This is a genomic window from Allobosea caraganae (genome assembly GCF_003351345.1).
Taxonomy (GTDB): Bacteria; Pseudomonadota; Alphaproteobacteria; order Rhizobiales; family Beijerinckiaceae; genus Allobosea; species Allobosea caraganae.
The window spans coordinates 1-55,174 of record NZ_QQTO01000023.1 but is presented as its reverse complement, the minus strand read 5'-3'; the positions used below and the strand labels follow the sequence as shown (position 1 = coordinate 55,174).

Annotated in this window: 51 protein-coding genes, 1 tRNA gene and 1 pseudogene (1 of these 53 cut by a window edge); 32 read left to right on the top strand and 21 right to left on the bottom strand. The window is 67.2% G+C overall.

Features of this window, described 5'->3' with window-relative positions; genetic code table 11:
• The 8 genes from DWF00_RS19075 to DWF00_RS19040 form a co-directional block, all read right to left on the bottom strand.
• Window positions 1–495: the 5' portion of an ureidoglycolate lyase gene (locus tag DWF00_RS19075; protein ID WP_147283727.1), read on the bottom strand. 36 nt of this gene lie to the left of the window's left edge; 495 of the gene's 531 nt are visible here — the first part of the coding sequence; its start codon is at window positions 493–495; its stop codon lies off the left edge, out of view.
• Between the two features lie 87 nt (window positions 496–582).
• On the bottom strand, window positions 583–1,554 hold the full coding sequence (locus tag DWF00_RS19070; protein ID WP_114830214.1) for a tripartite tricarboxylate transporter substrate-binding protein: 972 nt from the start codon (window positions 1,552–1,554) through the stop codon (window positions 583–585).
• Between the two features lie 67 nt (window positions 1,555–1,621).
• A complete protein-coding gene (locus DWF00_RS19065) occupies window positions 1,622–3,133 on the bottom strand; it encodes a tripartite tricarboxylate transporter permease (RefSeq protein ID WP_114830213.1) in 1,512 nt (503 codons plus the stop codon).
• A 4-nt stretch (window positions 3,134–3,137) separates the two neighbouring features.
• Window positions 3,138–3,656 carry a tripartite tricarboxylate transporter TctB family protein gene (locus DWF00_RS19060; RefSeq protein WP_114830212.1) on the bottom strand — a complete coding sequence of 173 codons (519 nt, stop codon included), beginning with the start codon at window positions 3,654–3,656 and terminating at the stop codon, window positions 3,138–3,140.
• On the bottom strand, window positions 3,656–4,642 hold the full coding sequence (locus DWF00_RS19055) for a LysR family transcriptional regulator (protein ID WP_114830211.1): 987 nt from the start codon (window positions 4,640–4,642) through the stop codon (window positions 3,656–3,658). Before DWF00_RS19055 ends, DWF00_RS19060 begins: the two co-directional genes overlap by 1 nt.
• Before the next feature lie 139 nt (window positions 4,643–4,781).
• Window positions 4,782–5,711, bottom strand: coding sequence for a DMT family transporter (locus DWF00_RS19050; protein WP_245974080.1), 930 nt, complete (start codon window positions 5,709–5,711; stop codon window positions 4,782–4,784).
• 270 nt (window positions 5,712–5,981) lie between these two features.
• Window positions 5,982–6,644: a glutathione S-transferase family protein gene (locus DWF00_RS19045; protein ID WP_114830210.1), complete on the bottom strand. Its 663-nt coding sequence runs from the start codon at window positions 6,642–6,644 to the stop codon at window positions 5,982–5,984.
• A 79-nt stretch (window positions 6,645–6,723) separates the two neighbouring features.
• Window positions 6,724–7,881 carry an acyl-CoA dehydrogenase family protein gene (locus DWF00_RS19040; protein ID WP_114830209.1) on the bottom strand — a complete coding sequence of 386 codons (1,158 nt, stop codon included), beginning with the start codon at window positions 7,879–7,881 and terminating at the stop codon, window positions 6,724–6,726.
• Window positions 7,882–8,064: 183 nt separating this feature from the next.
• Between DWF00_RS19040 and DWF00_RS19035 the strand changes: the two genes are divergently transcribed.
• From DWF00_RS19035 to DWF00_RS19025, 3 genes are all read left to right on the top strand, one after another.
• Window positions 8,065–8,562 carry a GNAT family N-acetyltransferase gene (locus DWF00_RS19035; protein WP_114830208.1) on the top strand — a complete coding sequence of 166 codons (498 nt, stop codon included), beginning with the start codon at window positions 8,065–8,067 and terminating at the stop codon, window positions 8,560–8,562.
• 122 nt (window positions 8,563–8,684) lie between these two features.
• Window positions 8,685–8,951: a BrnT family toxin gene (locus tag DWF00_RS19030; protein ID WP_210207902.1), complete on the top strand. Its 267-nt coding sequence runs from the start codon at window positions 8,685–8,687 to the stop codon at window positions 8,949–8,951.
• A 49-nt stretch (window positions 8,952–9,000) separates the two neighbouring features.
• A complete protein-coding gene (locus tag DWF00_RS19025) occupies window positions 9,001–9,258 on the top strand; it encodes a BrnA antitoxin family protein (RefSeq protein WP_114830416.1) in 258 nt (85 codons plus the stop codon).
• Between the two features lie 37 nt (window positions 9,259–9,295).
• On the opposite strand, the gene DWF00_RS19020 is transcribed toward DWF00_RS19025, so the two are convergent.
• Window positions 9,296–12,358, bottom strand: a complete 3,063-nt coding sequence (locus DWF00_RS19020; RefSeq protein ID WP_245974078.1) for a sensor histidine kinase — start codon at window positions 12,356–12,358, stop codon at window positions 9,296–9,298.
• Window positions 12,359–12,701: 343 nt separating this feature from the next.
• Here DWF00_RS19020 and DWF00_RS19015 point away from each other — a divergent pair, with 343 nt between their 5' ends.
• The 5 genes from DWF00_RS19015 to DWF00_RS18995 all read left to right on the top strand — a co-directional run bounded on the left by DWF00_RS19015 (window position 12,702) and on the right by DWF00_RS18995 (window position 15,517).
• Window positions 12,702–13,097 (top strand): phasin, encoded by a 396-nt coding sequence (locus DWF00_RS19015; RefSeq protein ID WP_114830206.1) that lies wholly within the window; start codon window positions 12,702–12,704, stop codon window positions 13,095–13,097.
• 102 nt (window positions 13,098–13,199) lie between these two features.
• Entirely contained in the window at window positions 13,200–14,318 is a 1,119-nt protein-coding gene (locus DWF00_RS30005; RefSeq protein WP_181832722.1) for a hypothetical protein, read from the top strand.
• Between the two features lie 138 nt (window positions 14,319–14,456).
• A tRNA-His gene (locus DWF00_RS19005) sits at window positions 14,457–14,533 on the top strand.
• A gap of 193 nt (window positions 14,534–14,726) precedes the next feature.
• On the top strand, window positions 14,727–15,155 hold the full coding sequence (locus DWF00_RS19000) for an Hsp20 family protein (protein WP_114830414.1): 429 nt from the start codon (window positions 14,727–14,729) through the stop codon (window positions 15,153–15,155).
• A gap of 95 nt (window positions 15,156–15,250) precedes the next feature.
• Window positions 15,251–15,517: a BQ00720 family protein gene (locus DWF00_RS18995; protein ID WP_114830205.1), complete on the top strand. Its 267-nt coding sequence runs from the start codon at window positions 15,251–15,253 to the stop codon at window positions 15,515–15,517.
• 9 nt (window positions 15,518–15,526) lie between these two features.
• Here DWF00_RS18995 and DWF00_RS18990 read toward each other — a convergent pair whose 3' ends face one another.
• Window positions 15,527–16,297, bottom strand: coding sequence for an alpha/beta hydrolase (locus tag DWF00_RS18990; protein ID WP_245974076.1), 771 nt, complete (start codon window positions 16,295–16,297; stop codon window positions 15,527–15,529).
• A gap of 126 nt (window positions 16,298–16,423) precedes the next feature.
• Between DWF00_RS18990 and DWF00_RS18985 the strand changes: the two genes are divergently transcribed.
• From DWF00_RS18985 to DWF00_RS18975, 3 genes are all read left to right on the top strand, one after another.
• Window positions 16,424–17,641, top strand: a complete 1,218-nt coding sequence (locus DWF00_RS18985; RefSeq protein ID WP_114830203.1) for a glycosyltransferase family 4 protein — start codon at window positions 16,424–16,426, stop codon at window positions 17,639–17,641.
• A gap of 234 nt (window positions 17,642–17,875) precedes the next feature.
• Window positions 17,876–18,418: a translation initiation factor IF-3 gene (gene infC / locus DWF00_RS18980; protein ID WP_114830202.1), complete on the top strand. Its 543-nt coding sequence runs from the start codon at window positions 17,876–17,878 to the stop codon at window positions 18,416–18,418.
• A 241-nt stretch (window positions 18,419–18,659) separates the two neighbouring features.
• A complete protein-coding gene (locus DWF00_RS18975; protein WP_114830201.1) occupies window positions 18,660–19,391 on the top strand; it encodes an aldolase in 732 nt (243 codons plus the stop codon).
• 189 nt (window positions 19,392–19,580) lie between these two features.
• Here DWF00_RS18975 and DWF00_RS18970 read toward each other — a convergent pair whose 3' ends face one another.
• A complete protein-coding gene (locus DWF00_RS18970; protein WP_114830200.1) occupies window positions 19,581–19,874 on the bottom strand; it encodes a GYD domain-containing protein in 294 nt (97 codons plus the stop codon).
• Window positions 19,875–20,143: 269 nt separating this feature from the next.
• Here DWF00_RS18970 and DWF00_RS18965 point away from each other — a divergent pair, with 269 nt between their 5' ends.
• Window positions 20,144–22,702 carry a chemotaxis protein CheW gene (locus DWF00_RS18965; protein WP_181832721.1) on the top strand — a complete coding sequence of 853 codons (2,559 nt, stop codon included), beginning with the start codon at window positions 20,144–20,146 and terminating at the stop codon, window positions 22,700–22,702.
• 577 nt (window positions 22,703–23,279) lie between these two features.
• On the opposite strand, the gene DWF00_RS18960 is transcribed toward DWF00_RS18965, so the two are convergent.
• Window positions 23,280–24,005, bottom strand: coding sequence for an outer membrane protein (locus DWF00_RS18960; RefSeq protein WP_114830198.1), 726 nt, complete (start codon window positions 24,003–24,005; stop codon window positions 23,280–23,282).
• A 440-nt stretch (window positions 24,006–24,445) separates the two neighbouring features.
• Window positions 24,446–25,477 (bottom strand): amino acid ABC transporter substrate-binding protein, encoded by a 1,032-nt coding sequence (locus DWF00_RS18955; protein WP_245974075.1) that lies wholly within the window; start codon window positions 25,475–25,477, stop codon window positions 24,446–24,448.
• A gap of 288 nt (window positions 25,478–25,765) precedes the next feature.
• On the opposite strand from DWF00_RS18955, the gene rpmI reads away from it, so the two are divergent.
• Window positions 25,766–25,966: a 50S ribosomal protein L35 gene (gene rpmI, locus DWF00_RS18950; RefSeq protein WP_066609790.1), complete on the top strand. Its 201-nt coding sequence runs from the start codon at window positions 25,766–25,768 to the stop codon at window positions 25,964–25,966.
• A gap of 29 nt (window positions 25,967–25,995) precedes the next feature.
• Window positions 25,996–26,373, top strand: a complete 378-nt coding sequence (rplT, locus tag DWF00_RS18945) for a 50S ribosomal protein L20 (protein WP_114830197.1) — start codon at window positions 25,996–25,998, stop codon at window positions 26,371–26,373.
• Between the two features lie 104 nt (window positions 26,374–26,477).
• On the opposite strand, the gene DWF00_RS18940 is transcribed toward rplT, so the two are convergent.
• The gene (locus tag DWF00_RS18940; protein ID WP_114830196.1) at window positions 26,478–27,239 is read right to left on the bottom strand and encodes an LOG family protein; all 762 of its coding nucleotides are present in this window, start codon (window positions 27,237–27,239) and stop codon (window positions 26,478–26,480) included.
• A gap of 330 nt (window positions 27,240–27,569) precedes the next feature.
• Here DWF00_RS18940 and pheS point away from each other — a divergent pair, with 330 nt between their 5' ends.
• The 7 genes from pheS to DWF00_RS18905 all read left to right on the top strand — a co-directional run bounded on the left by pheS (window position 27,570) and on the right by DWF00_RS18905 (window position 36,196).
• The gene (gene pheS / locus DWF00_RS18935) at window positions 27,570–28,652 is read left to right on the top strand and encodes a phenylalanine--tRNA ligase subunit alpha (RefSeq protein WP_114830195.1); all 1,083 of its coding nucleotides are present in this window, start codon (window positions 27,570–27,572) and stop codon (window positions 28,650–28,652) included.
• Window positions 28,653–28,680: 28 nt separating this feature from the next.
• Window positions 28,681–29,868, top strand: coding sequence for a glycosyltransferase (locus DWF00_RS18930; RefSeq protein WP_114830194.1), 1,188 nt, complete (start codon window positions 28,681–28,683; stop codon window positions 29,866–29,868).
• On the top strand, window positions 29,865–32,288 hold the full coding sequence (gene pheT / locus DWF00_RS18925; RefSeq protein WP_114830193.1) for a phenylalanine--tRNA ligase subunit beta: 2,424 nt from the start codon (window positions 29,865–29,867) through the stop codon (window positions 32,286–32,288). The genes DWF00_RS18930 and pheT overlap by 4 nt, the downstream gene beginning before the upstream one ends.
• Before the next feature lie 367 nt (window positions 32,289–32,655).
• Complete coding sequence (locus DWF00_RS18920; protein WP_114830192.1) at window positions 32,656–33,567, top strand: alpha/beta fold hydrolase; 912 nt, start codon at window positions 32,656–32,658, stop codon at window positions 33,565–33,567.
• Window positions 33,564–34,658, top strand: a complete 1,095-nt coding sequence (locus DWF00_RS18915; RefSeq protein WP_114830191.1) for a tartrate dehydrogenase — start codon at window positions 33,564–33,566, stop codon at window positions 34,656–34,658. The genes DWF00_RS18920 and DWF00_RS18915 overlap by 4 nt, the downstream gene beginning before the upstream one ends.
• Window positions 34,659–34,726: 68 nt before the next feature.
• Window positions 34,727–35,428, top strand: a complete 702-nt coding sequence (locus DWF00_RS18910) for a TerC family protein (RefSeq protein ID WP_114830190.1) — start codon at window positions 34,727–34,729, stop codon at window positions 35,426–35,428.
• A gap of 27 nt (window positions 35,429–35,455) precedes the next feature.
• Entirely contained in the window at window positions 35,456–36,196 is a 741-nt protein-coding gene (locus DWF00_RS18905; protein WP_114830189.1) for a TerC family protein, read from the top strand.
• Window positions 36,197–36,206: 10 nt separating this feature from the next.
• On the opposite strand, the gene DWF00_RS18900 is transcribed toward DWF00_RS18905, so the two are convergent.
• Window positions 36,207–36,815 (bottom strand): 4'-phosphopantetheinyl transferase family protein, encoded by a 609-nt coding sequence (locus tag DWF00_RS18900; RefSeq protein ID WP_114830188.1) that lies wholly within the window; start codon window positions 36,813–36,815, stop codon window positions 36,207–36,209.
• A 131-nt stretch (window positions 36,816–36,946) separates the two neighbouring features.
• On the opposite strand from DWF00_RS18900, the gene DWF00_RS18895 reads away from it, so the two are divergent.
• From DWF00_RS18895 to DWF00_RS18885, 3 genes are all read left to right on the top strand, one after another.
• Window positions 36,947–37,678, top strand: coding sequence for an AzlC family ABC transporter permease (locus tag DWF00_RS18895; RefSeq protein ID WP_114830187.1), 732 nt, complete (start codon window positions 36,947–36,949; stop codon window positions 37,676–37,678).
• Window positions 37,665–37,982: an AzlD family protein gene (locus DWF00_RS18890; protein ID WP_114830186.1), complete on the top strand. Its 318-nt coding sequence runs from the start codon at window positions 37,665–37,667 to the stop codon at window positions 37,980–37,982. Before DWF00_RS18895 ends, DWF00_RS18890 begins: the two co-directional genes overlap by 14 nt.
• Window positions 37,983–38,199: 217 nt before the next feature.
• Window positions 38,200–39,066 carry a branched-chain amino acid aminotransferase gene (locus DWF00_RS18885; RefSeq protein ID WP_114830412.1) on the top strand — a complete coding sequence of 289 codons (867 nt, stop codon included), beginning with the start codon at window positions 38,200–38,202 and terminating at the stop codon, window positions 39,064–39,066.
• 86 nt (window positions 39,067–39,152) lie between these two features.
• Here DWF00_RS18885 and murJ read toward each other — a convergent pair whose 3' ends face one another.
• A complete protein-coding gene (gene murJ / locus DWF00_RS18880) occupies window positions 39,153–40,679 on the bottom strand; it encodes a murein biosynthesis integral membrane protein MurJ (protein ID WP_114830185.1) in 1,527 nt (508 codons plus the stop codon).
• Between the two features lie 152 nt (window positions 40,680–40,831).
• Window positions 40,832–41,866 (bottom strand): glycosyltransferase family 2 protein, encoded by a 1,035-nt coding sequence (locus tag DWF00_RS18875; RefSeq protein ID WP_114830184.1) that lies wholly within the window; start codon window positions 41,864–41,866, stop codon window positions 40,832–40,834.
• A 155-nt stretch (window positions 41,867–42,021) separates the two neighbouring features.
• On the opposite strand from DWF00_RS18875, the gene DWF00_RS18870 reads away from it, so the two are divergent.
• The gene (locus DWF00_RS18870; RefSeq protein ID WP_114830183.1) at window positions 42,022–42,852 is read left to right on the top strand and encodes a ChbG/HpnK family deacetylase; all 831 of its coding nucleotides are present in this window, start codon (window positions 42,022–42,024) and stop codon (window positions 42,850–42,852) included.
• 201 nt (window positions 42,853–43,053) lie between these two features.
• The gene (locus DWF00_RS18865) at window positions 43,054–44,700 is read left to right on the top strand and encodes a methyl-accepting chemotaxis protein (protein ID WP_181832720.1); all 1,647 of its coding nucleotides are present in this window, start codon (window positions 43,054–43,056) and stop codon (window positions 44,698–44,700) included.
• Window positions 44,701–44,771: 71 nt separating this feature from the next.
• Here DWF00_RS18865 and DWF00_RS18860 read toward each other — a convergent pair whose 3' ends face one another.
• Window positions 44,772–45,371: a superoxide dismutase gene (locus DWF00_RS18860; protein ID WP_114830181.1), complete on the bottom strand. Its 600-nt coding sequence runs from the start codon at window positions 45,369–45,371 to the stop codon at window positions 44,772–44,774.
• Window positions 45,372–45,700: 329 nt separating this feature from the next.
• On the opposite strand from DWF00_RS18860, the gene DWF00_RS18855 reads away from it, so the two are divergent.
• Window positions 45,701–47,275: a phosphoheptose isomerase family protein gene (locus tag DWF00_RS18855; RefSeq protein WP_114830180.1), complete on the top strand. Its 1,575-nt coding sequence runs from the start codon at window positions 45,701–45,703 to the stop codon at window positions 47,273–47,275.
• Here the strand turns inward: DWF00_RS18855 and DWF00_RS18850 are convergent, their stop codons facing one another.
• Window positions 47,276–49,396: a S9 family peptidase gene (locus tag DWF00_RS18850; protein ID WP_114830179.1), complete on the bottom strand. Its 2,121-nt coding sequence runs from the start codon at window positions 49,394–49,396 to the stop codon at window positions 47,276–47,278.
• 648 nt (window positions 49,397–50,044) lie between these two features.
• On the opposite strand from DWF00_RS18850, the gene DWF00_RS18845 reads away from it, so the two are divergent.
• The 3 genes from DWF00_RS18845 (at window position 50,045) to DWF00_RS18835 (ending at window position 51,853) form a co-directional block, all read left to right on the top strand.
• Window positions 50,045–50,461, top strand: a complete 417-nt coding sequence (locus DWF00_RS18845) for a Ros/MucR family transcriptional regulator (protein ID WP_114830178.1) — start codon at window positions 50,045–50,047, stop codon at window positions 50,459–50,461.
• Between the two features lie 220 nt (window positions 50,462–50,681).
• A complete protein-coding gene (locus DWF00_RS18840; RefSeq protein ID WP_114830177.1) occupies window positions 50,682–51,047 on the top strand; it encodes a helix-turn-helix domain-containing protein in 366 nt (121 codons plus the stop codon).
• Window positions 51,048–51,049: 2 nt separating this feature from the next.
• On the top strand, window positions 51,050–51,853 hold the full coding sequence (locus DWF00_RS18835; protein ID WP_114830176.1) for a DUF6456 domain-containing protein: 804 nt from the start codon (window positions 51,050–51,052) through the stop codon (window positions 51,851–51,853).
• A 3-nt stretch (window positions 51,854–51,856) separates the two neighbouring features.
• Here the strand turns inward: DWF00_RS18835 and DWF00_RS18830 are convergent, their stop codons facing one another.
• Both DWF00_RS18830 and DWF00_RS18825 read right to left on the bottom strand, forming a co-directional pair.
• Complete coding sequence (locus tag DWF00_RS18830) at window positions 51,857–52,282, bottom strand: SufE family protein (RefSeq protein WP_114830175.1); 426 nt, start codon at window positions 52,280–52,282, stop codon at window positions 51,857–51,859.
• A 99-nt stretch (window positions 52,283–52,381) separates the two neighbouring features.
• Window positions 52,382–52,678 (bottom strand): hypothetical protein, encoded by a 297-nt coding sequence (locus tag DWF00_RS18825; protein WP_114830174.1) that lies wholly within the window; start codon window positions 52,676–52,678, stop codon window positions 52,382–52,384.
• A gap of 421 nt (window positions 52,679–53,099) precedes the next feature.
• On the opposite strand from DWF00_RS18825, the gene DWF00_RS18820 reads away from it, so the two are divergent.
• Window positions 53,100–54,809 (top strand): sensor histidine kinase, encoded by a 1,710-nt coding sequence (locus DWF00_RS18820; RefSeq protein WP_181832719.1) that lies wholly within the window; start codon window positions 53,100–53,102, stop codon window positions 54,807–54,809.
• Window positions 54,810–54,825: 16 nt separating this feature from the next.
• A pseudogene (locus DWF00_RS18815) lies at window positions 54,826–55,174 on the top strand (hypothetical protein); the annotation flags it as partial.

Here is a 55,174-nt window from a genome sequence, read left to right as displayed (position 1 = left end):
GCCGGCGAGGTCGATCACCTCGGTTCGCTTCGGCGCTATCCCGGGTGTGACGAAGAGTTCGTTCACGGTGGCCTCTTCCGACAGGAACAGGAAATCCGCATGGGCGCCTGATACGGGATAGGCGTCGATCGCGTGCCAGGTGCTGCGATGGAAGATGGCGCCTGTGCCGTCGAGCCGGAAGGCGCGCAGGTCGCGCGGTGCCGGCGCAGCCAAGTCCGGCGGCGCGACGACGATGATCGCGGCCGGCGCTCCGGCGAGCGGCAGCCGCGCCTCGGTGACGTGCAGGTGCCGCTCGATCATGCCGACCACGAAGGGCCGGGCGTGATAACGCACGACCTGGAGCCGGGCGACGCTCTCCGCGGCGAAGGGCTTGATCCAGATGTCGTAGCCCTCGCGGCCGGCGTCGCGCGGCCCTTCGGGGGCGAGCAGCCGGCCATAGGGCGCGAAGGCCTCGGCAGTGATGGGTTCGGCGGTGAGCGTGAAGGTCGCTGTCATGGCGCGATCGTAGCGGCTGGCGGCCAAAAGAAAACGGCGGGCCGCGAGGCCCGCCGTCAAAGCTCCGGACGTATCCGGAGGCTCAGCTCACTTCGGCGCGGCGGCCAGGATCGGGCTCAGCTTGTCGGCGTCGCGCTTGACGACGGCGGCGAAGCCGGCCGGGGTGCGCTCCTCGGCGGTCGGCATCACCGTGCCGAGGTCGAGCAGGCGCTTCTTCACGCCCTCGTCGTTGAGCGCCTTGTTGAGCGCGTCGACCAGCTTGTCGACGGCCTCCTTCGGCGTGCCCTTCGGCGCGGCGATGCCGTTCCAGGCCTCGATCTGGAATTCCGGCAGGCCGGCTTCCTTGGTGGTCGGCACGTTCGGCAGGGCCGGCGAGCGCTGGGGCGAGGCGATGGCATAGGCCTTGATCGTATCGGCCTTGACCTGCTCGGCGACGCTGACGATCTGGTCGCACATGAAGTCGACCTGGCCGGAGACGAGGTCGTTCAGGGCCGGGCCGGTGCCGCGATAGGCGACGGCGTTGAGCTTCGGCACGCCGAGCTGGCCCTTCAGCAGGGTGCAGGTCGTCCAGGACACCGAGCCGACGCCGGCATGGGCCTCGTTGAGCTTGTCCGGGTTCGCCTTCACATAGGCGACGAACTCCTTCAGGTCCTTCGCTTCCAGGTTCTTGCGCGCCACGATCAGGATCGGCGTGCCGCCGGCCAGCCCGATGGTCTGCATGCCGTTGATCGGGTCGTACTTCAGGCCGGGATAGGTGGCCGGTGCGGCCGAGAAGGTGCCGAGATGGCCCATGGCGATGGTGTAGCCGTCGGGCGGCGAGGTCAGCGCCCGGGCGATGCCGGTGGTGCCGCCGGCGCCGGCGACGTTCTCGACGACGACCTGCTGCCCCAGCGTCTTCGACATGTTCTCGCCGACGATGCGCGCGATGATGTCGGTCGGGCCGCCGGCGGCGAAGGGCACGATCATGGTGATCGGCTTGGTCGGGTAGTTCTGGGCGTTTGCAGTGCCGGCAAAGGCGAGGGCGAAGGCGGCGGCAAGGCCAAGCGTAAGTTTCTTCATTTTAGGTTGATCCTCCCTGGAGCGTAAGGGGTGGAAATGACGTGGAACGGGGCCGGCGGCAACCCCGTCATTCGGTGAAGACCTCGTCGCGCTTCTTCGACATCGCCGGCAGCAGCGCGATCACGAGCACGATGATGGAGACGATGAGCAGCCCGAGCGAGATCGGCCGGTTCTGGTAGTCGATGAAGGTGTAGAACGAGCCGCGCGAGATGATCAGCGCCTGGCGCAGCTTCTCCTCCATCAGCTTGCCCAGCACGAAGCCGAGCAGCATCGGCGCCGGCTCGAAGCCGAGCTTGATCAGGAGGTAGCCGAACAGGCCGAACAGCGCGGTGAAGGCGACGTCGACCGGCTGGTTGTTCACCGAGTAGATGCCGATGCAGCAGAAGATCAGGATCGCCGGGAACATCAGGCGGTAGGGCACCTGCAGCAGCTTCACCCAGACGCCGACCAGCGGCAGGTTGATGACCAGCAGCATCAGGTTGCCGATCCACATCGAGGCGATCATGCCCCAGAACAGCTCCGGGTTCTTGGTCATGACCTGCGGGCCGGGGATGATGCCGTGGATCGTCATCGCGCCGACCATCAGCGCCATCACCGCGTTCGGCGGGATGCCGAGCGTCAGGAGCGGGATGAAGGCGGTCTGCGCGCCGGCGTTGTTGGCCGATTCGGGACCCGCCACGCCCTCGATCGCGCCGCGGCCGAAGCGCGACGGATCCTTGGCGAGCTTCTTCTCGACCGTGTAGCTCGCGAACGGGCCGAGCACCGCGCCGTTGCCCGGCAGGATGCCGAGGATGGCGCCGATCGTGGTGCCGCGCAGGACGGGGTTGATCGACTGCTTGATGTCCTCCCAGTTCGGCAGCAGGCGGCCGATCTTGGTGCGGACGACGTCGCGCGTCTCGGGGCTCTCGAGGTTGCGCAGCACCTCGGCGAAGCCGAACACGCCCATGGCCAGCACGGCGAAGTCGATGCCGTCCGAGAGCGGCGGGAAGCCGAAGGTCATGCGCTCCTGCCCGGTCTCCAGGTCGGTGCCGACGGTGGAGAGCAAGAGGCCGAGCATGATCATGCAGAAGGCCTTCAGGATCGAGCCGCGCGCCAGCACGACGGCGAAGCACAGGCCCATCACCATCAGCGAGAAGTACTCGGCCGGGCCGAACAGCAGCGCGAGCTTGGTCAGCGGCGCGCCGAGCGCGGCGATGACCAGCGTCGCGACGCAGCCGGCGAAGAAGGAGCCGAGCGCGGCGGTGCCGAGCGCGACGCCGGCGCGGCCCTGCTTGGCCATCTGGTGGCCGTCGAGCGTGGTGACGACCGAGGTCGCCTCGCCGGGGATGTTGACCAGGATCGCGGTGGTCGAGCCGCCATATTGCGCGCCGTAATAGATGCCGGCGAGCATGATCAGCGCGCCGACCGGATCGAGCCCGAAGGTGATCGGCAGCAGCATGGCGATGGTGGCGATCGGCCCGACGCCGGGCAGCACGCCGATCAGCGTGCCGACGAGGCAGCCGACGAAGCAGAGCGCGATGTTCTGGAGCGTGAGCGCGACGCCGAAGCCGAGCGTCAGGTGGGAAATCATTTCACCCATGGTCTCAGATCCCCAGCAGCCAGGGCGCGAGCGGGATCGGCAGGCTCAACGCGTATTTGAACAGGAGGGCGCAGAAGAGCGTCATCACCACGGCGAAGATGATGAGCTCCTTCCATTTCTTGTCTTCCGCCGCCAGGCCGGAGATCAGCACGACCAGCGGGCCGGAAATGAGCAGGCCGAGCTGCGGCACCTTGAGCGAGCCGATCTCGAAGCCGCGGATGGTGAGGCCGAAGAGCACGGCGCCGCCGAGCACGAAGATGACGCCGCGCCACGACCAGCCCGAGAGTTCGTCGCCGTTATAGCGCAGCGAGCTCAGCGCCAGCAGGAGGCCGAGCCCGATGCAGATCGACGCGATCGACTTCGGCAGCATGCCGGCGCCGATCTGGCGCAGCGAGCCCATCGGCAGGTTCCAGGACAGGAAGATCGCGAGCAGTCCAAGCGCGATGATGAAGAGGCCGGCGGCCAAATCCTGTTGCGAGCGTATCCGCAGACCTTGCGCCCGCTCGATCTTATTTAAACTCATCAGGCTCCTCCGGCTTTCGACCCGTTGCGGGTCGGGCGTTTCATGTTCTGCATGGGCAGGGTGAAGGGAAGGACGTTGCTCTCGTCGATCAGCGTGACGCTCTCGCGAAGGATCGAGAGGAAGTCGTCGCGCGCGCTGAGCTTCTGCTGCGGCCGCCAGGCGACGCCGACGAGCGCGCCGGGCGGCGGCGGGTCGAGCATCGCGCCGCGCAGGCGCCGCATGGTCACGCCCGGGAAGCTCAGCCGCGAGACCCAGTCCGGCGCCAGCGCCATGCCGAGCCCGGCCGCGACGGCCGACATCATCGCCGGCTTCTCGGTCGCCTCGATCGTGACGTTGGGCACGGCGCCAACGCTCTCGAAATAGGCCATGACCAGATCGTAGGCGAAGGGACGGATGCGCTTGGAGGGCACCACGAAGGGCTCACCGACGAGGTCCGGCATCGTCAGGCTCTCGCGGGCGGCGAGCGGGTGGGCCTCGTTCAGCACCACGATGGGGCGCTCGACCCGCAGGATCTCGAAGGCGCAGTCGGTCGGCTTGCGCGGCGGGCGGGTCAGCGCGAGGTCGAGCTTGCCGGCCTCCAGCATCTGGATCAGCGCCGCCGTCATCGCCTCGACGAACTTGATCTCGGTCCCGGGATGGCGCTGGCGGAAGGCGACGAGCGCCTCCGGCACGAAGCTCGACGAGGCGGCGTCGATGGCGCCGACGCGCAGCACCTTGCTGGAGGCGAGCGAGGCCTCGCGCACGGCGCGCGAGGCGTGGTTCATCTTGACCAGGATGCCCTTGGCCTCTTCGAGCATGATCAGCCCGGCGCGGGTCAGCGCCACCTGCCGCGTGGTGCGGGTCAGGAGCGCGACGCCGAGCTCATCCTCGAGCGCGCTGATCTGGCGCGACAGGGCCGGCGGCGCCAGGCCGAGCCGCTCGGCCGCGCGGCCGAAATGCAGCTCTTCTGCCACGGCGATGAAACACCGCAGTTGCCGCACATCCATGGTGTCGTCCGCTCCCCTCTGGCGTATCGTTTGCCGATATCTTCCAGGTCGTCGTTAGCCTTGCGGCAGATGCCGGTAAAGCGACCGTAGAGCAATTCATAATTTTCTGGCAACAATGCCGGAGGTGGATTTTGCCGATCTAGAGCTTTTCCCTCGGATTCCGGTGGAACAGCCGCCCGTCGATCAGGGCGAGTCCGAGGAAGATCGCGGCCATGCCGAGGAAGTGCCTGGTCAGCAGCACCTCGCCGAGGAAGCCGGCCCCGAGCAGGATGGCGCTGACCGGAATCAGGAAGGTGACCAGCATCGCGTTGGTGCCGCCGGCCCGGCGCATGACCTGGAAGAAGATCACATAGGCCAGCGCGGTCGAGAGGATGGCGAGGCCGACCAGCGCGCCGATCGCGGTCGGCGACGGCATCGGCAGGGTCCAGGGCGGGTTGACGATGAGCACCAGCGGCAATGACATGATGCTGGTGGCGCTGAGCTGGCCGGTCGCGGTCACCAGCGGCGGCAGCTCCTTGAAGCGGCGGCCATAGAGCCCGGCGAAGCCGTAGGACAAGGCAGCGGCGAGGCAGGCGAGCTGAGGCAGCAGCGCACCGCCGAGGCCACCGACCGCATCCGGACCCATCAGGATGGCGACGCCGACGAGCCCGGCCAGTACGCCGCCCATCTTCAGCCCGGTCGCCTTTTCGTTGCTGCCGAAGACATGCGCGACGAGGACGCCGAAGACCGGCGTGGTTGCGTTCAGGATCGCGGCGAGCCCGCTGGCGATCTGCGTCTGGCCCCAGAAGATCAGCGCGAACGGGATCAGGTTGTTGAGCAGCCCCATGCCGAAGAAGGCGAGCCACATCTTGCGGCCGACGCCCATCGAGAGCCCGAGCGCCCGCACCGCGACGTGCAGCACGGCGGCCGCCAGCGCGACGCGCACCAGCACGACCGCGAGCGGCGGCCATTCGGCGACGGCGATCTTGCCGAAGAAGAAGGCGCCGCCCCAGAGCACGGACAGCACGACGAGCAGCAGCCAGTCGCGCGCGCCCATGGCGGGGGCGGAGGTTGCGGGGATCGCGGTCATAGGGCTCGCCTTTCGAAATGCCGGGCCGGTCGTCTAGCCTGGCATTTCGCTAAGCGGCGGCAGGAGGCCGGGCCACCCGGTTTCTGCCTGGAGCTTGTCTAGAGCCTGCCGTGATCTGCCAGAACCAAGCGCCGTCATCCCGGACGGAGCGCAGCGGAGCTCCGGGATCCATCATAGGGCGCTGCGGAGCCTTACGATGGATCCCGGAGCGGCGCCGCTAAAGCGGCTTGTCCGGGATGACGCGGGAGGGGAACCGCAGAGTGGCAGCCCTCAGGCCGCCTCGGAATCGCGCGCCGCCCACATCTTCTGGAAGGCCGGGCGCGCATGCAGAGCGTCGAGCCAGGCCTTGACGTTCGGGGCGGCGTCGAAGAGCTGCTGCGCCGGCTTGGCGTAGCGGATGACCTCGCCGACATTGATGTCGGCCACCGTGAAGCGCCCGCCCATGACATAGCCGCCGCCCTGGGCCAATTGCTGGTCGAGCACGGCGAAGGGGCTGGGCAGGGCGGCGAGCGCCGCAGCGGCGACGGCCGGGTCGCGCTTCTCCGGCGGGTAGGCGGCGAGGTGGTAGGTCAGGTTGAGCGCATGCGTCTCGCATTCGGTCGCGGCCCAGAGCGCCCACATCGTCGCGAGCCCTTCCTCCTGCGCATCCTTGGGCGCCAGCGGCCCGCCATGCTTGCGGGCGAGGTAAAGGTTGATCGCCAGCGACTCGTTCAGGATGAAGCCGTCATCGTCGATGGCCGGGATGCGACCGTTCGGGTTGACCTTCAGGAATTCCGGGCTGCGCGTGTGCATTGGGGCATCAGCGGCGTTCGGATCGGGCAGGCGGTAGACCTGGATCACCGGCACGTGCTGGTAGGCGAGGCCGAGCTCGTTGGCGAGCCAGACGTTGCGCGTCGCGCGCGAGCGATAGCACCCGTAGATGGTCAGCGTCATGGCTCAGAATTCCGGTGGCGGGACAGGGGAAGGCCGTTCTCCGAATCCGGCTGGATCGGAGAAATTACCTCTAAGAAGCTCAGGGCGTCTGACGCAAGGTCTCGCGCGCGATGATCAGGCGCTGGATCTCGGAGGTGCCCTCGTAGATCCGGGTGATGCGGGCGTCGCGGGCATAGCGCTCGACCGGGAAGTCGCGGCAATAGCCGGCCCCGCCATGGATCTGGATCGCGGTGTCGGTGCAGCGATGCGCCGCCTCCGAGGCGAAGAGCTTCGCCATCGAGGCCTCCTTGGCGAAGGGCTCGCCACGGTCCTTGCGGGCGGCGGCGTCGAGGATGAGCAGGCGCGCCGCGTGCAGGTCGAGCTCGCGGTCGGCGATCATCCATTGCAGGCCCTGGAAATCGCTGATCGCCTGGTCGAACTGCCGGCGCTCCCTGGCATAGGACTTGGCGGCATCCATCGCCGCCCGCGCGATGCCGAGCGAGACCGCGGCGACGCCGATGCGCCCACCCGCAAGCTCGCCGACCGCGACGCGGAAGCCGTCATTCTCCCGGCCCATCAGGCTGGCGGTGGGAATGCGGGCGCCGTCGAAATGGATCGTATTGGTGGCCGAGCCGGTCTGGCCCATCTTTGTCTCGGCCTTGCCGATGCTGACGCCCGGCGTATCGGCCGGCACGAGGAAGACCGAGATGCCCTTGCCCTTGGGGGCGTCGGAATCCGTCACGGCCCAGACCACGAAGAGCCCGGCATATTCGCCGCTGGTGATGTAGATTTTCTGGCCGTCGAGCACGTAGCTATCGCCGTCGCGCCGGGCCCGCATGCGCATCCCGGCGGGGTCGGAGCCCGCGCCGGCTTCGGTCAGGCAGAAGGCCCCGGCCGGATAGGTTCCGTCGGCGAGAAGCGGCAGATAGGTCGCCTTGTGCTCGTCCGAGCCGACGGCCTGGATGACCTCGCCGACCATGTTGGTGACGGAGGTCGTGACCGCCGTCGAGGCGCAGGCTGCGGCTAGCTCCTCCAGCGCCAGCGCGAAGGCGACCGTGCCGGCTTCGCTGCCGCCATACTCAGCCCGCACGTGCAGCGCCATGAAGCCGTTTTCGGCCAATGCCTTGAGGTTGGCGAGGAACTCGGCGCGACCCTCGCCACGGTCGAGCTTGTCGGCGAGCGGCGCCAGCCTGTCGGCGGCGAACTTGCGCGCCGTCTCGCGGATCAGCTCTTCCTCGTCGCTCAGCGCGAACTGCATGGGCGTCCCTGTCTTTTCTCGTTTGAACGGGAGCTTAGAGGCCGGGCCTCGCGCCGCCAACAGCCGCGGCCGTTCGCCCGGTCGCATCGGGAAGCGCTGAAACGCGGCAGCCCCGCCGCTGGCGCAACGGCCCTTGCGCCGCCGTCATGGACAAGCCCGGCATCGCCAACGTTAAGGTGCGGCATGGACATCCAGACCGAACGCCTCCTGCTCAGCCCGGCCCGCCTCGCAGACGTCCCCGCGCTTTTCGCGTTCCTCGGCGATGCGCGGGCGATGCAGCACACCCATCGCTGCGAGACGCTGCGCGAGTGCCGCCGCCATGTCGCCGGCCATGAATGGCAGCGCCGCAAGCGTGGCTATGCGCCCTGGACGATCCGCAGCAGGGCGGATGGCGCGGTCATCGGCTATGGCGGACTCTACGAAGACCCGTTCGACCCCGGCTGGGGCGTCGAGATCGGCTACTGGTTCGCGCCCTCGGCCTGGGGCAGGGGCTACGCGACCGAGCTGACGAACGCGAGCCTCGCGGAGGCCCGCGACCAGCTGCGCCTGGCGGAGGTCTGGGCCTTCGCCAAGCCGGAGAATCTGGGCTCGGGCCGGGTCCTGGATAAGGCGGGCTTCGAGAAGCAGCGCTATGTCCCGGAGATGGAGCGCTGGCTCTACAGGCACGGGCTGGAGGGCTGACTTCAGGCTATCGGAAACTTGCCTGTTGCCTTCGCTTCTGACTTGCTCGGTTCAGCAGTTGACAGAACGGCATTTGACACCTTTAATTACTGGCGCTACAAAAATTGTGCGCAGGGGTGAGTGTGACCACTTTCGATCCTGCGAAGAACCGCAGCAACCTCGCGAAACATGGCATTTCGTTCGCTACGGTCGAGGAATTCGATTGGGATACCGCCCTCATCGAAGAGGATCGCTCCGAGGTTTACGGAGAGCAGCGCGAGCGCGCGATCAGTTTCATTGGCGACCGTCTGTATGTCTACATCTACACGCTACGCGACGGGCATGATCATGCGATCAGCCTGCGCCTGGCGACGAAGCAGGAGGCCCGCTTCTATGCCCAGAACCGCTGATCTTGCGAGGGAAAAGGCCCGTGCTCGGGCGCTCGCGATAGCTGAGAGCATGAGCGACGAGGAGGACGCGGCTCTCACCGAGGCCGCACGTACGGATCGGGACAATCCGCCCGTTCCCGCCGACGCTCGTTTCATCAGCGCGGGCGAGGCACGTCGTCGCCCCGGCAGGCCGCGCATTCCGTCGCCCAAGCAGCAAGTAACGTTGCGGCTGGATCAGGAGGTCATCGAAGGCATGCGGGCGCTCGGCACAGGTTGGCAAGTGCGCGTCAACGCCATGCTGAAGGCTTGGCTGGCTTCGGCGAAGTGACTGTGTGACGCCTCGCGGGAGAGCGCCGCGGACATTTTCAACCAGCCAGAACCCGCTGCGGCGGGAAGGTGACCTCGACCAGCGTGCCTTCCTTCTTGACGCTGGTGATGGTCATCGCGGCGCGGTTGGCCTCGACCAGCGCCTTGGTCAGCGGCAGGCCCAGCCCCGTGCCGCCGGCCCGGCGCGTCGTCGGCACCTGCCGGAACGGCTCCAGCGCCAGCGCGATCTCGCTGTCGTCCATGCCGATGCCGGTATCGCGCACGCGCAGGATCGCCTCGCCCTGGTCGCCGAGCGCCGTGGAGACGATGACCTGCCCGCCGGCATCGGTGAACTTTACCGCGTTCGAGAGCAGGTTGATCACGATCTGGCGGATCGAGCGCTCGTCCGCCACCACCGGCGGCAGTTTTGGCGACAGGCCGGAGCGCAACACGACGCGGCCGCGCTGCGCCTCCGGCTGCAGCAGGCTCACGGCGGACAGCGCGATCTCGTTCAGGTTGACGCTGACGAAGTCGAGGTCGAGCTTGCCGGCCTCGATCTTGGCGAGGTCGAGCAGGTCGTTGACCAGGCTGATGACGTAGCCGCCCGACTGGTGGATGTCGCGCAGGTATTCCTTGTAGCGCTCGTTGGCGATCGGCCCGAAGCGCTCCTCCGCCATCACCTCGGCAAAGCCGATGATCGCGTTGAGCGGCGTGCGGATCTCGTGGCTGATCTTGGCAAGCACGTCGGATTTCTGCGCGCTCGCCTTCTCGGCCGCCTTGCGCGCCTCGACCAGCTCGCCCTCGGTCTTCTTCCAGGCGGTGATGTCGCGCAGCACGGCGCAGAAGCGGCGCTCGGCCCCATCGGCGATCTGGCCCATGGTCATGAACAGCGGGATGCGCCCACCCTGGCGCACGCGGCCGGAGACCTCGCGGCCATCATTCATCACCGAGGCGACGCCGCCGCCCTTCAACCCTTCGAGATAGTCGAGCGCCGGCGCATGGCTCTCCGGCGCGAAGAGCAGGGTGAACAGCTCGCCGGTGACCTCGCGCTGGTCGTAGCCGAACAGCGCCTCGGCGGTCTTGTTGAGCGAGAGGATGCGGCCGCGCTCGTCGATGGTGACGACGCCGTCGGTGGCGGTGTCGAGGATCGCCATCATCTCGCCGATGCGGGCCTCGCGCGCCTCGATGTCGAGCGTGAGCGCATCGACCCGGGCCGAGATCTCGGCCTCCTCGGCCTCGAATTCGGCCGCGAGCTCGGCTTCCTCTGCCTCTTCGGGGGTGAGCGCCTTGACCGCGCCGCCGCCATCCGGGTGGCGGAAGGCCATCAGCGTCGCCGGCTCGCCGAGCCAGGAGATGCTGGAGAGCCGCGCGTCGACGCTGATCAGGTGGCCGAGCCGGTCGACCAGCACCATGGCGCCACCATCGGCCCGTGCCGCGCCCTTGATCAGCCGGCTGACGCCGCCCTTCGAGGTGAGGTCGGCAAGATCGGCGTAGTCGAGCAGGTCGAGCAGCGTGCGGTTGGCGTAGAGCGGGTCCTCGCCGCGGTTGACCAGCACCGCGATCGGCAGCTTGTCGAGCACGTCGGCATGCGAATTCGGCTGGCGTGGACGCCCAAGCGCGGGCGCGGCCTCGTCCAGAAGCGCGCCATGGGCCGAGCCGAGCAGCGGCTCGGCGGCGGGCTCTTCGGTCGTCGTCTCGCCCGGCAGGATCGGCGTTGCAGCGTCTTTGCCAGCACCGGCCTTCCGCTTGTCCTTGGACTGCGGCTCCTCGGTGCTCGCCGGAACGGCTTCCTTGAGGCGCATGGGCGAGGCGGCGGGCAGGCGCGGATCGGTCTCATCGTCGCCGGCGATGCGGGCGCCGAGCGCCTTGGCGATCTCGCGGAAGGCATTGCGCTCGGCCGAGCTCAGCACTGCCTTCGACGGTTCGAGCACGGGCCGCACAGATGCCAGATGGCCGTTGCGCAGCGGCACGACATTGGCGCCGGGCTGAGGCTCCACCGGCGCGGGGGGAGCTTCGGCCTGCGGTTCCGCTTCGGCTCCGGCCGCCTCGGTCTCCGCGTTGATTTCGGTCGCAGCTTCCTGGTCGGCCTCGGCGATCTCGGTCTCGCCGGGCGCCTCGGTCGCAGTGGCTTCCTCCAGCCGGTCGGCCTCGGACATCAGCTCCTGCGACGCTTCAATGGCCTCTTCGCTGGCAGCATCCGCGACCGCTTCGTCTTCGGAGCGGGCATCCGCAAGGATATCCTGCTCGGCGGCAGTCTCCGGCGGAGCGAGGGGAGCCAATTCGGGCAACGTCTCCCGCTCGGTCATCCGGGCAAGGCCGAAGCCACGGAAGCCTGCGAGGCCGCGATTCGCATCGAGCACCGGCACGCCGGACAGCTCGACCCGCACGCCCTTATTCGGCTCGGCCGTCTGCCACAGCACGGAATAGCCGCTCCAGGTCGCGGTACCAGCGAGCTTCGCGGCGAGCGTCTCGCCGCGGTCGATCACCTCGCGCCCGATCAGCTCGGACCAGGCCCGGCCCAGCATGGCTGCTGCTGCCTCGGCACCGATCACCTCGGCGATGTCGCCGGAGACGCTGGTGAGGTGGCCGGCCGCATCGCTCTGCCAGAGGAAGCGCACCGTTGCGCGCTTGGGGGCGGCCGGAGCAGCAGGGGCCGGGTTTTCAGCCTGGGGAGCGGGCGGGACAATCGGCTCCGCTATCGGTTGAGGCTCCGGAGAGGCGGGAGCAGATGCCGGCACGGTGATGCCGAGCCGCCGCAGTTCGGACGCTGCGATGGTGATCGCCAGCACCGGCTCGCCGCCTTCGGCCAGCAACAGCTTGCAGCCGCAGGTGACGAGCGCGGCGGTGAAGCCCGGCTTCAGCCGCAGCCGCTCCAGCCGCAGGGCGTCCTGCGAGGCGAGGCCGCCGGCGAGCAGCTTCAGCCGGTCGCGCGTCGCGAGCGGCAGGGATGCGCTGTCCCAGTCGCGTCCGAGCAGAATGCGCGCGGCGGCGTTGGCAAAGCCCGGCCGGGCCGCGTCCCTGTCCCAGAGGATCAGCGCGCCGCCAGCAGCGTACGGGGCCAGCGCGGCGTCCTTCGCCGCTTCTGTCCCTAGTCGCGCCCAGTCCTGTCCGGCTTCGCTCATCTCGATCCGTTGCCTGCCGCCATATGACCCGACGCCGATATGGCTAACAAAGCTTTAATAGCGCCCGAACGTTTGCAAATCCATGGAACCCGGACGATCTCTCCCGCGTCTCATCGAAACAGCGTTAACACGGCCGGGGAGGGCGTGTGGAAACCCAGGGCCGGATTTCCGCCTGAGTTGTGCGCTAGGCTCCACGAAGCCTTTGGTGAAGAGGCGACGCGGATTTTTATCTGCAATCACCCGGCTTTAGCGTCGCCCTGCGTCAGGTTGTCATCGCGTTGCAATAATGATATTGCACTGCACAATCATAAGATCGCGTGCCGCCAGGCAGGGAGGATGACCCATGAACGGCAAGACCCCTTACGAGATTCCCACCGAGATGCGCGAGTTCGCCGAGCGCAGCGTCGAGCAGGCCCGCAAGGCTTTCGACGGCTTCATCGACGCCGCCCACAAGGCCGTCGATGGCGCGCATGGCTCGGCTGAGTCGGCCCGGGTGAACACCCAGGACGCCACCCGCAAGGCGATGTCCTATGCCGAGAACAACGTCACTGCCGCGTTCGACCTCGCCCAGAAGCTGGTCAAGTCGAAGGACCTCACCGAGGTCATGCAGCATCAGTCCGAGTTCATGAAATCACAGATGACCGCCCTGCAGACGCAGCTCAAGGATATCGGCGCTGCGGCCCAGGACATCGCGACCAAGGCGGCGGATACCGTCACCAAGGCCACGAAGGCGAAGTGAGCCGCGGGCGGCGTTCCGCCGCCCTGCCGGCCGTCACATTGAGGTCGGATGCCGGGCCGCAGCGCCCGGCTTGCGCCGTTTGATCGCAAAGGGAGAACCGCGATGGCTAAGTCTGCTACGCCGAAGGGCCCGTCCAAGGCCCCGATCAGCCTGGCTCCGGTCAAGGCCATGTCGAACACCCCCGCGAGTGAGACGGTCACCGCCCCGGCTCCCGCTCCGCTGGCCAAGCCGGTGGTGAGCGCAGTCGCTCCGGCGCCCGCGCCGGTCAAGCCTCCCGAGGCGGTCGCCCCGGTGGCCGCTGCTCCAGTTCCTGCTAAGCCGGCCGCTCCCGCTGCCGTGACCCCCGCCGCCTCCGTCTTGGCGCCGGTGACGGCTGCTCCGCCGAAGGTCGAGGCGAAGGCGCCCGCGCCCAAGCTTGAGGTGGTGAAGAGCGAGACCAAGCCCGCCGCCCCGGTCAAGGCCGAGGCCCCGCCCGCCAAGCCGGCCGCCCCGGCTCCGAAGGCGGCTGCGCCTGCCAAGGCTCCGGTGAAGGCCGCTGCCAAGAAGTCCGGCGCTCGCGTCGCCTCGGGCAAGGTCAAGATCGAGAAGCCCAGCACTGCCGCCAAGCCCGCTACTGCCGCCAAGCCTGCCGCGGCCAAGCCTGCCGCCGCCAAACCTGCTCCTGCCGCCGCCAAGCCGCATGCGCCCGCCGTAGCCGCGACCATCGCCAAGGCGACCGCTGCCGCCGAGAGCGTCGCCAAAGCCGCCATCGCACCCGCGCCCGCAGTGCCTCTCGCCAAGCCGGCCGCGACTCTGACCATCGCCGATATCGGCCGCCCCGCCGCCGAGGCGGGCGCCGCCATGGCGCGCGCCGGCACCGAGGCTGTGGAAAAGGTCACCGCCCCGGTCGTCGAGGCCGTCCAGAAGCTGACGCGCTTCGCGCCGGCCGCCACGCCGAAGCTGCCCAAGCCGCCGGCATTCGCCAGCCTGACCGCCTCCACCCTGATGACCCAGACGCTCGCCATGACCCGCGCGGTCGGCGCGCTCCAGGCCAAGGTGCTGGACCATGCCTGCGCCGAGCTGAAGGCGACCCTGGGCGAGGCCGAGACGCTGGCCAAGACCGACAGTGCCGCCGACGCGATCGCGTTCCAGGCCAAGGCCCTGCGTCGCGCCTTCGAGTCCTATTCGACCCATCTGACCGATCTGGCGCGCACCGCCCAGACCGTTCTGGAGCAGGATTGACGATCGCCAGCGCGCTGCGCCGGTTTTTCAGCCGGCACAGTGCATTTCGGCGGTTGCAATCGGGCGGCGGCGGCTCTAGGTTCCGCGCCGCCGACCACCGCGCCTGATCGCGGGATCGCGAAGGCGCCCAGGTGCCGTGCAGCCATAGCTCAGTTGGTTAGAGCGCTAGATTGTGGATCTAGAGGTCCCCCGTTCAAGCCGGGGTGGCTGTACCATCCGGACTTCCCCATCCGGTTCCAGGACAAGTGCCGGATGCGAGTCTTCCCTGTGGGCCGCTCATGCCCGCGCTCTTGAACCTCCTGAACCGCTCGCCATATTTTGCATAAGCGAAAGGGTTCGCCTTTCGCCTCAGGGTGCTGCCCCAAGCGGGCCTTGACCAAGATAGAGGCGCCTTTCGGGGGCTTCAGTATGACGCGCACGCCTAGCCTGTCTCACCCGTTCCTGCTCGGGTTCGATGATATCGAACGCGCGCTCGACCGGGTCACGAAAGGCGCGAGCGAAGGCTACCCGCCCTACAACATAGAGCGGATGCCGCGCACGGAGGACGAGCCGGATCGGCTCCGGATCACGCTCGCGGTTGCGGGGTTTGCTCGCGACCAGCTCGAGATCACGCTGGAAGAAAACCAGCTGACCATTCGCGGCCGCCAGAGCGATGACAAGAGCCGGCAATTCCTTCACCGCGGTATCGCCGCGCGTCAGTTCCAACGCTCCTTCCTGCTCGCCGACGGCATGCAGGTGATGGGGGCGGACTTATCCAACGGCTTGTTGGCCATCGATCTGGTCAGGCCGGAACCGGAGCGGCTCATCCGGCGTATCGATATTATTAGCCGGGACTGAGTCAGTATCGGAACGAGTGCTTCGCGGTTTGCGTTCGTTCCAGACAGATGACCTGAAATCAAACCGCCATTCGCACTGCTCTGAAGGAGGGCGCGATGACCAACGATGCCGATACCCTTCGTACCTCGCCTCTGACCCCGGCCGAATTCGCGGCTCTCGGCACCGGCGAAGTCGCTTATCTCAAGCCGATGAGCTCGGAAGAGCTGCTGCGGATCTTTCCGCAGGCTCCGGAAATCCAGCCGGGCCTCAAGCTCTTCGCCCTGCTCTCCGCTGACGGCGCCCCGATCCTCGTGACCGATTCGCGCGAAGCCGCGACGGCCAACGCCTGGGAGCACGACCTGCGCATGGTCAGCCTCCACTAAGAGCTTGCCTCAGGCCGCCATCCCCGCGATGGCGGCCTGGAGCCGCGCCAGGTCTGATGGCGTCGACAGGCGGTGATCGCCATCCTTGATCAGCGTCAGCACGACCGGATCCCCGCTCAGGTGCTCGACCAGCTTCACGGCCTGCTGCCAGGGCACGTCCGGGTCCTTCATGCCCTGGAGGATGTGGACCGGGCAGCCGGTCCTGATCTCGCCGCCGAACATCAGGTGCCTGCGCCCATCCTCGATCAGCTTGCGCGTGATCGGCGTCGGGTCCGGCGAATAGGCGGACTGTCTGAGCCAGGCGCCTTCGCTCATGATCGTGTTGCGGATGTCCTCGGGCATCCGCGCCCACATCAGCTCTTCGGTGAAGTCGACGGCCGGCGCGATCAGCACCATGCCGGAAGGCGCCAACGCCGTGCCCTGGAGTTTGCGCGCAGCGAGCAGCGCCAGCCAGCCGCCCATCGAGGAGCCGACCAGGATCGGCCGGCTCTTGCAGCGTGCGGCGATGACGGCGAGCGCGTCCTCGAGCCAATGCGAGATCGTCCAACGGGCGAAATCGGCGCTGGATTCGCCGTGGCCGGCATAGTCGAAGCGCAGGAAGCTGCGCCCGGCCGCGCCGGCCCAGCTCGCCAGGGCCTCGGCTTTGGTGGCGCGCATGTCCGAGACGAAGCCGCCGAGCCAGACCACCGGCGCGCCGGTCCCGTCCTGGTAAAGATGCGCGATCCGGCGGCGTTCTTCGCCTTGTCCGACCTCGAGCCATTGCGGGGCGGGCTGCTGCACCTCAAATCTCCTGTGACGAATCCGCGTTGCCGAGCAATTATAGGCTGCCGGCGCGGCGTGCACGTGGTCATACTGCGGCGCCTGAATTGGCGGCCCGAACCGAAGGATTATTTTGTACCGGTGAGCATGTCCTTCCAGCCAGGCGCGCATCTGTCGCTGCCGTCGACGGAGACGCATCCGCTGAGCGGGCGCACGATCCTGCAGATCATCCCCGATCTCGAGGCCGGCGGCGCCGAGCGCACGGCGGTCGATATCGCGCAGGGTCTGACCGAGGTCGGAGCCCGCGCGCTCGTCGCCACCGAGGGCGGCCGGCTCGTCGCGGAATTGCAGGCCAAGGGCGGGGTCTGGCTGCCATTCCCGGCCGCGACCAAGAACCCGCTCTCGATGGCGCTCAACGTCCGCAAGCTCGTGCTGCTCTGCAAGCATGAGGGGGTCGAGCTCGTCCATGCCCGCTCGCGCGCTCCAGCCTGGGTGGCGCTCGCCGCCTGCAAGGCGTTGAAGCTGCCCTTCGTCACCACCTATCACGGCTCCTATGCCAGCCGCTCGGCGGTGAAGACGCTGTACAACTCGGTGATGGCGCGCGGCGACGTCGTCATCGCCAATTCCGGCTATACGGCCGACCTGATCCTGGCCAAGCACGGCTTTGCCCGCGACCGCATCCGCGTCGTCCATCGTGGCACCAACTTCGCGGCCTTCGCGCCCTCGGCCGTTGGGCCCGAGCGCATCCAGGCGCTGCGCCAGGCCTGGGGCGTCGAGCCGCATCACCGTATCGTGCTCTTGCCGGGCCGGCTCACCGGCTGGAAGGGGCAGAAGGTCCTGATCGAAGCCGCAAAAATCCTGCGCGACGGCGGCGACGCGGACACCGCCTTCATCCTCGCCGGCGACCATCAGGGCCGCGACGGCTACGTCAAGGAACTCGACCAGGCCATCGCCAAGGCCGGGCTCGAAGGCCGGGTCAAGCGCGTCGGCCATTGCGCCGACATGCCGGCGGCGCTGCTGGCGGCGGCCGTGGTCGCGGTGCCTTCGACCGAGCCGGAGGCCTTCGGCCGCGTCGCGGTCGAGGCGCAGGCCATGGGCGCGCCCGTCGTGGTCTCCGATCTCGGCGCCGTGCCGGAGACGGTGCTCGCCCCGCCGCAGACCGCGCCTGCCGAGCGCACCGGCTGGCGCGTGCCGCCGGGCGACGCGGCTTCGCTGGCCGCGAGCCTCGCGGAGGCGCTCGCCTTGCGCCCCTCGGCGCGCGACGCCTTGGCCGGCCGCGCCCGCCTGCATGTCGAGCGGCACTTCTCATTGGAGACGATGGTGAGGGAAACGCTCGACGTCTACTGCGCGTTGCTGGGGCGCTGAGAGCCTGTTTGATACTTCTACTGCCGAGGCCGTCTGACGCGGCTAGCTGCGCTTCCGGCGCTCACGTGCCAAGGTACGTTCAGCGTCGGTTCTCGACGGCCGCGCCAGCCATTTCGCGCCAGCGAAGTAGCAAACAGGCGCTGAGAGCTGTTGTCATCCATTGACAACGCCCGACTTTATGCAATGTGTCTGCACTCCGGCGCGTAGAGCGCCAAACCACAGGAGAATACTGCCATTCGTCGTCCCTTCCGCGCTGCCCCAACCCCGACCAAAGACGGCCCACGAGCCAACCGTGACATTCGTGGCGTCCGCGACGTTCAGCTTATCGACGATACCGGCGCCAACCGCGGCGTGGTGTCGTTCTTCGAGGCATTGAAGATTGCCGAGGATGCCGGACTCGACCTGGTCGAGATCGCCCCCAACTCAGTGCCTCCGGTCTGCAAGATTCTCGATTACGGCCGCTTCCGCTTTCTGGAGCAGAAGAAGGCTGCCGAGGCGCGCAAGAAGCAGCGCACCATCGAGATCAAGGAGATCAAGCTCCGCCCCGGCATCGACAAGCACGATTACGACGTCAAGATGAAGGCCATGCACGGCTTCTTCGAGGAAGGCGACAAGGTCAAGGTGACCCTGCGCTTCCGCGGCCGCGAGATGGCTCACCAGGATCTCGGCGTGAAGGTGCTCGAGCGGGTCAAGGTCGATCTGGTCGAAGTCGCCAAGGTCGAGAGCGACTGGCAGCTCGAAGGCCGCCAGATGGTGATGGTGCTCGCCCCTAAATGACGAACGCCTGATCGCCGTCATGCGATTGGCTTCAGGCCCGGCCAGAGCATGATGCCGAAAAGTGCGAAGCGGTTTTCGGACGACATCATGCTCTAACTCATTGGTGAAAGACGAATTTTGACTTCAGATGAGTCATCCAGTGACTCATCTGAAGTCAAAATTCGTCTCTGGCCGGGCCTTGTCATGTCTGGCGTTGCGATGCTTCGATCCGGCCTTGCCCGTTCGTCATGAGGTTGCCGCCATGTCCCAGCCCAGCATCACCAACCAGCGCCGCAACCTCGCCGCCGCCTTGCGCCTCGCCGCGAAATACGAGCTCAACGAGGGCATCTGCAATCATTTCTCCGTTGCGCTCGCTGATGGCGCCGACGGCAAGCCGCGCTACCTGATCAACCCCTATGGCGTGCACTGGGCCGAGATGCGCCCCTCCGACCTGCTGCTGATCGACGACAAGGGCCAGGTGCTGGAAGGGGAGGGCGAGGTCGAGGCCACCGCCCGCAACATCCACATCGCCGCTCACAAGGCCAACCCGCGCCATGTCGCGGTGCTGCACGTCCACATGCCCTATGCCACCGCACTGACCATGGTCGAGGGCGGCCGGCTGGAGGTGGCGCACCAGACCGCCTGCCGCTTCCACGGCCGCACCATGTACCAGGACCATTTCGGCGGGCTGGCGCTGGACGAGGCCGAGGGCGAGGCGATCGTCGCCGCCAACAAGGCCGACACCTCCGCCGACATCACCTTCCTGGCCCATCACGGCGTCACCATCGGCGGCCCCTCGGTCGCGGTCGCCTTCGACGATCTGTATTTCCTGGAGCGGGCCTGCAAGCAGCAGGTCCTGGCGATGTCGACCGGCAAGCCGCTGAAGCTGATCCCGCAGCCCGAAATCGACGCGACCGCGCGCGAATGGCGCCAGGTGCTGGTCTATCAGGCCGAAAAGCACTTTGAGGCGCTGGTGCGGATGGAAGGCGTCTGAGCGGTCTGAGCCGAGCGTCAGAGCATGCTACGATGATGCGGCAATCTCTTCGCGTCATCCCGGACAAGCCGCGCAGCGGCGCCGCTCCGGGATCCATCATAGGACCCCGGCGCTCTATGATGGATCCCGGAGCTCCGCTTCGCTCCGTCCGGGATGACGGTGGCTAATTCTGGCAAATCGCAGCGACCGCTAGCTGACCGAGCGGATGATCTCGCGATAGGCCGCCTCGGGGAAGGCCTTGAGGGTTTGCGTCCGGATGCTGCCCTGCATTGCCAGCTGCAGGTTGAAGCGCGCGGCGACGGCATCGTCCGGCGCCTCGTAGACGGCGACCATGTCGTATCGGCCCATGGTCATGAAGAACAGCTTGAAGTCGCCGCCCATGCCCCTGAGCAACTCCCTCGCGGCATCGAGGCGCGTCGGCGAGGCTTTGACGTTATGCGCGCCTTGCTCGGTCCAGTTGGCCAGCATGATGTAGGTCGTCATGGCGTCCTCCGGTAAGGGCCGCCTTGAATGGAAATGCTTGGCAAAGATCTCCCTTGGCCTGGACGGGCGCTCGGGCGGCTCGGGGCCATCCTTGGGCCGACTATGACTCTAGCACAGTTCGCGCCTGCTCCGAATCATGCGAAGTGCCTAGCAAATCAGCACAATCTTCCCGTAGGGAAGATGCGAATCAGGCCGTGCGCGGATTAGACTCCGCCAACATGCGGGCCGCCGAATCGTTACGGCATGGCTGGTCCGGCCGGAGACTGAAGGTGAGTGCCAGCAAGGGTTTCGACGCCGATCCGTCGCTGTCGGGTCTTGGGCGTCACATGCATGCGATCGCGGCCTATCGCGAGGAGCTCGGCCGCCTCCAGGCCTCCTGGGACACGCTGAGCCTGCTCGGCGAACTCTCGGGCAACGCCACCGAGATGGCTGGCACCCGCGCCGCCTTCGGCGAGCTCAGCACGGCGCTGCTGCACCACCTCGCCATCGAGACGCACCGCAAGGCGCTGGCCGATCTCAGGACCAAGGCGCAGAACGGCATCAACATCCTCGTGCGCAACCTGTTCGAGCGCACCGCCGATATCGGCTTCCTCTCCGCCGACGGGCATATCCGCGATCTGCTGGAGGCTGATACGGAGGATGCCGGCGCCCGCGCCGCGCTGGAGGCCCGCTTCCGCGAATATGTCGCGAAATACTCGGTCTATTCCGACATCATCCTGCTCGACCGCGAGGGCGAGGTCCGCGCCCGGCTCGAGCCGCATGCGAAATCCGCGAGCCATCACGCCATCCTCGCCGAGGTCATGGCCAGCGAGGCGGCCTATGTCGAGCATTTCGGCCCGCTCGACATCGTCTCGGACGAGAAGCGACTGGTCTATGCTTGGCGGGTCGAGCGTCCCGGCCAGCGCCCGCTCGGCGTCCTCATCCTGGTCTTCCGCCTTGCCGACGAGATGGAGGGCATCTTCGGCAACCTGATCGCGCCCGACGACTGGACGGTGCTCGCCTGCGCCAGCCCGGACGGCACGATCATCGCCAGCTCCTGCCCGATCCAGGCGCCCGCCGGATTGAAGCTGCCGCCGAGTGCGCTGCGCCCTTCGGACAAGCCGCTGCGGCTGGGCGGCCGGCAATATCTCGCGGTCGCCTGCGAGGCCGCCGGCTATCAGGGCTATCTCGGGCCGGGCTGGAGCTGCATCGGCCTGCTGCCGCTAGAGGCCGCCTTCGAGCGCGAGGAGGGGCAGGTCGTCGACGGCGTCGATGCCGGCCTGCTCGATTCCGTCACCGGCGATCCCGCCCTGTTCTCCGACGAGCTGCGCATCGTCTCGCGCAAGGCCGGCGTGATCCAGCGCGACCTCAACCGCTCCGTCTGGAACGGCTGGATCAAGCAGACGGATTCGACCGAGGCCAACGTCGCCTTCTCGAAGCTCCTGCTCTCGGAGGTCTCGAATGCCGGCCGCAAGACGCAAGCCGTCTTCGATGCCTCGATCGGCGATCTCTACCGCACGGTGATCGCGGCGATCCTGGAGAAATGCCGCTCGCACGCCGCCTTCGCCATCGACGTGATGGACCGCAATCTCTACGAGCGCGCCAATGACGGCCGCTGGTGGGCGCTGGATGCGACCTTCGCCAAGGCGCTGGCGGAGCCCTCACCGGAGGGTTTCCGCTCCTGCGCCAGCGTGCTCGCGTCGATCAACGCGCTCTACACGGTCTACAGCAACCTGATCCTGTTCGACGCCGCCGGCCGCGTCGTCGCGGTCTCGCAGCCCGGGCAGGAGCATTTGCTTGGCACCGCGCTCGACGGCGAATGGGTCTCGCGGGCCCTGTCGCTGCGCTCGACCCAGGACTATGCCGTCTCGCGCTTCGAGCCGACTGCGCTCTACGGCGAGGCCGCGACCTATATCTACGCCGCCGGCATTTCCGGCCGGAACGGCAGGCCGCTCGGCGGCGTCGCCATCGTCTTCGATTCCACCCCGCAATTCGACGCGATGCTGCACGACGCCCTGCCGGCGGATGCCGCTGGCCGACCGCTCACGGGTGCCTTCGCGCTCTTCCTCGACGAGGCCGGCAAGGTCATCGCCTCGACCTCGCAGCGCTTCGTCATCGGCTCGGTTTGCGATCTCGCGATCGATCTCGGCAGCGTCGCGCCCAAGCAGGACCTGTCGCGGATCATCGCCTTCGAGGGTCGCTACTATGCCATCGGCGCGGTGATCTCGCAGGGCTACCGCGAGTACAAGACGCAGGACGGCTACCGCTCCGACGTCATCGCGGTTTGCGCCGTGCCGCTGGGCGCGGTCACGGAGGGGCGCGTCGCCGTGCCGGCCGCCGCGAATGCCGCGACGCTCGCCCGCAAATCCGGCGAGCGCGGCCCGGAGACGGAGATCGCCACTTTCCACATCGCCCGGCACTGGCTCGGCGTGCCCGCGCGCGACGTGGTCGAGGCGGTGGACGCCGTCGACATGAAGCCGGCGGCAGCGACGCTCGCGGGCACCATCTTCGCGGGCTACAAGCTCTACAAGGGCGCGCCGGTGCCGGTGCTCAGGCTGGAGACGCGGCTCGGGATCAGCGGCGGCCCGCGCGAGGACCAGCAGATCGTCATCGTCCGCTCGGCCGGCAGCCTGCTCGGCCTGCTGGTCGACACGCTCGGCACGATCCCGGCGGTGCAGCAATCCGACATCATGCCGATCAGGGAGCTGACCTCCCGCGACGACGTGCCGGCGACCGGCGTCGTCGGCAATGCCGGCAGCGGCGAGGGCATGCTGATGCTGCTCGACGTCGACCGGCTCGGCCTCGACGTCCTCGGTCGGACCCCCTTTCGCGCGCAGGCGGCGGAATGAAAAAGCCTGGCTGGGACAGTCAACTCACGACCCTTGGCTACCTTTTGCAATGGCGGCTTGTGACCAGTTCGAGCAGTCGGCCGGGGCCTCTCGCTGACCGCTGCTGACTTCGTCAGCTCAGCCCCATTCCCGCCGGGTCGCTCAAATCACATCGACGAGACATTTTGCCTGTGTCTAAATCCTCCTGCCGCCGATTACAGGCTTTTGAAGCCTGCTTTCGCCGGGCCCGGACTTTGAGCCTTGCTACGCCGATCATATTCTCTCGGGTTGCTGAAGGGCTAAGGCCATGGCGCGTTCAAAACAAATCGGATCGCCTCACGAATTATCGAACACTGCTTCTCGAACAAGCTTTTGGAATCACAAGTCGCGCCGGCCTGCGGCAAACGATGACGACTGGTTCTTCCGAGGACTCCTATGGGGCGCTCCGATATCGATCTTGCTTTGGGGATCGATCGCGCTTGCTCGGAGCCTCTTGTCTGGATGACGGCAGCTCAAACAAGCCGAGCCAACACCGTCGCACGAACAGAAGCAGCCCGGCGCTACGCGCCGGGCTGCTCTGAGGTCCAAACTATTCGGCTCAGAACTTATAGTTCACGCCGACCCGAACGAGTCCGGCGCCGTTGCCGCTATCGGTGCTCGCGGTATAGGTGCCGGCCGGAAGCAGGCCGCCCGCCGGGTTGAAGAAGGCGCGGGTCTTTCGTCCCTCGCTGAGATCGACGTAGAGACCTTCGAGCTTAATCGTCCAGTTGTTGGTGAAGGCGTACTCGACGCCGCCGCCGATGGTCCAGCCGACATTGCTCGTCGTGTCGCCGGTCAGCGGGTTGTTGTTCAGGCCGCCATAGGCCAGACCACCTGTGATGTAGATCAGGGTCCGGTCCATGGCGTAGCCGATGCGGGCGCGGACGGTGCCGAAGTAGGCGCCGTCACCACTCCCCCTGCCGGCCCACCACGTATAGGGCCCCCACGACACGTCGCCGCCCGCGTCGACATATTGGATGTCCGTCTCGAGGCCGTAGACGATGGCGCCGGATTGCCAGTTATAGCCGATCTGGCCGCCACCGACGAACGCTCCGTCACTGCCGCCCCCACTGAGGATTCCAGAAGAGCCGGCCGTCGGTCCGGTGACGATGACGTCACGCGAGCCGGCCCAGCCCACGCCGGCATTGAGACCGACGTAGAATCCAGTCCAGGTGAATACGGGGGCATATACGATCGGGGCCGCGCGGCTCGGAAGATCCGCCGCGAACGCCGAGGAGGCCAAGCATGTCGCAAGTACGCCAGTGGATACAAGGCTGAAACGCATGATATCCTCCCAGGGTGATGAGTCACCAACCTAATCGTTGCACATGAAACTATTGCGGTGAAGCTAAATAATTGGCAGCCTTTGCCGATCAACTGACGAAAGCGCTGTTAAGTGATATTTTGACCACCTGACCGATGCTAAACGCGGCACCTCGATGGAGCGCTCGTTTCAGACTTCGCCAGGCTAGTTGGCCCGAGGAGCCTGCACTCGGGTTGCCATTGCTGTCTTCTGCCGAGCCTGAATCGGTCTGCTCTCCACCCATTACGGACATTCGCAGCGCGGCAGCGCCTTGGCTGTCGTCGTCCAATAGAAAACCCTCCCGCAAGGGGAGGGCTGGTGGTGCAGAGCCCTGACCAGAGATCTATTTGAGCGGTGCTGGTGTGAGCTGACCAGCGTGACCGCATTAGGCAGCCACGCCAGTCAAACTCACAATCGATCGATCAACGCACCGGCGGGGCGTACTGGATGCCGCCCTGGGTCCAGAGGCGGTTCAGGGCGCGCGGCTGGCTGTTGCTCGACTTCGGGCCGAAATGGCGGTCGAAGCTCTCGCCGTAATTGCCGACGGCCTTGATGATGCGCACGGCCCAGTCGTTGGTCAGCCCGAGCGACTCGCCGAACTTGCTTTCGACGCCGAGCAGGCGGCGCACTTCCGGGTTCTGCGAATTCTTGATCATGTCGTCGACATTGGCCTGGGTGACGCCGAGCTCTTCGGCATCGATCATCGCGAAGACAGTCCAGCGCACGAGGTCGAACCAGGCCTGGTCGTTCTTGCGGACCCAGGGGCCGAGCGGCTCCTTGGAGATGACGTCCTGGAGCAGGATGTGCTCCTCCGGCTTCTGCAGCTTGCCGCGCGTGCCGGCGAGCGAGGAGAGGTCGGTGGTGTAGGCATCGCAGCGGCCGGCCTCGTAGGCGGCGACCGTCTCTTCCAGCGTCGCGAAGGCGACGGTCTCGAACTTGATGTTGTTGGTGCGGCCGTAGTCGGCGAGGTTGAGCTCGGTCGTCGTGCCCTGCGCGACGCAGATCGAGGCGCCGTTCAGGTCCTTGACGGTGTTCACGTTCAGCTTCTTGCGAACGATGAAGCCCTGGCCGTCATAATAGTTCACGGCGGTGAAGGCGATGCCCTGGCCGATGTCGCGGCTGAGCGACCAGGTGGTGGTGCGGGCGAGAACGTCGATCTCGCCGGACTGCAGCGCGACCAGCCGGTTCTTGCTCGACAGCGACAGGTAGGACGCCTTGTCCTGGTCGTTGAAGATGGCCGCGGCTAGCGCGCGGCAGACATCGGTGTCGAAGCCGCGCCAGACGCCCTTGGCGTCCTGGAGCGAGAAGCCCGGCACGCCTTCGCTGGTGCCGCAGGTGATCTGGCCGCGCGCCTTGATCTTGTCGAGCGTCGACTGGCCCTGGGCGAAGGCGGGAACGCCGCTGAGGGCCGCGAGCGCGAGGCCCGCTGCCAGCTTGAAGAGGGAAAGTTTCACGTTGAAGTCTCCGGGAGGAAGGCGGCGGGCAATGATCCTGAAGTGTTACGTTGGTGTGAACGTTTTGCGTCCGACGCAGCGGCATGCGACGAGATGACCGCCGCGGGCCGATCCGCCGCGCATTTTCGTCTTTGCGCGCACGCACTTGTCAGGGCCGGGCTTTTCTGTCATACGCGCGGCCTTCGATCGCCCGGCTGATAAGGGCTGCCGTGGCGGTCGTACTTTGCTTCCAGCAAGCAAAACTTGAGCGGCGCATCTCGCGCGTCCGCGACCATTTGAGGAGCTGAAATGCCCAAGATCAAGACGAAGTCGAGCGCTAAGAAGCGCTTCAAGATCACCGGAACCGGCAAGGTGCTCTACGCCCAGGCCGGCAAGCGTCACGGCATGATCAAGCGGACCAACAAGCAGCTCCGCAATCACCGCGGGACGAACGTTCTTTTCGAGGGCGATGCCGCCAACGTGAAGAAGTACTTCCTGCCGAACGGCTGACGCCCTCTTAACCTTCCGGAGATCATCACATGGCTCGCGTGAAACGGGGCGTAACGTCCCACGCCAAGCACAAAAAGACATTCAAGGCCGCCAAGGGCTTCTATGGCCGCCGCAAGAACACGATCCGCGCCGCCAAGGCGGCCGTCGATCGCTCGATGCAGTACGCCTACCGCGACCGCAAGAACAAGAAGCGTTCGTTCCGCGCTCTTTGGATCCAGCGTCTCAACGCGGCGGTGCGTGAGCACGATCTGACCTATTCGGTCTTCATTGGCGGCCTCGCCAAGGCGGGCATCGAACTCGACCGCAAGACCCTCTCGGCCCTGGCCATCGACGACGCAGCCGCTTTCGCTGCCGTGGTCGAGACGGTGAAGGGTGCGCTTGGGCAGCCCGAAGCCAAGGCTGCGTAAGCGGTTTTCGCTGAGATTGAGTTTGAAAAAGGCCGGCGGAAACGCCGGCCTTTTTCTTTTTTGCACGAACTTGCTTCAGCTTGAAGCCTATCGGACGCTGCCACTCACGTCTGCACGCTGCCGTTGGGATGCGGCGCCCAGCCGTCGCCGGCGCGCTCGACGATGCAGTCATAGGCCGCCTCGGGCGTGTCGGCGTAGCGGAAGAGCGAGAGGTCCTCGGGCCGGATGAAGCCGGCCGCCTGCATCGCGTCGAGCTTGATGAGGCCCTGCCAATAGGCCTTGTCGTAGAGCACGATCGGCAGCGGCGGCATCTTGCCGGTCTGCACCAGCGTCATGATCTCGAAGAGCTCGTCGAGCGTGCCGAAGCCGCCGGGGAAGACGACCAGCGCCGCCGCCCTCATCGCCAGATGCATCTTGCGCATCGCGAAATAATGGAAGCGGAAGGTCAGGTCCGGCGTCGACCAGGCATTGGGGTCCTGCTCGTGCGGCAAGGTGATGTTGAAGCCGATCGTCACGGCGCCGGCTTCGGTCGCGCCGCGATTGGCGGCCTCCATGATGCCGGGGCCGCCGCCGGTGGCGATGACGTGGTAGCGCCCGGCCTCGCCCGAGGCGAGCGCGCCGCCGCGCTCCGAGGCGAGCCGCCCGAACGCGCGCGCAGCCTCGTACCAGGGATTGCCCTCGCGCACCCGCGCCGAGCCGAACACGACGATGGTCGAGACGATGCCGCGCGCCCTCAGCGCATCCTCCGCCTTCTGATATTCGAGCATGAAGCGCGCCCCGCGCGTCGAATCGCCGAGGATGAAGTCGGGGTCCTGTGCGGCGAGGCGGTAGGAGGGGGAGTTCTTCTGGGCTGAGTTGTCGCGCATGGGCCGTGAGTCTCCGTCGTCGCCGCGTTCTGGATAGCCGGATCAGCACCGTGCTGTCGCCTCACGCTGTCGTTGAGACGGGATTGTCACGATGTTGAGGTCATGAAGCGCGTTGGGCGCGGAATCGGCCCGCCTGCGATGCTTTGCCAGCGCGATTGCCCGCGAGCCCGATCGCTTCAAGTCGGATCGACTTGAAGCGTGAATCGGTCTCGCATCAAAGGCTTTAAGCCTGATGTCGTCCGAAAACCGCTGCGCACTTTTCGGCATCAGGCTCTAGCATCGACGCTGGCGACACCCTAGAAGATGCCTCGCAAACGGACCAGATCAGGCATGAACGAGATCGATACCCTCAGCGACACGCTCCTCAGTGAGATCGCCGCCGCGCAGGACGAGGCCGCGCTCGAGCAATTGCGCATCGCCGCGCTCGGCAAGGCAGGCTCGGTCTCCGCGCTGCTGAAGACGCTGGGCGCGATGACGCCGGACGAGCGCAAGGAGAAGGGCCCGCTGATCAACGGCCTGCGCGACCGCGTCCAGACGGCGCTGGGCGAGCGCAAGGACGCGCTCGGCGAAGCCGCGCTCGACGCGCGCCTGGCTTCCGAGCGCATCGACATCTCGCTGCCGGTGCGCGAGGGGCCGGAGGCGCGCGGCCGCATCCACCCGATCAGCCAGGTCATCGACGAGATCACCGCGATCTTCGGCGACATGGGCTTCGCCATCGCGGAAGGCCCGGATGTCGAGACCGACGACCTCAACTTCACCAAGCTGAACTTCCCCGTCGGCCACCCGGCCCGCGAGATGCACGACACCTTCTTCTTCGCGCCCGACGCCAATGGCGAGCGCAAGCTGCTGCGCACCCATACCTCGCCGGTGCAGATCAGGACGATGATCGCGCAGGAGCCGCCGATCCGCGTCGTCTGCCCGGGCCGGACCTACCGGATGGATTCCGACCAGACCCACACTCCGATGTTCCATCAGGTCGAGGGGCTGGTGATCGAGAAGAAGGCCCATTTCGGCCATATGAAATGGGTGCTGGAGGAGTTCTGCAAGGCGTTCTTCGAGGTCGAGGGCGTCAAGATGCGCTTCCGCCCGTCCTTCTTCCCCTTCACCGAGCCTTCGGCCGAGGTCGACATCCAGTGCTCGCGCAAGGGCGGCGAGATCCGCTTCGGCGAGGGCGAGGATTGGCTGGAGATCCTGGGCTGCGGCATGGTCCACCCGAACGTGCTCAGGAATTGCGGGCTCGACCCGGACGTCTACCAGGGCTTTGCCTGGGGCATGGGCATCGACCGCATCGCCATGCTCAAATACGGCGTGCCGGACCTGCGCCCCTTCTTCGAGGCGGATGTCCGCTGGCTCTCGCATTACGGCTTCCGCCCGCTCGACCTGCCGACGCTGGCCGGCGGGCTGACCTCGTGATCGGCTGAAGCAGCGCAGGAGGACGGGGATGAGCGGGGCGCAATGGGCAGGTTCGGTCGCGGCCTTCATGGTCGTGATGAATCTCGTCTGCCTGGCCATCACCTATTGGCGCCTGCGCCGGCGCGAGAAGGGCTCGGCCCTGCTCGACCAACTGCCGCCAGTGACGATCGTGCGCCCGGTGCGCGGCCTCGAAGCCTTCAGCCGGGAGACGCTGAGCTCCGGCCTGGTGCTCGATTATCCCCGCTACCAGACGATCATCTGCGTCGCCGATGGCAATGACCCGATCGTGCCGCTGGTCAACGAACTGATCGCCGAATACGGCACTGAGAAGCTGCGGCTGATCGTTGGCGATGTCGCCGTCAGCGCCAATCCCAAGCTCAACAACTGCGTCAAGGGCTGGGACGAGGCGACGAGCGAGTGGGTCATCCTCGCCGATTCCAACGTGCTGATGCCGAAGGCCTACATCCAGCGGCTGATGGCGTCGTGGCGGCCCGATACCGGGCTGGTCTGCTCGACGCCGGTCGGCTCACGCCCGGTCGGCTTCTGGGCCGAGCTCGAATGCGCCTTCCTCAACACCTTCCAGGCGCGCTGGCAATATGCCGGCGAGGCCCTCGGCTTCGGCTTCGCCCAGGGCAAGTCGATGCTCTGGAACAAGCCCTTCCTCGACGCCAATGGCGGCATCGCCGCGCTCGCGGCCGAGATCGCCGAGGACGCGGCCGCGACCAAGCTGGTGCGCAATGCCGGCAAACACGTCCACCTCGTCGGCCAGCCCTTCGAGCAGCCGCTGGGCGAACGCAGCCTCTATGACGTGGTCCAGCGCCAGTTCCGTTGGGCCCGCTTGCGCCGCGTCACCTTCCTGCCCTTCTTCCTGCCGGAAATCTTGTCGGGGCCGCTGATCCCGTGCGTGCTCGCGGGTTTCGCGGCCTCGGCCTTCGGCTTCGCGATCTGGCAGGCGGTGGGACTCGTGCTGCTGCACTGGTATGTCGGCGAGATGCTGCTGGCCTATGGCGTCGGCTGGTTCGTCTCCTGGCGCTTTCCGGTGGCGCTGCTGGCACGCGACATCCTCTTTCCCGGCATCTGGGCCTATGCCTTCGTCGCCGGCGAGGTCAGCTGGCGCGGCAATGAAATGAAGATCAAGACGGATGGGGCGGACGAACTCAACGACGCCGTCCCGACCCTGTCTCCTGTCAATCTGAGAAGCGACGGACGGCCATGAAGTTCACCTTGTCCTGGTTGAAGGACCATCTCGACACCTCCGACACGCTCGACGCCATCACCGAGGCTCTGACGCGCGTCGGGCTCGAGGTCGAAGGCGTCGAGGACAGGGCGAAGGCGCTGTCTGCCTTCACCATCGCCTATGTCATCGAGGCGAAGCAGCATCCCAATGCCGATCGGCTGCGCGTCTGCCTGGTCGATACCGGCTCCGGCGAGCCCGTGCAGGTCGTCTGCGGCGCGCCCAATGCCCGCACCGGCATGAAGGGCGTGTTCTCGCCGCCGGGCACCTACATCCCCGGCAAGGACATCACGCTCGGCAAGGGCGTCATCCGCGGCGTCGAGTCGAACGGCATGCTGGTCTCCGAGGCCGAGCTCCAGCTCTCCGACGACCATGACGGCATCATCGACCTGCCTGACGATGCGCCGGTCGGCCAGCCCTACGCCGTCTATGCCGGGCTCGACGACGCCACGATCGAGATCGCGGTGACCCCGAACCGCGCCGATGCGCTTGGCGTTTCAGGCGTGGCGCGCGACCTCGCCGCCGCCGGCCTCGGCAAGCTGAAGACGCCGCCGGTCCAGCCGGTGCGCGGCTCGTTCCCGTGCCCGGTCGGCGTCAAGCTCGACTTCGCCGAGGAAGACAAGAAGCTCTGCCCGGCCTTCGCGCTGCGCCTCGTGCGCGGCGTCAAGAACGGCCCCTCGCCGGAATGGCTGCAGGCCCGCCTGCGCGCCATCGGCCTGCGCCCGATCAATGCGCTGGTCGACATCACCAATTTCATGACCTTCGACCGCAACCGGCCGCTGCACGTCTTCGATGCGGCCAAGGTCAAGGGCGACCTCACGGTGCGCCGCGCCAGGGCGGGCGAGCAGATCCTCGCGCTCGACGGCAAGACCTACACGCTGACCGACGAGCAGGTCGTGATCGCTGATGAGCATGGCGTCGAGTCGCTCGCCGGCATCATGGGTGGTGAGGCCTCGGGCTGCGACGAGAGCACGGTCGACGTGCTGGTCGAGAGCGCGCTCTGGGACCCGCTGAACATTGCCCGCTCCGGCCGTGCGCTCGGCATCAACTCGGACGCGCGCTACCGCTTCGAGCGCGGCATCGACCCGGATTTCTGCCGGCCGGGCCTCGATCTCGCGACGACTATGATCCTCGAACTCTGCGGCGGCGAGGCCTCCGAGATGGTCTTCGCCGGCGATATCCCGGAATCCAGCGGCGCCATCGATTTCCCCTGGTCCGAGGTCAAGCGCCTGACCGGGCTCGACCTGCCGCAGGTCGAGATGAAGCTGGCGCTGACCTCGCTCGGCTTCCACGTCTCGGGCGCCGGCGAGCGCGTCAAGGTCGCGGCGCCGTCCTGGCGCAGCGATGTCGAGGGCAAGACCGACCTCGTCGAGGAGATCCTGCGCATAGCCGGGCTCGACCGCGTCGAGTCGACGCCGCTGCCGCGCATCAAGGCCGAGGTGGTCAAGCCGGTCCTGACAGTGCTGCAGAAGCGCACCCGCGCCGCCAAGCGCCTGCTCGCCAGCCGTGGCCTGGTCGAGGCCGTGACCTGGTCCTTCATCTCGCATGATGCCGCAAAACTCTTCGGCGGCGGCTCGCCCAAGCTGACGCTCGCCAACCCGATCGCGGCCGATCTCTCCGACATGCGGCCCTCGCTGCTGCCGGGGCTGATCCGCTCGGCCCAGGCCAATGCCGATCGCGGCTTTGGTGATGTCGCGCTGTTCGAAGTGGGACAGGTCTTCCACAGCGACGAGCCGGAAGGCCAGCTCATCGCCGCCGCCGGCCTGCGCCGCGGCACTGCGAAGCTTGAGGGCGTCGGCCGCCATTGGGATGGCGGTGCGAAGCCGGTCGATGCCTTCGACGCCAAGGCCGACCTGATGGCCTTGCTCTCCGGCCTCGGCATTCCCGTCGGCGGCCTTCAGATCGTGGCCGGCGGCCCGGCCTGGGCCCATCCCGGCCGCTCGGCGACGCTGCAATTCGGCCCCAAGGGCGTGGTCGGCACCTTTGGCGAGCTCCACCCGAAGGTGCTGAAGGCGCTCGACGTCAAGGGCCCGCTCGTCGCTTTCGAGATCCATCTCGATGCGCTGCCGCTGCCCAAGTACAAGCCGACCAAGGTCAAGCCGAAGCTCAACCTCTCCGGCTTCCAGCCGGTGACGCGCGACTTCGCCTTCATCGTCGATGGCAAGGTCGCGGCCGGCGACATGCTGAAGACGGCGCAGAATGCCGACCGCGCCCTGATCTCCGACGTCGCGGTCTTCGACCTCTATGAGGGGCCGGGCGTCGAGGCCGGCAAGAAGTCGGTCGCGCTCGCGGTCACGCTCCAGCCGGTCGAGAAGACCCTGACCGATGCCGAGATCGAGGCCGTCGGCGGCAAGATCGTCGCCGAGATGGCCAAGCGCTACGGCGCGGCCTTGCGCGGATAGACTAGCCTCGAAGGTAGAGCTCCTCCCTTCCCCCTTGTGGGGAAGGGTATGGGGATGGGGGGCGAGCGACCGGGTTCGCCGCTGCTTGCTCGGCCGCTTGTATCCAGGTGGCCGAAAGCGATGGAGCGAGCGCTCCGACTTTTCGCCCCCCACCCCTGCCCCTCCCCACAAGGGGGAGGGGTTCCCCGCGCTTTCCCGATCAGCTCCTCGCAATGACGGTGAAGGCGCTTTGCGCCATCTGAGAACGACGTTTGCGGCTGCTTGAACCTGCCCCCGTTATTGATACAGATTGTGTAATAATCCGCGCACGCAATCGCTGATAAATCAGGCTATCGCCTTTCTGATTGTTGCAGCATCGCTAGTCTGGATGACCATCTCAGAACGCCCCGTCGAAGACGCGCTCTTCCCCGGCTTCCGCCTGCTTGACGTCTCCACGTCCGGCGCGCGCATCCGCGTGCGCACCGGCGGGCAGGGGCCGGCGCTGCTCCTGCTGCACGGTTATCCGCAGACGCACGCGCTCTGGCACAAGGTCGCCGAGCGCCTGAAGGACCGCTTCACCCTGGTCTGCGCCGACCTGCGCGGCTATGGCGACAGCGAGAAGCCGCCGACCGATGCGGAGCATTCGCCCTATTCCAAGCGCGCCATGGCGCAGGACATGGCCGAGGTGATGAGCGCGCTCGGGCATCACAGCTTCGCCGTTGGCGCCCATGATCGCGGCGCCCGCGTCGCTCATCGCCTGGCGCTCGACCATGTCGAACGCGTCACGAGGCTTGCCACGCTCGACATTGCGCCGACGCGCGAGATGTACGCCAACACCAGCGACGCCTTCGCCCGCGCCTATTGGCACTGGTTCTTCCTGATCCAGCCCGCGCCCTTCCCTGAGCGCATGATCTGCGCCGATCCGGAGGCCTATTGGCGCAAGAAATGCGGCTCCGGCTCGGCCGGCCTGACGCCCTTCGCGCCCGAGGCCCTCGCCCACTACCTGCGCTGCTTTGCCGACCCGGCGACCATCCATGGCAGCTGCGAGGATTATCGCGCCGCCGCGACGATCGACATCCGCCACGACGACGAGGATGGCGGGCGCAAGCTCTCGCAGCCCTTGCTCGCGCTCTGGGGCGCGAACGGGATCATAGGCCGGTGCTTCGACCCCTTGGCGCTCTGGCGGCAGCGTGCACAGGATGTGCGCGGCCACGCCTTGCCGGGCGGGCACTATCTGGCGGAAGAGGTCCCTGACCTCGTCGCCGCCGAATTCACGGCCTTTCTAGGAGCTAACCCATGACCGTGCCCAGCAAGACCGGGACAAATCGCGTCTACCGCATCGCCGTCATCGCCGGCGACGGCATCGGCAAGGAGGTCATGCCCGAAGGCGTGCGCGTGCTCGAGGCCGCGTCGAAGAAATACGGCTTCGAGCTCAGGCTCGACCATTTCGACTTCTCCTCGGTCGACTATTACGAGAAGCACGGCAAGATGCTGCCGGATGACTGGAAGGACCAGATCGGCGGCCATGACGCGCTCTTTTTTGGCGCCGTCGGCATGCCGGACAAGGTTCCCGACCATGTCTCGCTCTGGGGCTCGCTGCTGCTGTTCCGGCGCGAGTTCGACCAATACGTCAATCTCAGGCCCGTGCGGCTGATGCCGGGCGTGCCCGGCCCGCTGGTCGGCCGCAAGCCCGGCGATATCGACTTCTTCGTGGTGCGCGAGAACACCGAGGGCGAGTACTCCTCGGTCGGCGGCCGCATGTATGCCGGCACCGAGCGCGAAATCGTCACCCAGCAGACCATCATGAGCCGCATCGGCGTCGACCGCGTGCTGAAATACGCCTTCGAGTTGGCCCAGCGCCGGCCGCGCAAGAAGCTGACCTCGGCCACCAAGTCGAACGGCATCTCGATCACCATGCCCTACTGGGACGAGCGGGTGAAGGAGATGGCCAAGAACTATCCGGATGTGGCTGTCGACCAGTACCATATCGACATCCTGACCGCGCATTTCGTGCTGAACCCGGACCGGTTCGACGTCGTCGTCGCCTCCAACCTGTTCGGCGACATCCTTTCGGACCTCGGCCCGGCCTGCACCGGCACGATCGGCATCGCGCCTTCCGGCAACATCAACCCGACCCGCGATTTCCCCTCGCTGTTCGAGCCCGTCCACGGCTCGGCGCCCGACATCTACGGGCAGGGCATCGCCAATCCGGTCGGCCAGATCTGGTCGGGCGCGATGATGCTCGACCATCTCGGCGAGCACGACGCCGCCAAGGCGATCGAGGCCGCGATCGAACGCACGCTCGGCGACGAGCGCACCCGCACCCGCGATCTCGGCGGCAAGCTCAGCACCGAAGCCGCCGGCAAGGCGGTCGAACAGGCTCTCGGCTGAATGGAGAGGCGGCTCCCCGCCGGGGCGCCGTCAAGCAACAGGAAACGCACTACGAAAGGCAACAGGCTATGGATTTCGTTACCTCCTTCGCCGACCCCCTGATCTGGGGAAAGCTCTTCCAGATCATCGCGCTCAACATCGTGCTCTCGGGTGACAACGCGGTCGTGATCGCGCTCGCCTGCCGCGCGCTCGCGCCTGAGCAGCGCAACAAGGGCATCGCGCTCGGTGCCGGCGTCGCCGTGCTGCTGCGCGTCGTCTTCACGGTGGCCATCGCCTCGCTGCTGAACACGCCCTTCCTGCACATCATCGGCGCGGGCCTGCTGGTCTGGATCGCCGTCAAGCTCATCGTCGAGGACGGCGAGAGCGACGAGGATTCGATCACCGCCAGCAGCAAGCTCTGGAAGGCGGTGCAGACCGTCGCCATCGCCGACATCGTCATGAGCCTCGACAACGTGCTGGCCATCGCCGCCGTCGCCAAGGACTCGATCCCGCTCCTGGTCCTCGGTCTCCTGATCTCGATCCCGCTGATCGTGCTCGGCGCCTCGCTGATCACCACCTTGCTGACGCGCTTCCCGATCCTGGTCTGGGCCGGCGCGGCGCTGCTCGGCTGGGTTGCCGGCGAGATGTTCGACAGCGATCCGTGGCTGATCGAGCGTTTTGGCGCCGCCACCCTGGAGCACCTGCACTATCCGGCCGCCATCCTGGGCGCGCTGCTCGTCGTCGGGCTCGGCTACATGCTGAAGTCGCGTCAGCCCGATCCTGCCACCTGACCATCCAACAAGGGGAAAAACGAAGCGATGGATTTCTCGTCGAGCCAATTCTGGGTTTCGCTGCTGCAGATCATCTGGATCGATCTGCTGCTGTCCGGAGACAACGCGGTCGTGATCGCGCTCGCCTGCCGTTCGCTGCCCGAGAACAAGCGCAAGCTCGGCATCTGGCTCGGCGCGGGCGCCGCGGTCGGCCTGCGCATCGCCTTTGCGCTGGTCGTGACGCAACTGCTCGGGGTGCCCTACCTCAAGCTGATCGGCGGCATCCTGCTGTTCTGGATCGCCGTCAAGCTTGCCAAGGGCGAGGAGGAATCCCACGGCGAGATCGAGGCCAGCGACAATCTCTGGAAGGCGGTTCGCACCATCGCGATCGCCGACGCGGTGATGAGCCTCGATAACGTCATCGCCATCGCCGGCGCGGCGAAGGGCCATCCCGAGCTGTTCATCTTCGGCCTCTTGCTCTCCATCCCGCTGATCATCATGGGCGCGCAGCTCCTGACCTCGATCATCGAGCGCTACCCCATCCTGATCTGGATCGGCGCGGCGCTCCTGGGCTGGATCGCGGCCGAGATGATCCTCGGCGACATCGCCGTGCTGCAATGGCTGCAGGTCAATATGCCGACCTGGGTCGAAATCGTGCCGAAGGACGAGAATCCGCTCGGCATCGGGCCGGCCGACGTGCCGCATTATGTCGGCTCGATCATCGGGGCGCTCTTCGTCTGCGCCCTGGGCTACGTGCTGAAGAAAAAGCCGGTCGACCAGCCCGGCTAAACCTTTCGCATCAGGCGAGAACCACAATCGCGGCGGCCAGGTTTCCCTGGCCGCCGTTTTCGATGATGCGGCTGGCGCCGGTCGCCAGGCCGGGCGCCTCCGGATCGGCGACCTCGAAGCGCTCGGTCGAGAGCAGCCGCACCGCGAAGCTTTCGGGCGCGCGCAGGAAGCCGGTGCCGAGCGCCTTCACATAGGCCTCCTTCGCACTCCAGAGCTGGGCGAAGGCAAGCGGCCGGGCCGATTCCGGCAGCGCCAGCAGGGCCTCACGCTCCTGCGGATGCAGCATCGCCAGCGGCGGCTCGGTGGCAAGGTCGATGCGCTCGACATCGATGCCGACCGGCCCATGGGCGAGCGCCACCGCGACCAGCCCGCCCCGCGTGGCCAGCGAGAGGTGCAGGCCGGTGCCGGCCGGCTGCGCGAGGAGCGGGCGCCCGCGCTCGTCATGGTCGAGCTTCACGCTGCCGGGCTCCAGCCCGAACTGCTGCGCGACCAGCCGCTTCGCCGTGCCGCGCCGCAGCTCCGAGCGCTCCTGCAGGTTGGCGGGCTGCTTGCCCGTGGCGATCAGCCAGGCGGCGGGGAGGGCGGGCGCGGTCGCGTCGGGGGAGGTCAGCCAGATCATGGCGGCAACCTAGTCTTGCTGCCGCGCCTTGTCGCGACGATCCTCGATGCTGCCGCCGTCCTGCGCCGGGTTCATGTGCAGGCGACGCCGATACGCGTTGACCTGGGGTCGCCGAGGCCTTTGGAAGAAGCATGTCCTCACTGCAAGAATTGCCCCCGCGGACGCTCCGCCCGGTCCTGACCTGGAACGGCGTCTTTCTCGGCGCCCGCAAGGCGCTGGTCCTGATTCCGGGGCTCGTGGTCTTCGCGGTCGCGTTCGGTGCGGCGGCCTCGGCCAAGGGCTTGAGCCTGCTCGAAGCCGTGCTGATGAGCGCCGTCGTTTATGCCGGCGTCTCGCAACTGGTCGCCATCGAGCTCTGGCGGCCGGAATGGAGCTGGGGCGCCATCGCCGGGCTCGCGATCGTCACCGCCACGGTCAATGCGCGGATGGTGCTGCAGGGCGCCTCGCTCCAGCCCTGGCTCGCGCCCTATCCCAGGCTCGTCAACGCGCTGCACCTGTTCTTCTTCACCGATGCCAACTGGCTGATCGGCACGCGCTACCATGCCGATGGCGGTCGCGATCTCGGCGTGCTCGTCGGCGCGGGGTTCATCATCTGGATCAACTGGGTCCTTGCGACCGTGCCGGGCTACCTGCTCGGCTCGCTCGTCGCCGATCCGCGCCGCTACGGCATCGACCTGGTCATGCCGATCTTCTTCGCGACGATGATCGTGCCGCTCTGGCGCGGCCGGCGCGCGGCGGTGCCCTGGATCGTCGCCGGCATCGTCGCGCTCGCCACGGCCAAGCTGGTCGAGGGCTACGCCTTCATCATCACCGGGGCGCTCTCGGGCGCACTCGTGGGAGCCTTCCGCGATGACCGTGCCTGATCCCATCCTGTGGGGCGCGCTGGCGGCGATCGCCGCCATGGCTGTAGCAACCTATCTCTGCCGCATCTCCGGCGTGGTGATGATGGGCTTCATCCCGCTCACCCCGCATGTTCGGCGCGGGCTCGCCGCCCTGCCGGGCTCGATCGTGGTCGCGACCGTGCTGCCGCTGATCGAGCGGCTGGGCTTGGCCGCGGCGCTGGCGCTGCTTGCCGCGATCGGCAGCATGGTGCTGCGTCGCAGCGAGCTGCTGGCGCTGATGGTCGGCATGGGCGTCGTCTCGGTGGCGCGCGCGCTCGGCTGGTGATCCATCACCGGTTCCGATCGCTTCCATCACATCACATCATTAGAGCATCGGACCGAAAAGTGGGTACCGGTTTTCGGGAAAGTCCGATGCAATAACAAAGGCCTAGATCGCCATTTTGCGTCCGGTAGGACGCACGGCGACCTAGGGCCCCATGTTGACGGGGCAGCCCGGCCGGCAGACGGTGCGGACCAACGACGCTTAGAGATCGGGGATGGGCATGGCCTGGTATTCGCAGACGTGGACGTGGTTCGAGGGTGAGTGGCTGGAGGGCAATCCCGGCATCATGGGGCCGCGCACCCATGCCGCCTGGCAGGCCTCCTGCGTCTTCGACGGCGCCCGCCATTTCGACGGCGTCTCGCCCGACCTCGACCGCCACGCCGCGCGCGTCAACCGCTCCGCCATCGCGCTCGGCCTCAAGCCGACGGCCTTGGCCGAGGAGATCGTCGCCAAGACCGCCGAGGGCCTGAAGAAGTTCAACGGCGGCACGGCGGTTTACGTCAAGCCGATGTACTGGGCCGAGGCCGACGGCCCCTCGACCATCATCGGCGACCCTGAATCGACCCAGTTCGCGCTCTGCCTGTTCGAGGCGCCGATGGGCGACGTCAGCACTGGTTTCTCCCTGACTCAAGGGCTCTATCGCCGCCCGACGCTGGAGACGATGCCGACCGACGCCAAGGCCGGCTGCCTTTATCCGAACAACGCCCGCATCCTGCGCGAGGCCAAGGCGCGCGGCTTCGACAACGCGCTGGTGCTCGACATGCTCGGCAACGTCGCCGAGACCGGCACCTCCAACATCTTCCTGGCCAAGGACGGCGTGGTGAAGACCCCGGCGCCGAACGGCACCTTCCTGAACGGCATCACCCGCCAGCGCGTCATCGGGCTGCTGCGCCAGGACGGCGTCACGGTCGAGGAGACCAGCCTGCGCTATCAAGATTTCGAGCAGGCCGACGAGATCTTCAGCTCGGGCAATTATTCCAAGGTCATGCCGATCTCGCGCATCGACAGCCGCGAGCTGCAGCCCGGCCCGATGTTCCGCAAGGCGCGCGAACTCTACATGGACTTCGCGCACAGCAAGACGGCCTGAGGTCGCAACGGCTTAGCTAACCAAACTGCTCAGCATCTGATCTGCTCCGCCCCATGGCTTCGGCCGAGGGCGGAGCGCTCTGTCGCTCAGCGCAGCAACCGGATCAGCCGCGCCGCCTTCAGTCCGCCCAGCGTGACCACGAGATAGAGCAAACCCGCGACGGCCCCGACCGCCGCGAGCGTCACCAGCTTCACCTCGGCCGGGAACCGCGCCATCTCGATCAGCAGCACCGGCGTCAGCACGCGCGCCGCCACGGCGGCAATCACCGCGCCCGCCAGCGTAATGACAATCAGCAGCGGCAATTGCCGGTCAGGCTTGGTCCAGCCACGCCTGAGCGCCAGCACGAAGAGCAGACCCAGGTTGATCCAGGCCCCGGCGGCGGTGGCGAGCGCCAGGCCCGGCGCACCCCAGTCGCGCCAGAGCAGCAGCTTCAGCCCGACGTTGCAGGCGATGGCCGCCAGCGAGACCATCATCGGCGTCGTGGTGTCGCCGCGCGCCTGGAAGGCCGAGACCTGGCTGCGGATCAGCACGATCGCCGGCAGCCCGACCGCGTAGGCGAAGAGCACCGCTCCGGCCGCCTGGCTCGCGGTGGAATCGAAGCGCCCGCGCTCGAACAGGGCCGAGACGATCAGCTCGGGAATGGCGAGGAAGGCGGCGGCGAAGGGGGCGGCCATGACCAGCGTCAGCGCCACCGCCCGGTTCTGCGCCTTGTCGGCGGCCTCGACATTGCCGGCGGCGAGCAGGCGGCTCATCGTCGGCAGCAGCACGGTGCCGACGCCGATGGCGATGACGCCGATCGGGAGCTGGTAGAGCCGCTCGGCATAATACAGCGCCGAATAGGCGCCGCGCGGCAGCAGCGAGGCGATGATCGTGTCGGCGAAGAGCGCGATCTGCACGCCGGCCGAGCCGATCACGGCCGGCCCGAAGGCTTTTAGAAAGCTCTTCACGTCGGCATCGATGCGGGGCGCCACCAGCGCGGCCCCGACGCCGGCGCGGCGGGCGTCGATGGCGACGAGCAGCCATTGCAGCACGCCCGACACAGCCACGCCCCAGGCGGCGGCATAGGCGGCGCTCGGGAACAGGAAGGCGATGGCGAGCGCGGCGACCAGGCAGACATTGAGCAGGATCGGCGCGCCAGCCGCCGCGGCATAGCGGTCGATTGCGTTGAGATTGGCCGAGAGCAGCGTCACCAGCGTGATGAAGAGCAGGTAGGGAAAGGTGATCCGGGTCAGCGCGACGGCGAGTTCGAAGCGCTGCGGATCGCCGCTGAAGCCGGGCGCGAGCAGCCGCACGATTTCCGGCATGAAGGGCAGGGCGAGCGCGAGCAGCACGACCTGCACGATCAGGTTCAACGTGAAGATGCGGTTGGCGAAGAGCGCCGCGGCGGCCTCGCCAGCCTGTTGGCGCACCCGCGCATAGGCCGGGATATAGGCCTGGTTGACCGCGCCCTCGCCGAAGATCGTGCGGAAATGGTTGGGCAGGCGCAGCGCGACCGAGAACGCGTCCATCAGCGCGCCGGCGCCGAGCACGGCCGCGAGCACGATGTCGCGGATGAAGCCGCTCAGGCGCGAGAGCAGCGTGAAGCCGCCGACCGACAGGATCTTTCTGAACATTGTGCTCTCGGCGCCAAGGGAACCACAGCCCTCATCCTGAGGAGCCGCTTTAGCGGCGTCTCGAAGGATGCTCCAGAGCGCGCTGAAGCATCCTTCGAGACGCGCTCTGCGAGCGCTCCTCAGGATGAGGGCTCAAAGAGTCTACCCGATTCTCACCGGATCAATGGCGGCAAGGCGTCGCCGCGCGGGTGGTCGACGGTGCGGGCGTCGAAGCCGACGCGCTCGCCGATCAGGTAGAGCGGCCGACGCTTCACCTCGGCGAAGATGCGCCCGACATATTCGCCGATCATGCCGAGCGAGATCAGCTGGATGCCGGAGAAGAACATGATCGAGACGATCAGCGACGGGAAGCCGGGCAGGTCGGTGCCGAAGAGCAGCGTGCGCAGCAGGAAGAACAGGGCCGACAGGGTCGAGATGATGGCGATCGTCACCCCGGCCCAGGTCGCGATCTTCAGCGGCACGGTCGAGAACGAGGACAGCCCGTCGAAGGCGAAGCTGAACAGCTTGCGGAACCGGAACTTGCTCTCGCCGTGCTGGCGCTCGGCCACCTCGAAGGTCACGCCGGTCCCGGGAAAGCCGACCCAGGCATAGAGCCCCTTGGTGAAGCGGGCCCTCTCCGGCAGCGCGCGCAGCGCGTCGACGACCTTGCGGTCGAGCAGGCGGAAATCGCCGGCGCCCTCCGGCAGCTCGATCTCGCCGAAGCTGGCGAAGAGCCGGTAGAAGGCCTTGGCGAAGTTGCGCTTGAGCCGGCTCTCGCCCTCGCGGTCGGCGCGCTGGGCGTAGATGTTGAGATAGCCCTCGCGCCACTTGGTCAGGAAGAGGGGAATCGTCTCCGGCGGATGCTGCAGGTCGGCATCCATGATCACGACCGCGTCGCCGGCGGCATGGTCGAGCCCGGCCGCGATCGCGACCTCCTTGCCGAAATTGCGGCTGAGCGAGACGGCGCTGATGCGCTTGTCGCTGGCGTTGAGCAGGCGCAGCACCGCAAGCGTACCGTCGCGGCTGCCATCGTCGACGCAGACCAGCTCCCAGGACGCGACCTTCCCGTCGAGCACCGCCTTCAGCCGCTCGACCAGGATCGGCAGGTTGTCGGCCTCGTTATGGACGGGCACGACGATCGAGAGCTCCGGCCGGGGCGGGGCCGGATCGAGCGTTGCTGGGCGCGGTGTGGGCTGCGCGTCTGACACAATCAGTCTTTCGATCCGGTTCTGGAGGTGGAGAAGCACTTTAAGCGTGCTTTGGCACGTCTAACTTGCCATTTAAAGCGCTCCAGGCCGCCGCACCCGCACGCTCCGCGGCTGGCTTGTACATCATCGCAGATGAACCCAGGACAACGAGCAACATGGTCACCCGCTTCGTCCTCTGCGCCGATGATTTCGCGCTGACCGAGGGCGTCAGCCGCTCGATCCTGGACCTGCTGGCGCTGGGCAAGCTCTCGGCCACCGGAGCCATGACCAACCGGCCGCATTGGAAGCGCCTGGCCGGCGAACTCTCGGCCTTCTCCGGCCGTGCCGATCTCGGCCTGCACCTCAACCTGACCTGCGCCGCTCAGCTCAGCCCGATGCCGCGGATCGCGCCGGGCGGCGAGCTGCCGAAGCTCGGCGACCTTGCCAGGGCGGCGGTATCCTCGGCTGCGGCCCGCGCCGAAATCGCCGCCGAGATCGAGCGCCAGCTCGACGCGTTCGAGGACGCGCTCGGCCGCCCGCCCGATTTCGTCGATGGCCACCAGCATGTTCATGTGCTGCCCGGCGTGCGCGGCGCGGTGCTCTCAGCCATACGGCGGCGGTATCGCGAGGGCAGCGTCTACCTGCGCGACCCCACCGATTCGGTCGCCGCGATCCGAGCCCGCAACGTCGCCGTCGGCAAGGCGCTGGTCATTGCCGGCCTGGCGCTGGGATTGCGCTCGCAGGCCTTGCGCCGCGGCATCAAGGTCAACAGCGGCTTCTCCGGCGTCTCGCCCTTCGATCCCACCCGCGATTTCGCCGCCGATCTCGGCCGCTTCCTGCTTCGGCCCGGCCCGGCCCATCTCGTGATGTGCCATCCCGGCCATGTCGATGACGAGCTGCTTGGGCTCGACCCGGTGGTCGCGACGCGGCCGCAGGAGCACCTGGCGCTGAAGAACTTCGTGCCGCCGGATGGCCTGGCGATCGCGTGTTTCTCGGCTTTGCCCTGACGGCGGGCAGCAACGGCCACGGCTGACGCAAGGGAGATTGCCCAAGCGTATCCAGCTAAAGGCAATCGAATATTTACCGGCATCGTTCAAATTGGCTGGAACTGGTCCGTGCCGTTCGGATCCTGTGAAGCCTCCGGCGGAGATGTCAGCGCAATGACTTGGTTCAAGCGAGCAGATTCGGCCGCTTCCATTGCGCCACGCGTGCCGCTCCGGGACAGCTCCAACAACTCGCTCAGCAGCCAGATCGCCGGTGCCGCGGTCGCCATCGTCGCGGTCGCGATCGTCTTCGTCGTGATCGCCATCGCCCGCTACAACGACGCCAAGACGCGCGGCGATCTGGAGCAGAAGATGACTGCCCTGACCACGATGGTGGTCAATGCCTCACCAGCCCTGATCCTCGCCCGCGATACCACGACGCTCGGCTACATCCTCGAATCGCTGCGCCGCGACCCGGATTTCGATGCCGGCATCGTCGCCGACGACATCTCGTCGCTGGCCAGCGCCGGCCGCAACGAGGAAGCACGCCTCTCGCTGACGCCGCGCACGCTCACAACCGCGCTCGGACGCGAGCCGTGGGAGGTGCTGAAGGAGCAGCCCTCGACCCAGATCGAGGACAAGACCTATGTCACCCAGCTCCATGTCGTGCAGGTCGGCGGGCTCAAGAAGCAGATCGGCTATATCGCGATCCGCTTCGACAAGAGCCGGCTGCTCGCCCGTGCCTCGCTGGAGCAGTACGTCACCATCGGCTTCGGCATCTTGATCCTGCTCGTGCTCGGGCCGCTGCTGTGGATCTCGCTCTCGCGCACGATGAAGCCGCTGAAGAGCATGACGCAGGCGATCGTCAGCATCTCCGACGGCGATCTCGATACGCAGATCGACGCCATGGGCCGGCGCGACGAGATCGGCGCCATCGCGCATGCGCTCGGCATCCTCAAGGTCCGCCTCGGCGAGCGCGCGGCCCTGCAGGAGCGCCAGCATGTCAGCGAGGTCGAGCGCCGCCAGCACCAGCAGCGCGTCGACGAGTCGATCGCGCTGTTCCGGGCCGAGGTCGGCGTTGCGCTCGAAGCTTTCAAGAGCAATGCCGAGCGCATGAGCGAGGCCTCCGACGGCCTTGCCCGCGTCGCGGCCGAGTCGTCCGGCCGCGCCGCCCGCGCCGCGCAGAACGCTCACGGCGCGTCCGGCAATGTCGAGAACGCCGCCCAGGCCGCCGAGGAGATGGGCGCCGCCATTCGCGAGGTCGAGTTCCAGGTCCGGCGCGTGCGCACCGAGATCGTCGATGCCGCGTCGATCTCGCGCGACACGGCGAGCTCGGTCCAGGCGCTCGACGAGACCGCCCGCGCCATCGGCGAGGTCGTGAACCTCATTCGCGACATCGCGGCGCAGACCAACCTGCTCGCGCTCAACGCCACCATCGAGGCGGCCCGGGCCGGCGAGGCCGGCCGCGGTTTTGCCGTGGTCGCCGCCGAGGTGAAGAGCCTGGCGTCGCAGACCGCCGATGCCACCGACCGCATCGTCACCCAGGTCGGCGCCATCCAGAGCGCTACCGGCGAGGTCGTCTTCGCCATCCAGAACATCGCCAACCGCATGGGCGCGATCGAGAACTTCGCCAATTCGGTCGCGACCTCGATCGAGCAGCAGGCCATCGCGACCGGCGAGATCGCCAGCGGCGTCGCCATGGCAAGCACCTCGGCGCTCTCGGTGTCGAGCGACCTCAGCGTGCTGGCTGATAGCGTCGAGGAGACCGGGCGCTCGGCCGAGCAGGTTCGCGGCGCGGCCGGCGAGGTCGCGGCGCAGGCGCTGCGGCTGCGCGCCACGGTCGACCAGTTCCTGCGCAGCGTCGCGGCTTAGTCGCCACGCCACGCCGAAACGAAAACGGGGCCCGCGAGGGCCCCGTTCGTATTTAGGTTGCGGCGGAAGGCTCAGGCCTTGGCGCCGTCATAGAGCTCCGCGACGTATTCCCAGTTCACCAGGCTCTCGAGGAAGGCCTTGAGGTAGTCGGGGCGGCGGTTGCGGTAGTCGATGTAGTAGGAGTGCTCCCAGACGTCGACGCCGAGGATCGGGGTCGCGCCGTTGACGAGCGGGCTCTCGCCGTTCGGGGTCTTGCTGACGGCGAGCTTGCCGCCCTTGACCTCGAGCCAGGCCCAGCCGGAGCCGAACTGGCCGACGCCGGCGGCGACGAAGTCTTCCTTGAACTTCTCGACCGAGCCGAACGAGTCGATCACGGCTTTCTCAAGCGCGCCCGGCAGGCTGCCGCCGCCATTCGGCTTCATCCACTTCCAGAAGTGGAGGTGGTTGTAGTGCTGGCCGGCATTGTTGAACACGGCCGGGTTCTTGCCATGCGAACCCTTGACGATCTCCTCGAGCGACTTGCCCTCGAATTCCGTGCCTTTGATCGCGTTGTTGCCGTTGGTGACGTAAGCTTGGTGGTGCTTGTCGTGATGGTATTCCAGGGTCTCCTTCGACATGAAGGGCTGGAGCGCATCATGGGCGTAGGGCAGGTCGGGAAGGGTGAAGGACATCGTGCCTCTCCTTGGGCTGTAAATCGCACTGCTGAGAATGGCTTCGTCATGAACGGCTTGGAACCTGGCGGCCCCGGCGGAACCTCCCGCCATTCCACCCGCTAGTTAAGCCCGCGGCCCGCGAGCGGCAACCGTTGCCAGTGAGCAAACAGCATGCATTCGCAGGAGAAGGTGACGCGCGGCACCCGCGCGGCCGTACTTGCCTCCCGCCCGATTTTTCAGCCAAATCCGTCAGGGTTTGTGAATTTGTCTCTTATTCAATAAGTTAGAGGATGATCTGACGGAATCGGTATCACCTTTCCCGTCGATGCCGCGCTGAGGATGCTGGGTTGATTATTATCTTCGTCTTGTTCGGGCTGGCTTTTCTCGTCGGCGGCGGTCTCGCCATTGCCGATGGCTGGCCGTATCTCATGCTGGAGCGCGGCTTCACGCAGGTCATCATCGGCTCCGTCGCGACGACCGTCGGCATCATCCTGCTCGCCCTGGCCTGGGTTCTGGTCGAGCTGCGCCGCGTGAGGACGGCGCTGCGGGCCATGACCTTGCTCTCGGCCGTGACGGCGGTGCCGGGAGAGGCGATTGTCCGTGCCGCCGACGAGCGGGCGCCGGTGCCTGCCATGCCTGAGTCGACCAAGTCTGAGACGACCAAGTCTGAGTCGGTGCTGCCGGAGCTGGTGCTGCCGGAACCGATCAAGTCCGAGTTCCCCAAGCTCCAGTTCTCCGAGCCCGAGCTGGCGATACCCGAGCCGACGCTGCCTCAGAGCAGGCTGCCGGGGCTCGGCACCGTAGCGGCCGGGGCCGGCCTGGTTGCCGCCGGAGGCGCGCTGGCGACGGTGTTCGCCGATCGCGGCATCGGCAAGCATGAGGACGCTGAGGACGAAGAGACCCGGCCGGCCGAGGCGCGGCTGCCGGTTGTCGAGGATCACGACGAGCGTGGCGAGCGCGAGCCGGCTCAGCCCGAGCCCGTCTACGAGGACATTTTCGACGACGCTCTGATCGGAGTCGCCGCCAACAAGGATGCGGGGGAAGAGGCGCTCGCCGCCGAGCCTGAGCCGGTCGAGGCCGAGCAGCTTCTGGAGGCAGAGATCGCGCCGGAGCCGGAACTCGCCTTGGTCGAACCCAAATCCGTCAAATCCGAAGAGGTCGCACCCGACGATATCATCGCTGCCGTCGCTGCCGTCGCTGCCGGCTACGTGCCGCCGGCTGGGTACGAGGTCGAATCCGCCGGCGAGTCCGGGCCGGCCGAGGAGCCTGAGCCGGTCAAGGAGCCCGAGCCCTTCGTGATGCCCGAGCCGCGCGAGGAGCCCAAGCGCTCGTGGTGGCCGCGCTTCGGCTCGCGCGCGCAGGAACCCGTGCCCGCTCCGGAACCGGCTGAGGCGGATGATTTGAGCGCGCTGCGGCAGCACCTGACGCTTGGCCCGCAGCCGCCGTTAAAGCCGGCCGAGCCGGAGGAGCCGGTCGCGGAGGAGCGGCGCGAGGAGAGCGATCTCAGCTCCGCCGAGGCCTGGATGGCCCCCGCCTTCGGCCGGCGCGAGCCGGTATTCGATGAGCCGGCTACGCACGAGCCATCTGCGCCGGAGCCTGAGTACGAGGCCGAGCCGGAACTCCCGGCCGCCGCCGATGAGCGGCCGGAGGAGGTCGAGGAGCCTCACGCCGAGGCAACCGAGGAGACGGCGGCCGCGGATGAGATCGAGCCGGCGGCGGCGGAGCCTCCAACCCCTGAGCCGCCGCGCCCCGCGGCGTCCGATGAGGGTGTCGTCGGCGCCTATCAGGTCGGCGACACGCACTTCACCATGTATGCCGACGGCTCGATCAAGGCCCGCACGCCGGATGACGAGTACAGCTTCGCTTCGATGGACGAGTTGAGGACCTACCTCGCCAGCGAGAAGAGCAAGCTGGGCGTTTGATCAGCTGGAGGCAGCTGCCTCCGGCCAACCGCCTTCGATCGCCTGGATCGCGAAGGCGTAGCCCAGCGCGACCTCCTTCAGCGAGTCGAAGCGCCCGGCCGAGCCGCCATGGCCGGCCTCCATGTTGGTGTGCAGCAGCACCGGCCCGCCGCCGGTCATGGTGGCGCGCAACCGCGCGACCCATTTTGCCGGCTCCCAATACGTGACGCGCGGATCGGTCAGCCCGCCCATCGCCAGGATCGGCGGATAGGCCTGCGCCTTGACGTTGTCATAGGGCGAATAGCTGCGGATCGTATGGAAGGCCTGCACATCCCGGATCGGGTCGCCCCATTCCGGCCATTCCGGCGGGGTCAGCGGCAATGTGTCGTCGAGGATCGTGTTGAGCACGTCGACGAAGGGCACCTCCGCCACGATGCCGGCAAACAGCTCCGGCGCGATGTTGGCGATGGCGCCCATCAGCATGCCGCCGGCGCTGCCGCCCTGCGCCACGATGCGGCCGCGCGCAGTGAAGCCTGAATCGGCCAGCGTCTCCGCTGCGGCAATGAAGTCGGTGAAGGTGTTGGCCTTCTTCTCGCGCTTGCCGTCGAGATACCAGCGCCAGCCCTTGTCGGTGCCGCCGCGGACATGGGCGATGGCGTAGACGAAGCCGCGATCGACCAGGCTCAGCGGATTGGTCCGGAACGAGGCCGACATCGAGGAGCCGTAGGAGCCGTAGCCGTAGAGCAGGCAGGGCGCCGAGCCGTCGATGGCGGTATCGACGCGGTGCAGCAGCGAGATCGGCACTTTGGCGCCGTCCTTGGCCGTGGCGAAGATGCGCCTGACGCGATAGGCGGCGGGATCGTGGTCGGAAGGCACCTCCTGCCGCTTCAGCAAGGTCCGCTCGCCCGTGCGCATGTCGTAGTCATAGGTCTCGGCCGGGCGCGCCATCGACGCGTAGATGAAGCGCAAGGTCTCGGTCTCGAATTCGTAGCCGGCATCGAGGCCGAGCCCATAGGCTTCCTCCTCGAAGGCGATGCTGCTTTCGCTGCCGCCTGCGAGGTCGCGGATCACGATGCGCGGCAGGCCGTCCTCGCGCTCGAGCCGGATCAGCCGGCCCTTCAGGCAGACATGGCTGAGGATCAGCCGGCCGGCGCGGTGCGGGATGAGGTCGCGCCAGTTCTCGGGCGCGGGATCGGCTACCGGGACCGCGACGATCTTGAAGTCCTCCGCCCCGTCGGCATTGGTCAGGATCAGGAAGTCCTCGCCGTGATGATCGACGCTGTACTGCCGTCCGACCAGGCGTGGCGCGATCATCACCGGCTTCGCCTCGGGCTCGGCCAGGTCGATGATCCGGATTTCCGAGGTCTCGTGGTCGCCGATCGAGATCAGCAGGAAGCGGCCAGACTGCGTCTCGTCGATATCGACGAACATGCCGGCATCCTGCTCCTCGTGCAGCAACTCGTCCGTGCCGGCATCCTGGCCCAGCCAGTGCCGGTAGACCCGCGAGGGACGGTGGTCGGCGTCGAGCCTGACATAGGCGAAGGAGCGTGAATCGCTCGCCCAGATGATCTCGCCCGTCGTATCCGCGATGCGGTCGTCGAGATCGGTCCCGGTCGCGAGCTCACGCACGCGGATCGTGTGCAGTTCGGAGCCGGCCTCGTCGGCGCTCCAGGCCAGCAGGCGGTGGTCGCGGCTATGGGCGGCGTCGCCGAGGTCGAAGAAGTCCTTGCCCTTGGCCAGCGCGTCGGCGTCGAGCATGATCTGCTCGCGTGCCGCCTTGCCTTCGGCCGCGCGGGGCTTGCGGCAGATCAGCGGGTGCTCGCCGCCGCTGCGATAGCGCGAATAGTAGAGGAACGGCCCGTCGGGCTGCGGAACGCTGGCATCGTCTTCCTTGATCCGCCCGCGGAACTCCTTGACGAGTTGCTTCTGCAACTCCCGCGTCGGTGCCATCAACGTCTTCGAGTAGCTGTTCTCGGCTTCGAGATAGGTCCGGATTTCGGCCGGAAGCGCATCGGGGTCGCGCAGGACGTCTTTCCAGTTGGCGGCCCTGAGCCAGCCATAGGCGTCGGTCAGCACGGTGCCGTGGACGGTCCGGCTTTCCGGGCGCGCTTCGGCGCGGGGCGGGGTGATGTGCTTGGCCATGGTCGTGCTCGTCGCTCTCTGAGGCGTGTCCCGCCCGGCTTAGAGCATGTTCGGCAAAACCAGGCATTAGTTTTGCGATCGGAACAGGCTCAAGAGGATTGGAACATGCTCAAGAGATTGATTTGGCGCGAATTCTTCCGCTCGACTGGTTGCAGCCGCGCGGAAAGCGCGTTGGGGTGCTGGCCGGGGCCCGGCGCGCCGCAAGCCCCACGCAAGCATTGCCATTGCTACGATATTGTTTCTGTATCAGCATCATCCCTGGTGAGTATCGAAACCGCAGCAATTCATCTTCTCTTCCCCGATGCATAACTCCCGCTCCCGCTCCGGCAACCCATAGTCAGGCGTCGCTTTAGGACTGAAATGACAACCTCGGCGCGCATGATCGCGCTGCGGTGCACATTTTGGTTACCATGAACACGCCAAAAGAGGTCCAATATTTCGGTGCTGAACGTATTCGCAAACATGGTTATTGGCTTGCGGGAATGTTATTGATGCACTACACGGTGGCCAGATCGATCCGCTTCGCGTGATTCTATTGTCGGCTGTCCTTGACCTGCTGTCGGCTTTGAAGAACGAGGCTTCGGAGCCGAGGGACGTGGAACGGTCGGGTGATATCTGGTCCAAGAACACATAAGGAGTGGTACAATCATGGCTGATAATGACGGTTCGGATTTCATCGAACTCACCGCCGACATCGTTTCTGCCTATGTCTCGAATAACTCGGTGCCCGCGTCTGATCTGCCTTCCCTGATCAACGATGTGCATGCCGCGCTCAATCGCGTTGTTGGTGGCGCTGCTCCGGTCGTGCCGGTCGAGGCGCCCAAGCCTGCGATCCCGGTCAAGAAGTCGATCACGGCTGATTACCTGATCTGCCTCGAAGACGGGAAGAAGTTTAAATCGCTGAAGCGGCATCTGCGCACGCAGTACAACATGTCGCCGGAGCAGTATCGCGAGAAGTGGGGTCTGCCGCCCGACTATCCGATGGTTGCCCCCAACTATGCCGAAGCGCGTTCGCAGCTGGCGAAGAAGATGGGCCTCGGCCAGCAGCGCCGCAAGCGCCGCTGAGCGGAGCTGCGGGGAAGGGACCAGGCCTGCCGGCTGGTCGTCCCGATCCCGCTGCAATGCAAACATTGTCAGGAGCCGCCGGTCCGCCGGCGGCTTTTCTTATGCTGACACGGGCTGACGGGGATAGATCGCGCCGGTCCTTGCAGGTCAAGATTTAGGAATATAATCTCTTGTCGTTGAGGCCGCAGGTCATCCCGCCGGCAACGAAAGAGAACGTATCATGAACGATAGCGAGATCAACCTGGCAGACCCGCTGCGTCAGACGGCGTTGGCGCGGCTGATCGAGTCGGCCGCTTCGGCGACGACCGGGATTTCCACGAGGCAATTGCGGCAGCGGCTGCGCGGAACGCAGGCAGCCGCCCGCTCGCGCCAGATGGCGATGTACCTCGCCCATGTCGTCTTCGGCCTGTCCTTCACCCGCGTCGGCATCTGCTTCGGCCGCGACCGGACGACTGTGCGCCATGCCTGCGCGCTGATCGAGGATCGCCGCGACGATCCCCGGCACGACCTGGCGCTTGCCGCGCTCGAAGCCGGGCTGCTGGCCCTGACGCGCCATCTGATCGTCGCGGCCCGGGTGGAGGCGTGAGCATGGCCGAGAACAGCGAAGCCGATGTCCGCCGCTCCCGCCTGCTGCGCCATCTCGCCGAGCCCGGCGCCTTTGCGCTGGCTTCGCCCCTCGGCTGCGGCCGCATCGCGCTCTACCGCGCCAATGGCGGCACCAGCCTCGGCGCCGGCTATGTCCTGGCGCAGGAGGCGGAGGCGGCGGTCGCCGCCGGGCTCGCCCGCTGGGATGGGACCGGCAAGGCGCGGCGCCTGACCCTCGCCGCTGCTGCGCCGGCGTCCAAGCGGGCGCTGTCGACCCGGACGATGCTGGTCGACGGTGTCGTGCAGCCCGTGCTCGTCGATGATCGCGAGAGCCCTTTGCTCTGGTTGCATCGCCGCGCCGGCAAGGATGGCAGGCCGCAGATCTCGGCTGCCGAGTTCGCCGCCGGCGAGCGCTTCCGCGCCGACCTGACCCTGGCGCAGATGCTGCCGCGCACGACGATGAACTGGGACGCTGCCTTCGCGCCTGAGGAGCGCGGGTCGGGCCGCGATCCCGGCAGCGCCTCCGACAGCGCGCTCGCCGCGCGCCAGCGCATTGGCAAGGCCTGCGACAAGCTCGGCCCGGAACTCTCCGGCCTCGCCATCGATGTCTGCGGCTTCCTGAAGGGGCTCGACCAGGTCGAGCGTGAGCGCGGCTGGCCGGCGCGTTCCGCCAAGGTCGTGCTCCGGCTCGCGCTCTCGGCGCTGGCCTCGCATTACGGCATTGACGTCGCGCCGCGCAGCTCGAAGCGGAGCGGCTCCGTCTGGCGCGCGGATGATGCGCGCCCGCAGATCATGCCGGGCGCCTGAGGCTCAGGCGGCGGCTGCGCGTGCGTCGCTCTTGATCCGGTCGATCATGGCGCGCACGCCGTTCGAGCGCTGCGGCGTCAGATGGGCGGCGAGGCCGAGCTTCTCGTAGATCGCGAAGGCGTCGGTCGAGAGGATCTCCCTGGCGCTGCGGCCGGAATAGATCGCGAGCGCGAGCGCGACGAGCCCGCGCACGATATGGGCGTCGCTATCGCCGAGGAAATGCAGGTGCGTGCCCTCGCCGGGCCCGCCCTCGCGCCGCACCGCGAGCCAGACCTGGCTGGCGCAACCGCGCACCTTGTTCTCGTCGTTATGCGCCGCCTCCGGCAGCGGGGCGAGGCCTCGGCCGAGCTCGATCAGGTAGCGATAGCGATCGTCCCAGTCGTCGAGCAGCTCGAAATTGGCGATGATCTCGTCGAGGTTTTCACTCATGTCCGTCCGTTCGCGGGCCCTGTCTGCGCGCGAGCCTCTTCGACGCGCGGACGCCCAGCGTCAAGCGCCGTCATCGCAGGGATGTAGGAGGAGGGGGCGCTAGCGGGAAGGGGAGGCGGCGATGGGGCGCGGACGGCTCTCGGCCTTCGCGGCGGTCGCGGTGGCGAGCGCGAGCATGCGCGAGCGCGTCTCGGGGTCGAGCCCGGCCAGGATCTGCGCCGCCTCGCGCGCTGCGGCGACGCCGTTCATGGCGGTCTTCGCGTCGATCTGGCTCGCCACGGCTGCGACGCTGCGCAGCGCTTCGCGGGCGCCGTCTGTCTCTGATTTGCCGCTATGGACCGGCGAGTTGAAGGCGATGACGCCGATCACCGCCAGGCTGCGCATGAGATAAGCCATTCCCGATCCCCGTCCCACCGGAGTTCCCTAACCCGAAACCACTCTACCCCGGCAGGTCGAAAGAACGCGTCAGCCGAAACGCGCGCATTTGAGTCAAATCCACGCTGTGATCTTCAGCTTCCGTTCACCCTGAAGCCAACATCGCGCTGATCCGGAAAATTGAACTTATCTCCGGCAAGTCATTGTGCAGGAAGGGATATTTATCGGCTTGATCCAGCCGGGCCGGGTGCCGGGGCCGCGTTGCCTTAAGTCGCGCTTAAACCGCGCATGGCGAGGATCGCTCCGACACAGGCGAATGGGCCTGCCGAGGTGGGTATTGCGGTTTCTTCAGACAATCATGGCGGTCAGGACGCAGGTGGCGGCGATGGTGCATCCATCGGTTCTGCCTGATGCGCCCGAGCGCGCCCGTCACGAGCGTTTCATGCTGACGCGTCTTGCGCTCGGCGCGGCCGCGCTTGGTCTGGCGCCGGCCTATCTCGCCTGGCGCGGAGCGCTCGGCACGTTTGAAGCTCTGCTGCTGATCGCGCTGGTGCTGCCGCTGCTCGCCGTCTTCGTGCTCTCGCGCAGCGGCCGGCTCGATCTTGCCCATGCCATCTCCGCCACGGCGCTTGCGTTGTTCGTTGCGACGCTCGCCGGCGTGACCGGCGGCGCGACCTCGCCCGTCCTGCTTTGGCTCGCTGCCCTGCCTGCCGGGGCGATGCTCTTCGGCTCCCGCGCCTACGTGCTGCGGGCGGGAGCGATTGCGGCCGCTGCGCTGGCCGGCGTCGCCGCCCTGCACCAGTTCGACCTCTTTGCCGCTCCCGCTCCCTGGATCGTCGCCGCGATGCCCGCGGTCGTCGCCGTGGCGGTGCTGCACGTGGTTGCGATCGGCGCCGCCCTCCTGCGTCGCCGCGATGGCGAGCAGCGCGAGCGCCGCGCCACCGACAGCCGCGCGCAGCTCCTGCTCGACCACGTCGGCGATCTCGTGACCTGGCATGACGCCACCGGGGCGGTCGTCTTCGCCAATGCCGCCGCGCGGGCCCTGGCCGGGGCGGAGCCGCGCGACCTGCATGGCCGCGGCCTGCTCGAGCGCGTCCATGTCGCCGACCGGCCGCTCTTCCTCAAGGCCCTGAGCGACGCCGCCCATGGCACTGGCGAGAGCAGCGCCTGCTTCCGCACCTTGTTCGTGCCGCGCGACCTGGAGCCGAGCCTTCCGGTCGCGCTCTGGCTGGAGATGCAGGCTCATCGCGTCGCCGATGGCGACGTGCAGGACGGCGTCGCGGTGGTCTGCGTCATGCGTGACGTCACCGCCCGCCGCGCCCTCGACGAGGAGCGCACCCGCGTCCATGCCGAGCTGCTCAAGGCCAACGACGTCAAGGGCCAGTTCCTGGCGACGGTGAGCCATGAGCTGCGCACGCCGCTCAACGCCATCATCGGCTTTTCCGAGATGCTCGGCAGCGACCATGCCGCGCTGCTCGATGCCGGGAAGCGGCTCGAATATGCCCGCATCATCCACGGCTCGGGTCATCACCTGCTCGATGTGGTCAACACCTTGCTCGACGTCTCCAAGATCGAGAGCGGCGCCATGACGATCGAGCAGGAGCCGCTCGACCTCGCCGCCGTAGCCAAGGATTGCTGCGCGCTGATGGCGCTGCGGGCCGAGGCCGGCGCGGTCGCGCTGGAGCAGGTGATCGGTCGCGACCTGCAGGCCATGCTCGGCGACAAGCGGGCGCTGAAGCAGATCGTCATCAACCTGCTCTCCAACGCGGTGAAGTTCACGCCGGCCGGCGGCCGGGTCACGCTCGCCGTCATCCGCGACGGCGGCACGATCGACCTCTCCGTCTCCGATACCGGCATCGGCATCGCCGCCTCCGACCTGCCGCGCCTCGGCGATCCGTTCTTCCAGGCCAAGAGCTCCTATGACCGCGCCTATGAGGGCACGGGGCTTGGCCTCTCCGTTGTGCGCGGGCTGGTCGGCCTGCATGGCGGCAGCCTGACCGTCGAGAGCGCGCCCGGCATCGGCACGCGCGTCTCGGTGCGGCTGCCGGTCGGCGGCGTCGAGGCCGCCGCGCAGCCCGTCAAGATCGCGACCTTCGCCCGTGCGCCGCGCCGCGGTCTTGAAACCAAGATCCCTTTTCGTCTGACTGCTTGACCGAGAGCCCGTAGCCATGTCCGCAACGCTTGCAGCCCGCGCTCATACCCACGCGACCCTGTCCGCGCCGCCGGTCAGGCGCAGCCAGCCGGCACGCCGCAAGGCGTCCATGCTCAGCCAATTCTGGCAGGCGGCGCTTCGCCGCCCCGGCCGGAGCCTCGTGCTCTTCCTCTTCGCCAGCGTCGCCGCCCTCATCACCATGAATGCGCTGGTCTTCCAGAAAGTGCGCCATCCGGCCCCGATCGCCGCCGTGCCGGCGCCGGTGACGCCGCCGGCGCGTCCGGCCGAGCTTCGCCTCGAACAGCCGGCCCGGGCCGAGCAGGCCGCCGCGCCCGAAACCGCGCCGGTCGCACCCGCTGCCACGC

What these genes read in the sequence shown, in the direction of transcription:
- DWF00_RS19070 (WP_114830214.1), bottom strand. Translation starts at nt 1,554, where the DNA reads ATGAAGAAACTTACGCTTGGCCTTGCCGCCGCCTTCGCCCTCGCCTTT.
- DWF00_RS19065 (WP_114830213.1), bottom strand. Translation starts at nt 3,133, where the DNA reads ATGGGTGAAATGATTTCCCACCTGACGCTCGGCTTCGGCGTCGCGCTC.
- DWF00_RS19060 (WP_114830212.1), bottom strand. Translation starts at nt 3,656, where the DNA reads ATGAGTTTAAATAAGATCGAGCGGGCGCAAGGTCTGCGGATACGCTCG.
- DWF00_RS19055 (WP_114830211.1), bottom strand. Translation starts at nt 4,642, where the DNA reads ATGGATGTGCGGCAACTGCGGTGTTTCATCGCCGTGGCAGAAGAGCTG.
- DWF00_RS19050 (WP_245974080.1), bottom strand. Translation starts at nt 5,711, where the DNA reads ATGACCGCGATCCCCGCAACCTCCGCCCCCGCCATGGGCGCGCGCGAC.
- DWF00_RS19045 (WP_114830210.1), bottom strand. Translation starts at nt 6,644, where the DNA reads ATGACGCTGACCATCTACGGGTGCTATCGCTCGCGCGCGACGCGCAAC.
- DWF00_RS19040 (WP_114830209.1), bottom strand. Translation starts at nt 7,881, where the DNA reads ATGCAGTTCGCGCTGAGCGACGAGGAAGAGCTGATCCGCGAGACGGCG.
- DWF00_RS19035 (WP_114830208.1), top strand. Translation starts at nt 8,065, where the DNA reads ATGGACATCCAGACCGAACGCCTCCTGCTCAGCCCGGCCCGCCTCGCA.
- DWF00_RS19025 (WP_114830416.1), top strand. Translation starts at nt 9,001, where the DNA reads ATGAGCGACGAGGAGGACGCGGCTCTCACCGAGGCCGCACGTACGGAT.
- DWF00_RS19020 (WP_245974078.1), bottom strand. Translation starts at nt 12,358, where the DNA reads ATGAGCGAAGCCGGACAGGACTGGGCGCGACTAGGGACAGAAGCGGCG.
- DWF00_RS19015 (WP_114830206.1), top strand. Translation starts at nt 12,702, where the DNA reads ATGAACGGCAAGACCCCTTACGAGATTCCCACCGAGATGCGCGAGTTC.
- DWF00_RS30005 (WP_181832722.1), top strand. Translation starts at nt 13,200, where the DNA reads ATGGCTAAGTCTGCTACGCCGAAGGGCCCGTCCAAGGCCCCGATCAGC.
- DWF00_RS19000 (WP_114830414.1), top strand. Translation starts at nt 14,727, where the DNA reads ATGACGCGCACGCCTAGCCTGTCTCACCCGTTCCTGCTCGGGTTCGAT.
- DWF00_RS18995 (WP_114830205.1), top strand. Translation starts at nt 15,251, where the DNA reads ATGACCAACGATGCCGATACCCTTCGTACCTCGCCTCTGACCCCGGCC.
- DWF00_RS18985 (WP_114830203.1), top strand. Translation starts at nt 16,424, where the DNA reads ATGTCCTTCCAGCCAGGCGCGCATCTGTCGCTGCCGTCGACGGAGACG.
- DWF00_RS18975 (WP_114830201.1), top strand. Translation starts at nt 18,660, where the DNA reads ATGTCCCAGCCCAGCATCACCAACCAGCGCCGCAACCTCGCCGCCGCC.
- DWF00_RS18970 (WP_114830200.1), bottom strand. Translation starts at nt 19,874, where the DNA reads ATGACGACCTACATCATGCTGGCCAACTGGACCGAGCAAGGCGCGCAT.
- DWF00_RS18960 (WP_114830198.1), bottom strand. Translation starts at nt 24,005, where the DNA reads ATGCGTTTCAGCCTTGTATCCACTGGCGTACTTGCGACATGCTTGGCC.
- rpmI (WP_066609790.1), top strand. Translation starts at nt 25,766, where the DNA reads ATGCCCAAGATCAAGACGAAGTCGAGCGCTAAGAAGCGCTTCAAGATC.
- rplT (WP_114830197.1), top strand. Translation starts at nt 25,996, where the DNA reads ATGGCTCGCGTGAAACGGGGCGTAACGTCCCACGCCAAGCACAAAAAG.
- DWF00_RS18940 (WP_114830196.1), bottom strand. Translation starts at nt 27,239, where the DNA reads ATGCGCGACAACTCAGCCCAGAAGAACTCCCCCTCCTACCGCCTCGCC.
- pheS (WP_114830195.1), top strand. Translation starts at nt 27,570, where the DNA reads ATGAACGAGATCGATACCCTCAGCGACACGCTCCTCAGTGAGATCGCC.
- DWF00_RS18930 (WP_114830194.1), top strand. Translation starts at nt 28,681, where the DNA reads ATGAGCGGGGCGCAATGGGCAGGTTCGGTCGCGGCCTTCATGGTCGTG.
- pheT (WP_114830193.1), top strand. Translation starts at nt 29,865, where the DNA reads ATGAAGTTCACCTTGTCCTGGTTGAAGGACCATCTCGACACCTCCGAC.
- DWF00_RS18920 (WP_114830192.1), top strand. Translation starts at nt 32,656, where the DNA reads ATGACCATCTCAGAACGCCCCGTCGAAGACGCGCTCTTCCCCGGCTTC.
- DWF00_RS18915 (WP_114830191.1), top strand. Translation starts at nt 33,564, where the DNA reads ATGACCGTGCCCAGCAAGACCGGGACAAATCGCGTCTACCGCATCGCC.
- DWF00_RS18910 (WP_114830190.1), top strand. Translation starts at nt 34,727, where the DNA reads ATGGATTTCGTTACCTCCTTCGCCGACCCCCTGATCTGGGGAAAGCTC.
- DWF00_RS18905 (WP_114830189.1), top strand. Translation starts at nt 35,456, where the DNA reads ATGGATTTCTCGTCGAGCCAATTCTGGGTTTCGCTGCTGCAGATCATC.
- DWF00_RS18900 (WP_114830188.1), bottom strand. Translation starts at nt 36,815, where the DNA reads ATGATCTGGCTGACCTCCCCCGACGCGACCGCGCCCGCCCTCCCCGCC.
- DWF00_RS18895 (WP_114830187.1), top strand. Translation starts at nt 36,947, where the DNA reads ATGTCCTCACTGCAAGAATTGCCCCCGCGGACGCTCCGCCCGGTCCTG.
- DWF00_RS18890 (WP_114830186.1), top strand. Translation starts at nt 37,665, where the DNA reads ATGACCGTGCCTGATCCCATCCTGTGGGGCGCGCTGGCGGCGATCGCC.
- DWF00_RS18885 (WP_114830412.1), top strand. Translation starts at nt 38,200, where the DNA reads ATGGCCTGGTATTCGCAGACGTGGACGTGGTTCGAGGGTGAGTGGCTG.
- murJ (WP_114830185.1), bottom strand. Translation starts at nt 40,679, where the DNA reads ATGTTCAGAAAGATCCTGTCGGTCGGCGGCTTCACGCTGCTCTCGCGC.
- DWF00_RS18870 (WP_114830183.1), top strand. Translation starts at nt 42,022, where the DNA reads ATGGTCACCCGCTTCGTCCTCTGCGCCGATGATTTCGCGCTGACCGAG.
- DWF00_RS18860 (WP_114830181.1), bottom strand. Translation starts at nt 45,371, where the DNA reads ATGTCCTTCACCCTTCCCGACCTGCCCTACGCCCATGATGCGCTCCAG.
- DWF00_RS18850 (WP_114830179.1), bottom strand. Translation starts at nt 49,396, where the DNA reads ATGGCCAAGCACATCACCCCGCCCCGCGCCGAAGCGCGCCCGGAAAGC.
- DWF00_RS18845 (WP_114830178.1), top strand. Translation starts at nt 50,045, where the DNA reads ATGGCTGATAATGACGGTTCGGATTTCATCGAACTCACCGCCGACATC.
- DWF00_RS18840 (WP_114830177.1), top strand. Translation starts at nt 50,682, where the DNA reads ATGAACGATAGCGAGATCAACCTGGCAGACCCGCTGCGTCAGACGGCG.
- DWF00_RS18835 (WP_114830176.1), top strand. Translation starts at nt 51,050, where the DNA reads ATGGCCGAGAACAGCGAAGCCGATGTCCGCCGCTCCCGCCTGCTGCGC.
- DWF00_RS18830 (WP_114830175.1), bottom strand. Translation starts at nt 52,282, where the DNA reads ATGAGTGAAAACCTCGACGAGATCATCGCCAATTTCGAGCTGCTCGAC.
- DWF00_RS18825 (WP_114830174.1), bottom strand. Translation starts at nt 52,678, where the DNA reads ATGGCTTATCTCATGCGCAGCCTGGCGGTGATCGGCGTCATCGCCTTC.
- DWF00_RS18820 (WP_181832719.1), top strand. Translation starts at nt 53,100, where the DNA reads ATGCTGACGCGTCTTGCGCTCGGCGCGGCCGCGCTTGGTCTGGCGCCG.